50 protein-coding genes, 3 tRNA genes and 1 pseudogene (1 of these 54 running past the window's edge) are annotated in these 57,671 nt (G+C 49.3%); 24 read left to right on the plus strand and 30 right to left on the minus strand.

Annotation, left to right across the window (positions count from 1 at the left end; translation table 11 throughout):
- Positions 1 to 3,364, plus strand: a 3,364-nt coding sequence (locus H6F51_23760) for a PAS domain-containing protein (protein MBD1825490.1), incomplete at its 5' end; no start/stop codon positions are given.
- Between the two features lie 1,232 nt (positions 3,365 to 4,596).
- Here H6F51_23760 and H6F51_23765 read toward each other — a convergent pair.
- Positions 4,597 to 5,598: a GIY-YIG nuclease family protein gene (locus tag H6F51_23765; GenBank protein ID MBD1825491.1), complete on the minus strand. Its 1,002-nt coding sequence runs from the start codon at positions 5,596 to 5,598 to the stop codon at positions 4,597 to 4,599.
- 112 nt (positions 5,599 to 5,710) lie between these two features.
- Positions 5,711 to 6,475, minus strand: a complete 765-nt coding sequence (locus H6F51_23770) for a hypothetical protein (GenBank protein ID MBD1825492.1) — start codon at positions 6,473 to 6,475, stop codon at positions 5,711 to 5,713.
- Positions 6,476 to 6,725: 250 nt separating this feature from the next.
- Here H6F51_23770 and H6F51_23775 point away from each other — a divergent pair, with 250 nt between their 5' ends.
- Complete coding sequence (locus H6F51_23775) at positions 6,726 to 6,974, plus strand: hypothetical protein (protein ID MBD1825493.1); 249 nt, start codon at positions 6,726 to 6,728, stop codon at positions 6,972 to 6,974.
- 432 nt (positions 6,975 to 7,406) lie between these two features.
- Here H6F51_23775 and H6F51_23780 read toward each other — a convergent pair whose 3' ends face one another.
- Complete coding sequence (locus tag H6F51_23780; GenBank protein MBD1825494.1) at positions 7,407 to 7,706, minus strand: hypothetical protein; 300 nt, start codon at positions 7,704 to 7,706, stop codon at positions 7,407 to 7,409.
- A 212-nt stretch (positions 7,707 to 7,918) separates the two neighbouring features.
- Between H6F51_23780 and H6F51_23785 the strand changes: the two genes are divergently transcribed.
- On the plus strand, positions 7,919 to 8,317 hold the full coding sequence (locus H6F51_23785; GenBank protein ID MBD1825495.1) for a hypothetical protein: 399 nt from the start codon (positions 7,919 to 7,921) through the stop codon (positions 8,315 to 8,317).
- Positions 8,318 to 8,605: 288 nt separating this feature from the next.
- On the opposite strand, the gene H6F51_23790 is transcribed toward H6F51_23785, so the two are convergent.
- Together H6F51_23790 and H6F51_23795 are read right to left on the minus strand one after the other, a co-directional pair.
- Positions 8,606 to 11,410 (minus strand): hypothetical protein, encoded by a 2,805-nt coding sequence (locus H6F51_23790; GenBank protein MBD1825496.1) that lies wholly within the window; start codon positions 11,408 to 11,410, stop codon positions 8,606 to 8,608.
- A gap of 154 nt (positions 11,411 to 11,564) precedes the next feature.
- Positions 11,565 to 11,786, minus strand: coding sequence for a hypothetical protein (locus H6F51_23795; GenBank protein ID MBD1825497.1), 222 nt, complete (start codon positions 11,784 to 11,786; stop codon positions 11,565 to 11,567).
- 184 nt (positions 11,787 to 11,970) lie between these two features.
- Between H6F51_23795 and H6F51_23800 the strand changes: the two genes are divergently transcribed.
- Positions 11,971 to 12,333, plus strand: a complete 363-nt coding sequence (locus tag H6F51_23800) for a hypothetical protein (protein ID MBD1825498.1) — start codon at positions 11,971 to 11,973, stop codon at positions 12,331 to 12,333.
- On the opposite strand, the gene H6F51_23805 is transcribed toward H6F51_23800, so the two are convergent.
- From H6F51_23805 to cobU, 5 genes are all read right to left on the minus strand, one after another.
- Positions 12,330 to 13,469 (minus strand): tyrosine-type recombinase/integrase, encoded by a 1,140-nt coding sequence (locus H6F51_23805; GenBank protein MBD1825499.1) that lies wholly within the window; start codon positions 13,467 to 13,469, stop codon positions 12,330 to 12,332. The two genes, H6F51_23800 and H6F51_23805, sit on opposite strands and share 4 nt — an antisense overlap.
- Positions 13,470 to 13,658: 189 nt before the next feature.
- Positions 13,659 to 13,732: transfer RNA gene (locus H6F51_23810), tRNA-Pro, on the minus strand.
- 108 nt (positions 13,733 to 13,840) lie between these two features.
- Positions 13,841 to 17,026 (minus strand): efflux RND transporter permease subunit, encoded by a 3,186-nt coding sequence (locus H6F51_23815; protein ID MBD1825500.1) that lies wholly within the window; start codon positions 17,024 to 17,026, stop codon positions 13,841 to 13,843.
- Complete coding sequence (locus tag H6F51_23820) at positions 17,023 to 18,366, minus strand: efflux RND transporter periplasmic adaptor subunit (GenBank protein ID MBD1825501.1); 1,344 nt, start codon at positions 18,364 to 18,366, stop codon at positions 17,023 to 17,025. The genes H6F51_23815 and H6F51_23820 overlap by 4 nt, the downstream gene beginning before the upstream one ends.
- 198 nt (positions 18,367 to 18,564) lie before the next feature.
- Positions 18,565 to 19,116 (minus strand): bifunctional adenosylcobinamide kinase/adenosylcobinamide-phosphate guanylyltransferase, encoded by a 552-nt coding sequence (gene cobU / locus H6F51_23825; GenBank protein ID MBD1825502.1) that lies wholly within the window; start codon positions 19,114 to 19,116, stop codon positions 18,565 to 18,567.
- An 81-nt stretch (positions 19,117 to 19,197) separates the two neighbouring features.
- On the opposite strand from cobU, the gene H6F51_23830 reads away from it, so the two are divergent.
- From H6F51_23830 to H6F51_23850, 5 genes are all read left to right on the plus strand, one after another.
- Positions 19,198 to 19,932: a hypothetical protein gene (locus H6F51_23830; GenBank protein MBD1825503.1), complete on the plus strand. Its 735-nt coding sequence runs from the start codon at positions 19,198 to 19,200 to the stop codon at positions 19,930 to 19,932.
- A 30-nt stretch (positions 19,933 to 19,962) separates the two neighbouring features.
- Positions 19,963 to 20,898: a glycosyltransferase family 2 protein gene (locus H6F51_23835; GenBank protein ID MBD1825504.1), complete on the plus strand. Its 936-nt coding sequence runs from the start codon at positions 19,963 to 19,965 to the stop codon at positions 20,896 to 20,898.
- Between the two features lie 540 nt (positions 20,899 to 21,438).
- Positions 21,439 to 23,031, plus strand: a complete 1,593-nt coding sequence (locus H6F51_23840; GenBank protein MBD1825505.1) for an NAD(P)H-quinone oxidoreductase subunit 4 — start codon at positions 21,439 to 21,441, stop codon at positions 23,029 to 23,031.
- A gap of 112 nt (positions 23,032 to 23,143) precedes the next feature.
- Entirely contained in the window at positions 23,144 to 23,761 is a 618-nt protein-coding gene (locus tag H6F51_23845) for a VWA domain-containing protein (GenBank protein ID MBD1825506.1), read from the plus strand.
- A 10-nt stretch (positions 23,762 to 23,771) separates the two neighbouring features.
- Positions 23,772 to 24,209 carry a hypothetical protein gene (locus H6F51_23850; protein MBD1825507.1) on the plus strand — a complete coding sequence of 146 codons (438 nt, stop codon included), beginning with the start codon at positions 23,772 to 23,774 and terminating at the stop codon, positions 24,207 to 24,209.
- 12 nt (positions 24,210 to 24,221) lie between these two features.
- Here H6F51_23850 and H6F51_23855 read toward each other — a convergent pair.
- Positions 24,222 to 24,469 (minus strand): annotated as a pseudogene (locus H6F51_23855) (UPF0175 family protein).
- Between the two features lie 95 nt (positions 24,470 to 24,564).
- On the opposite strand from H6F51_23855, the gene H6F51_23860 reads away from it, so the two are divergent.
- On the plus strand, positions 24,565 to 24,879 hold the full coding sequence (locus tag H6F51_23860; protein ID MBD1825508.1) for a hypothetical protein: 315 nt from the start codon (positions 24,565 to 24,567) through the stop codon (positions 24,877 to 24,879).
- 307 nt (positions 24,880 to 25,186) lie between these two features.
- Here the strand turns inward: H6F51_23860 and H6F51_23865 are convergent, their stop codons facing one another.
- Entirely contained in the window at positions 25,187 to 26,176 is a 990-nt protein-coding gene (locus H6F51_23865) for a PatU (protein ID MBD1825509.1), read from the minus strand.
- 12 nt (positions 26,177 to 26,188) lie between these two features.
- A complete protein-coding gene (hetZ, locus tag H6F51_23870; GenBank protein ID MBD1825510.1) occupies positions 26,189 to 27,352 on the minus strand; it encodes a heterocyst differentiation protein HetZ in 1,164 nt (387 codons plus the stop codon).
- A gap of 115 nt (positions 27,353 to 27,467) precedes the next feature.
- Here hetZ and H6F51_23875 point away from each other — a divergent pair, with 115 nt between their 5' ends.
- Together H6F51_23875 and H6F51_23880 are read left to right on the plus strand one after the other, a co-directional pair.
- The gene (locus tag H6F51_23875; GenBank protein MBD1825511.1) at positions 27,468 to 27,944 is read left to right on the plus strand and encodes a hypothetical protein; all 477 of its coding nucleotides are present in this window, start codon (positions 27,468 to 27,470) and stop codon (positions 27,942 to 27,944) included.
- 404 nt (positions 27,945 to 28,348) lie between these two features.
- On the plus strand, positions 28,349 to 28,615 hold the full coding sequence (locus H6F51_23880; protein MBD1825512.1) for a DUF1830 domain-containing protein: 267 nt from the start codon (positions 28,349 to 28,351) through the stop codon (positions 28,613 to 28,615).
- A 62-nt stretch (positions 28,616 to 28,677) separates the two neighbouring features.
- Here H6F51_23880 and H6F51_23885 read toward each other — a convergent pair whose 3' ends face one another.
- Positions 28,678 to 29,163 carry a hypothetical protein gene (locus tag H6F51_23885; protein ID MBD1825513.1) on the minus strand — a complete coding sequence of 162 codons (486 nt, stop codon included), beginning with the start codon at positions 29,161 to 29,163 and terminating at the stop codon, positions 28,678 to 28,680.
- Between the two features lie 179 nt (positions 29,164 to 29,342).
- Between H6F51_23885 and H6F51_23890 the strand changes: the two genes are divergently transcribed.
- Together H6F51_23890 and H6F51_23895 are read left to right on the plus strand one after the other, a co-directional pair.
- Entirely contained in the window at positions 29,343 to 29,498 is a 156-nt protein-coding gene (locus tag H6F51_23890; GenBank protein MBD1825514.1) for a hypothetical protein, read from the plus strand.
- A 140-nt stretch (positions 29,499 to 29,638) separates the two neighbouring features.
- Positions 29,639 to 33,211: a response regulator gene (locus tag H6F51_23895; protein MBD1825515.1), complete on the plus strand. Its 3,573-nt coding sequence runs from the start codon at positions 29,639 to 29,641 to the stop codon at positions 33,209 to 33,211.
- Positions 33,212 to 33,399: 188 nt separating this feature from the next.
- Here the strand turns inward: H6F51_23895 and H6F51_23900 are convergent, their stop codons facing one another.
- From H6F51_23900 to H6F51_23910, 3 genes are all read right to left on the minus strand, one after another.
- Entirely contained in the window at positions 33,400 to 34,101 is a 702-nt protein-coding gene (locus tag H6F51_23900; GenBank protein ID MBD1825516.1) for a hypothetical protein, read from the minus strand.
- 245 nt (positions 34,102 to 34,346) lie between these two features.
- Complete coding sequence (locus H6F51_23905) at positions 34,347 to 34,979, minus strand: hypothetical protein (GenBank protein MBD1825517.1); 633 nt, start codon at positions 34,977 to 34,979, stop codon at positions 34,347 to 34,349.
- Between the two features lie 362 nt (positions 34,980 to 35,341).
- Positions 35,342 to 35,563: a hypothetical protein gene (locus tag H6F51_23910; protein MBD1825518.1), complete on the minus strand. Its 222-nt coding sequence runs from the start codon at positions 35,561 to 35,563 to the stop codon at positions 35,342 to 35,344.
- A 104-nt stretch (positions 35,564 to 35,667) separates the two neighbouring features.
- Between H6F51_23910 and H6F51_23915 the strand changes: the two genes are divergently transcribed.
- From H6F51_23915 to plsY, 3 genes are read left to right on the plus strand one after another with little or no spacing between them, the layout of a single operon-like run.
- Positions 35,668 to 36,054, plus strand: a complete 387-nt coding sequence (locus H6F51_23915) for a DUF3119 family protein (GenBank protein MBD1825519.1) — start codon at positions 35,668 to 35,670, stop codon at positions 36,052 to 36,054.
- Positions 36,055 to 36,084: 30 nt separating this feature from the next.
- On the plus strand, positions 36,085 to 37,164 hold the full coding sequence (locus H6F51_23920) for a DUF3086 domain-containing protein (GenBank protein MBD1825520.1): 1,080 nt from the start codon (positions 36,085 to 36,087) through the stop codon (positions 37,162 to 37,164).
- 1 nt (position 37,165) lies between these two features.
- Positions 37,166 to 37,852 (plus strand): glycerol-3-phosphate 1-O-acyltransferase PlsY, encoded by a 687-nt coding sequence (gene plsY / locus H6F51_23925; GenBank protein ID MBD1825521.1) that lies wholly within the window; start codon positions 37,166 to 37,168, stop codon positions 37,850 to 37,852.
- On the opposite strand, the gene pgsA is transcribed toward plsY, so the two are convergent.
- From pgsA to H6F51_23940, 3 genes are all read right to left on the minus strand, one after another.
- Positions 37,849 to 38,367, minus strand: coding sequence for a CDP-diacylglycerol--glycerol-3-phosphate 3-phosphatidyltransferase (gene pgsA, locus H6F51_23930; GenBank protein ID MBD1825522.1), 519 nt, complete (start codon positions 38,365 to 38,367; stop codon positions 37,849 to 37,851). The genes plsY and pgsA overlap by 4 nt on opposite strands.
- 102 nt (positions 38,368 to 38,469) lie before the next feature.
- Positions 38,470 to 39,144, minus strand: a complete 675-nt coding sequence (locus H6F51_23935; protein ID MBD1825523.1) for a sugar transferase — start codon at positions 39,142 to 39,144, stop codon at positions 38,470 to 38,472.
- Positions 39,145 to 39,379: 235 nt separating this feature from the next.
- Positions 39,380 to 40,408 carry a hypothetical protein gene (locus H6F51_23940; GenBank protein MBD1825524.1) on the minus strand — a complete coding sequence of 343 codons (1,029 nt, stop codon included), beginning with the start codon at positions 40,406 to 40,408 and terminating at the stop codon, positions 39,380 to 39,382.
- 353 nt (positions 40,409 to 40,761) lie between these two features.
- Here H6F51_23940 and H6F51_23945 point away from each other — a divergent pair, with 353 nt between their 5' ends.
- Entirely contained in the window at positions 40,762 to 41,472 is a 711-nt protein-coding gene (locus H6F51_23945) for a Crp/Fnr family transcriptional regulator (protein ID MBD1825525.1), read from the plus strand.
- On the opposite strand, the gene H6F51_23950 is transcribed toward H6F51_23945, so the two are convergent.
- From H6F51_23950 to H6F51_23965, 4 genes are all read right to left on the minus strand, one after another.
- Complete coding sequence (locus H6F51_23950; protein ID MBD1825526.1) at positions 41,469 to 41,702, minus strand: hypothetical protein; 234 nt, start codon at positions 41,700 to 41,702, stop codon at positions 41,469 to 41,471. The genes H6F51_23945 and H6F51_23950 overlap by 4 nt on opposite strands.
- Positions 41,703 to 41,815: 113 nt before the next feature.
- Positions 41,816 to 43,540, minus strand: coding sequence for an ABC transporter ATP-binding protein (locus H6F51_23955; protein ID MBD1825527.1), 1,725 nt, complete (start codon positions 43,538 to 43,540; stop codon positions 41,816 to 41,818).
- 228 nt (positions 43,541 to 43,768) lie between these two features.
- Entirely contained in the window at positions 43,769 to 44,371 is a 603-nt protein-coding gene (locus H6F51_23960) for a DedA family protein (protein MBD1825528.1), read from the minus strand.
- A gap of 190 nt (positions 44,372 to 44,561) precedes the next feature.
- Positions 44,562 to 44,634 (minus strand) — tRNA-Arg (locus H6F51_23965).
- A 247-nt stretch (positions 44,635 to 44,881) separates the two neighbouring features.
- Between H6F51_23965 and H6F51_23970 the strand changes: the two genes are divergently transcribed.
- From H6F51_23970 to H6F51_23980, 3 genes are all read left to right on the plus strand, one after another.
- Positions 44,882 to 45,553, plus strand: a complete 672-nt coding sequence (locus tag H6F51_23970; protein MBD1825529.1) for a hypothetical protein — start codon at positions 44,882 to 44,884, stop codon at positions 45,551 to 45,553.
- 26 nt (positions 45,554 to 45,579) lie between these two features.
- The gene (locus H6F51_23975) at positions 45,580 to 46,629 is read left to right on the plus strand and encodes a hypothetical protein (GenBank protein ID MBD1825530.1); all 1,050 of its coding nucleotides are present in this window, start codon (positions 45,580 to 45,582) and stop codon (positions 46,627 to 46,629) included.
- Positions 46,630 to 46,707: 78 nt separating this feature from the next.
- Positions 46,708 to 47,643 carry a transposase gene (locus tag H6F51_23980; protein MBD1825531.1) on the plus strand — a complete coding sequence of 312 codons (936 nt, stop codon included), beginning with the start codon at positions 46,708 to 46,710 and terminating at the stop codon, positions 47,641 to 47,643.
- Here H6F51_23980 and H6F51_23985 read toward each other — a convergent pair.
- Both H6F51_23985 and H6F51_23990 read right to left on the minus strand, forming a co-directional pair.
- Positions 47,640 to 47,870, minus strand: a complete 231-nt coding sequence (locus H6F51_23985; protein MBD1825532.1) for a DUF1049 domain-containing protein — start codon at positions 47,868 to 47,870, stop codon at positions 47,640 to 47,642. The genes H6F51_23980 and H6F51_23985 overlap by 4 nt on opposite strands.
- A 176-nt stretch (positions 47,871 to 48,046) precedes the next feature.
- The gene (locus H6F51_23990) at positions 48,047 to 49,039 is read right to left on the minus strand and encodes a ribose-phosphate pyrophosphokinase (GenBank protein ID MBD1825533.1); all 993 of its coding nucleotides are present in this window, start codon (positions 49,037 to 49,039) and stop codon (positions 48,047 to 48,049) included.
- Between the two features lie 401 nt (positions 49,040 to 49,440).
- On the opposite strand from H6F51_23990, the gene H6F51_23995 reads away from it, so the two are divergent.
- Positions 49,441 to 49,899, plus strand: coding sequence for a GatB/YqeY domain-containing protein (locus tag H6F51_23995; protein ID MBD1825534.1), 459 nt, complete (start codon positions 49,441 to 49,443; stop codon positions 49,897 to 49,899).
- 104 nt (positions 49,900 to 50,003) lie between these two features.
- Here the strand turns inward: H6F51_23995 and H6F51_24000 are convergent, their stop codons facing one another.
- On the minus strand, positions 50,004 to 50,771 hold the full coding sequence (locus H6F51_24000; protein ID MBD1825535.1) for a transcriptional regulator: 768 nt from the start codon (positions 50,769 to 50,771) through the stop codon (positions 50,004 to 50,006).
- 107 nt (positions 50,772 to 50,878) lie between these two features.
- Between H6F51_24000 and H6F51_24005 the strand changes: the two genes are divergently transcribed.
- Positions 50,879 to 52,030, plus strand: coding sequence for an acyl-CoA/acyl-ACP dehydrogenase (locus tag H6F51_24005; protein MBD1825536.1), 1,152 nt, complete (start codon positions 50,879 to 50,881; stop codon positions 52,028 to 52,030).
- 185 nt (positions 52,031 to 52,215) lie between these two features.
- Here H6F51_24005 and clpB read toward each other — a convergent pair whose 3' ends face one another.
- A complete protein-coding gene (clpB, locus tag H6F51_24010; GenBank protein MBD1825537.1) occupies positions 52,216 to 54,897 on the minus strand; it encodes an ATP-dependent chaperone ClpB in 2,682 nt (893 codons plus the stop codon).
- A 294-nt stretch (positions 54,898 to 55,191) separates the two neighbouring features.
- Positions 55,192 to 55,264, minus strand: a tRNA-Glu gene (locus tag H6F51_24015).
- Between the two features lie 243 nt (positions 55,265 to 55,507).
- Here H6F51_24015 and H6F51_24020 point away from each other — a divergent pair.
- Positions 55,508 to 56,308: a 1-acyl-sn-glycerol-3-phosphate acyltransferase gene (locus H6F51_24020; protein MBD1825538.1), complete on the plus strand. Its 801-nt coding sequence runs from the start codon at positions 55,508 to 55,510 to the stop codon at positions 56,306 to 56,308.
- Positions 56,309 to 56,362: 54 nt separating this feature from the next.
- On the opposite strand, the gene H6F51_24025 is transcribed toward H6F51_24020, so the two are convergent.
- Positions 56,363 to 57,671: the 3' portion of a UDP-glucose/GDP-mannose dehydrogenase family protein gene (locus tag H6F51_24025; protein ID MBD1825539.1), read on the minus strand. The gene runs 104 nt beyond the window's last position; 1,309 of the gene's 1,413 nt are visible here — the last part of the coding sequence; the start codon falls outside the window, past its right edge; the stop codon is at positions 56,363 to 56,365.

Consider the following 57,671-nt stretch of genomic DNA (forward strand, 5'->3'; position numbering starts at 1 on the left):
GATTGTTGGTGGTTCGCCTGAAGACCGAGAACGCTATCAACGCTACCTGCTGCACGATGCAGAACACACCTATACCCTCCTAGAAGCCGCCTCGGCTCAGCAAGGGCGCGAGCTCTATCAGCAGGCTCAACCAGATGCCGTGTTATTCCACAATCAACCGCAGGATCTGAATGCGCTCGACTTTCTAGCCCAATTACGCTCTGCAGCCTCCCCACCGACCTGTCTACCAATCATTCTGCTGATTAAGCAGGAGAACGCGGCAGTTGCTGTACAGGCGATCAAAGCCGGTGCCCAGGACTACCTGATTAAGGAACACATGACCGCGGAGATGTTGCATCTTGCGATTAACCAGACGATTGAAACGGTTCATCTAAAGACTGAGCTCCATCAACGACGGGAGCGAGAGCGACTAGTCGCTCAGGTGACCCAGCATATCCAACGCTCCCTTGATCTCAACACTATCTTGCAGATTGGTGTCGATGGGGTACGGCAGTTCCTCCGCACGAATCGGGTGCTCATTTTCCGAGTTGAGTCTGATGGCAGTGGCACCGTCGTCAGCGAATCCGTGGGAGCGCCCTGGCAGTCCATTCTTGCGTCCAATCTGTTTGATCCCTGCTTCGTAGAAAGCTATATCGAACCCTTTGCTCAGGGACTGGTTACCAGCAAAACCGATATTCACGACGGCAGCATTGATCCCTGTCATGTCAACTTACTCGTCCAGTTTCAGGTCAGAGCCAATCTAGTCGTGCCCATTCTACAGGACGACCGCCTCTGGGGGCTGATTATCGCCCATCATTGTTCCGCTCCTCGGCAGTGGCAACCGCTCGAAGTGGATCTCCTGAAAGAGTTGGCAAACCAATTAGGCATTGCCCTGCAACAAGCAGAACTGTACCAGCAATCCCAACAGGAACTGACCGAGCGCAAGCGAGCCGTGGCCGCGTTGCAAGAAAGTGAAGACCGGTTTCGGCAGTTAGCTGAAAATATCAATACCGTATTCTGGATCAAAGAGGCGCATGCAGACTGTTGCAGCTACGTCAGTCCTGCCTACGAGCAATTGTGGGGGCTGAATTCGCAGGAATTGTACCACTCCCACCAAGCCTGGACTGATTATATTCATCCCGAAGATCGCGAAGTCACAGCCAAAGCCTTTAAGGAAAAAGCGGCGACTGGGCAATTCGATCAGGAATATCGGATTGTTCTCCCCGATGGCAGCGTTCGCTGGGTGCGAGACCGTTGCTTTCCACTGCAGGATGAGACAGGAGTGCTGTATCGCTTTGTGGGCATTGCCGAGGATATTACCGAGCGCAAGCAAACGGAAGCCGCCCTGCGAAAAAATGAACAGCTGCTGCGGCTCGCACTGACCGGGGCAAGGCAAGGGATTTGGGACTGGAACTTAAAATCAGGGGTGCTCACCTGGGATCGGCAGTGTAAGGAAATGTTCGGCGTGACGCCAGACTTTCCCGTCACGTTTGAATGGCACATCGATGCGTTACATCCCGATGATCGCCAGCGCGTCCAGGATGCAGCTGCTATGGCTCTGCGGGAACGCACCGAGTTTCACGAAGAGTACCGCACCCTCCATCCGGATGGCACAATGCGGTGGATTCTAGCTCGGGGCTGCGGGTTCTACGATGACGCTGGAGAACCCTATCGCATGTCGGGCACGGTGTTGGATATTACAGAACGCAAACACACCGAAGCCGAATTGCAGGAGCGCAATGCCCAGCTTCAACTGCTGTATGAAACGACTCGTGATTTACTGTCTTCGACCCAACCGCTGGCTTTGGTGGAGACAGTCTTTCACAGACTTAAAAGCCTAATTGGGGTGGATGTTTACCTCAACTACATCCTCGATGAACCGCAGCAGCAGTTACAGCTGACCTTCTATAGTGGCATCCCAGAGGACCTTGCTCGGCAGATCGAATGGCTGGACCTGGGGCAAGCGATTTGTGGTACGGTCGCACAACAGTGTCGTCAGATCGTACAGACGGATGTGCAGCACTGTCATGATCCTCGATGCCAACTGGTACAATCGCTGGGATTGACCGCCTATGCCTGTCAGCCCCTGATTGCTCAAGGCAAACTGTTTGGCACATTAAGCTTTGGCAGCCGCAGTCGTACCGAGTTTACCGCCGCTGAGCAATCCCTCTGCCAAGCTATTTGTGATCAGATTGCCATTGCCCTGGAGCGGTCTGAACTCTTAACTTCACTTCAACAGCAGACCGAGGAACTGGTGCGCGTTAATCGCATCAAGGATGAGTTTTTGGCCGTGCTGTCCCACGAATTGCGCTCGCCCCTCAACCCCATTCTTGGTTGGACTAAACTGCTGCAAACCCGGAACTTTAACCCGGCTCAAACAGCTCAAGCCCTAGCAGCAATTGAACGCAACGCCAAACTGCAGACGCAACTGATCGATGACCTGCTCGATATCGCCAAGATTCTCCGCGGCAAGCTGAGCTTGACGGTCGCACCAGTCGATCTCGTGTTTGTGATTGAGTCAGCGATCGAAACCGTCAGCACTGCAGCCCAAGCGAAATCGATTCAACTGCAGACTGTGGTACCCCAGATCGGACCTATCTCGGGAGATGCTGTTCGGCTGCAGCAAATCGTCTGGAACCTGCTGTCAAATGCGGTCAAATTCACGCCGAGCCAGGGACGGGTAGAGATTCGATTGGAGCAAGTGGGCGATCTGGCGCAGATTACGGTCAGCGATACCGGCAAGGGCATCAACCCTGACTTCCTTCCCCATATCTTCGAGTCGTTCCGACAGGAAGATTTGTCGACCACTCGGACGTTTGGGGGATTGGGATTGGGTTTGGCAATCGTTCGCAACCTCGTTGAGGCGCACGGGGGAACGATCTGGGCAGAAAGCCCCGGCGAAGGGCAGGGCGCCATCTTTACCGTCCGATTGCCCTTACTGCAGGCAGTCTCTGCATCAAATTCGCCCGAGCCGGTTCCAGAGCTAGAACCGGATTTAGCGGGGATTCGGATTCTGGTTGTGGATGATGAACGCGATACTCGGGATTTGATCAACGTGGTGCTGACCCAAACCGGGGCTGAGGTCTTAGCGGTTACGACCGCTCAAGAAGCGTTAGCAGCTTTGAGTCCGTTCCAACCCCACGTATTAGTGAGCGATATTGGCATGCCCGAGATGAATGGCTATGCCCTGCTGCAACAGGTACGCGCGCTCCCGGCTCATCAAGGAGGACAAACGCCTGCGATCGCTCTGACGGCTTATGCTCGAAAAGAAGATGCAGAGCACGCCCTCCGCTGTGGCTTTCAAGGTCATCTCGCGAAGCCGATTGAACCGATTCAGTTAACTAGGACTGTGTGCTCATTCACACCTCGTGACAATCGAGGGTAGGGTTAGCCGACGCAGGGAGGCTACTCTCTGCGTCGGCTTGAAACCCGAACGTGATTCGTTAGATCATCCGGCTTCTCCGCTGATTTGGTGTCAGAAATACCAGTCTTCAGAGTATGGCTAGCCATACTCTGATTCAAACGCATAAATGTTCACCAAAGTCACTGCTAGAAGTTCGACCACGCCCCGCAATGCGAAGCCGTGCTGGCTCGGTTGCTCGGCTGTCGCTCTATCATTTAGGTCGTAATCTAAAGCCTTTCAGAACGATTGAGGCTGCGCTCCGACAAGCACGACGATGGCAGTAATGAGGGCATCCGGCAAGTCCAACTTAGATAAAAAGCAATCAAACCCTGCTGCAAGCACTTGATGAGCACAGAACTCTCGATTGTAGGAGGTAAGCCCAATCGGCCGAAAGCTATATATGCCACGGAATCTGAGTTATCGACATTTAGGAGTCTCATTTGTCGATCGTACGTTTAGAACAGGATTTCTGGCTGTCGTTCCGCCGATCATGGCTGTCATTTAACAGCCCTTCGCCTCTGCGTTGAACCCCTATCAAGCTATTAGTTCAGTTCGTCACTCTATACCAAAAGGGCTTAGCTCGGGTCAATTACTACTGCTGTTGACCTTAACAGACTCGTTGCAAAAATCTGACCCAAGCCTTATAAGCTTTAGCTAGATAATAAAAAGACAAAATCCTTATCTAGCAAGGCTTTCGGAGTCAACCCCAGTAAATAGAAAGCTCCAAAGTCAGCTGCGTATGTCGAAGTGGAGCGAAAAAACGGCACATTGCTATTCATTTTTTAATCTCTTTTATGCCGTGTCAACTACAAATCGGGTTCGCGAAAATTATACTGAGATGAGATCGCTGTGCATTTGCAAGGGTTTGAGCATTTGTTCTAATTGACGCGAAGCCCAAAAGTAATTGACGCGGCACAAGGCTGTACCCGCCGACGTTAACATTCGATTTCTAGCCCAGGCAATATGCTCACTCTCTTCTTTTCTTAGAGCTCGGCTAACAGCCATAAACAGTCCAATCTAGCATATTTGTACCAAAACTCTTCCGGTAAGAATTGTTGTACTTACATTGCGGCAGAAGAAATCGTGTCCTTCACTTTCAGTCCTTGACTGATGTCAGAAGTTTTTCAAATCAAAGGGTAGGGGAGGGGTTCACTGAATTGAATAATTCCCTCCAAAGTTGCGTCAAATTTTGCTCCAGCTCCGCGTTCTGAACCTTACAGGTCATCGTCGTCTTCGCTCCTGACTAAGTTGCCTAAGTTAATCGGCAAGCTTATGAGTGGCACGACATCAGACCCTAACTTCAATTGCTGCGCGAGTGATTGCAAGGCTAACTGAAGGGTTAACGTTCCGCGCCCGGTCGCGATCGGTAGATGCGACCAAATCTCTTGCAAACTCTCCCAAACAGCGTCATCAACAGGAACGGACAGATGTTCGGGACGCGCTGTTTTCTCCTCTGATTTATCCCCATCTTGTTTGGGTCTGTCCCATAGTGGCGCGAGCCAATCAATCATCTTCACCTCCATTGCAAGAACAGTTTCCTTGGGAGAACCCTTCGTGTACAGGACACCAAACCGCGCGTCGGGTATCTGTTTCAATTCCGGCTTGAGATTATGCCGAGTCAACCTTTGTTTCACATTCAACGACATCCCGATATACAGCGGTTCAGTTTGGGTTGCAAAGAAGTAGACACCAGGCAAGCTTTTAGCGGTTGCGAACTCGTCGATCGGCTGTAAGCGATCATAGTCGTCAAGTAGGCTTTCCTTAATCCGATCGGGGTTTTTAACATCAGGGCAGGCGGTACGAATCAGTTCGTTATATTCAGAAGCCAGCTCGCGGAAAAGCTCGCTTAGCTCAGATTTGAGCGTTTCGACTAAAACAGGAATTGATTCTTTGGAGAGCGCAAACAAGAGGGAATTCTGGTTTAACCGGACACAGAACTGCTGATCCACCGGGTCACGCCCAACGCGAGTGAAGACAGAAGTAGTGAGCTTGTTTGTATAGCCAAACTTGTCTACAGCGGTTATTTCCAAACCAACCCGGAGGCTATTGAGACTAAACGTACTCAACCAATCCAATTGGCGAAGACAGTAATAGAAAGCTGTGCGATAGAGCGGATCAGGTTTTTTCAGATGTTCCTTCAGATGGGCTTTGTACCAAGCAGCCTTCCAACCAAACAGGGAACTCTTAGAAACATTACATTCAATCAGTTCAAGCATTTGAATCTCCAATAGAAAAGCCCCGCTGGGCTGCGGGGCGATGGACCTTACAGAAAAAAGCAGCAAGCATATAGCAATTGTTTCAGCAGTCGCTTTAGGAACGAAGCGACTGTTATTTGCCCTTTTTTAGCTGACTTTTTACTTGTTGTCGGTACTGTTCTGCGAGTAGATGCTTTGCCATTTCTTCCTCCATGATGCGAGCCTTTTCTTCCTCGGTTAACTCAAGGATCGGCGCATCGTCGTCATCACCTTCATTCAAGGTCTCGATTGCTTCTTGGAGAATTTCAAGCCGTGATTTGGCATCTTGTTTCACGAGCGCTGAAGTTTGCTTCGCTTGTGCGTTTTCATCTCGCTTGTTTTTTGCCATCTCTAACAGAGTCGCCGCGACAGCCAGCTTGTCTTTAACAGCCTTCGCACCGTACCGATCAACCAATTCCTCACGTAGCGTTTCGACGGCAATTTTGTCACCGTTTTCACCCTGAATACATCGAGCGATCACTTCACCAATCGCGTCGAATCCGAACTCGGTAATCTGACCTTTCTTATCCTGAATCTCGGGACAATTAACATATTCATAGGCAGGCTTGATGAACTTCTGCATCCAAGATCCCTTCAACGTACTGGGGTTGCATACCAGCCCGTTTTGCTTGTAACCGTCCACAGCATCCTTGAAACTGAGTGGAAAACTCAGCCCGGTTTTGTCCAGTTTTACAGCCGGTTTTGCATCGGTTTTTCCCGGTTCGATTCCAGTTCCGTCTGGATTCACTTCGGTTCCGTCGAGTGTCGTGTAGGTTTCCATCAGTTGTCTCCGGGTTTCCTCTAGTTTTAATCGGTCAAACTCAGGCATATCGGGCGATACAGTCGTTTTGCAGGTCACGAGTAGCACTCCTAGTTTTCAAAGATTTCAATCCTAATCAAGTCTCGAGGGAAACCGATTTGAGTCTGGCCTGAACCGGACTGGAACCAGTTCTAAACCGGTTTAGAACTGGTTCTAAAACCGAGTGTCCGGTTTTGCGCCGGTTTTCACTTACTATAACATATCGTACATACGATAGTGTCATTATTGGATACTATAATGAAAAGCGTATTCAAAATTAGTCATTTAGGTTTCAATAGGAAGACACAGTATGACAGTTGCAAGTGTGGGAAGACCAAAGAAACTAGCGAAGCGTCGCAACTATAAAATCAGCTTCGATGTGCTGGCGAAGTTGCAGGCGATCGCACAGTTAGAAGATAGGAGTGATACGGCACAGCTAGAGCGCTTTATTCGGGAAGGCGCGGAACGTTGGGAGTTGGAAAATCCTGGCAAGGCATCGGCTTATCGAGATAGGACTCTCAAGATACAAACAGAATTGGAGAACTCTCACGACGAATAGAAAAAGCCGCCCCTGACTCAGTTGTCAAAGGGCGGCTTTTCTTTAAGTAATTTAGATCATCGATTGATGATCGAGAGTCAACGTTAGGGCGCGGAGAACCTCGACGCCTTCGTCGACTTCAGCGTTGTGGATGATCGTGAGAAAGCCCTTCAGCTTCGGAGTATCGAAGGCGGGCCAGTCTGATCGTTTGAAGCAGCCAGTGTCGAGACCTTGCTCGAAGTTAAGGGCTTCTGAGGCGAGCCAGCCGCTCAGGAGTCGAATGCAGAGCAGTCTGTCAGAAAGAGCGAGACGAACGAAGTCTGCTCCGTATAGCTCAAGTAGACTCTGCAAGCGTGTGGGCGGTAGGGCGCTTCGGACGTCGCGTCGGAAACGTCTTAATAGATCCTGAGCAGTCGCGTGGAACTTTGATGTAGAGGCTGACATAAGAGACTCCTAGAAAAAGCATTTACTTGTGAGAACGCTTGTGGTCAATGCGACGTAGACTGAGACCGCGCCGAGCGATGCACCGGCAACCAGATTGACCAGTTGGATCAATGTGGGTCGAACTGCCTTAGCGAGACGGTAGTTGGATTCAGCCGCCGCTAGGTCTGAGTGCAGTTCGTGAATCCGGGCTCTGAGAATCTCAGAGTGTTTATCTGGTGTGATGCCGCTGAGAAGTTGATGCAATTCAGATTCGACTTTGGAAGTTTGCTGAGCGTTATGTTGAGCAATGCGAGCGAGGATGTCATTCATGATTCAAGTCCGTTAAAATGAACTGAAGAATGATTTACCTCGTTAAAGAAGCCCGCGTCCTGAACGTTTTTGCAGTTCTGACAGGACGCGGGCTTTTAGTATCTAAGCCGCTGGTGATCTGGGATTAGCTCTCAGCTTAGTGGGTAATTGGTACTCGCGGATTCATCGTCTGATACGAGACGCGATACGGCGCAATCCAGGACGATCTGGAAATGTATCAGCACTACAAATCGGTTTGGTTTAGCTCTTTGAAGGCGGAACCGAGACGCTACCGGGTGCCCCTGAGCCGTTCAATCGAGCAGTATTTGGCGCGAAGTGGCGGCGACGAGAATTATCACTACATGCGAAGTTCCGAACGTACGCATTATTGCCGCGCAGAGCTAGCGATCGCAAATGGAACGCCGCCAAGCAAGCGACCACAAGGCTACGCCGAAAACCTCTTGACCGGCGAAGTCAGACCCATCTGGAACATAAATCAGGTTCGGCGGCAGAAGATTTCAGGCGGCGATCATTACAAAATGCCGGCTTTTGTGGCAGGGAAGATCCCTGAGCTTCACGGCTGGAGATATCTGAGACATAACCCCTTTCAGAATGAGCCGCAGCAGACTTGATTCGGAACGGCTGTACGTTTCATCGCGCTGATTGAGGTCTAATTACCTCGTTCAGCGCGTTTTCTGTCATAGCGGGCGCGGGGTTTGTTAGCAGATGATCGAGCGCGGGTCTTCGTGAACAAGTCGCGGGGTTTGGGGCGGCATGGGGGCGTGAAAAACACTACCCCCCATAGGATCAAAACCTCGAAAACGCCTACCCAGTAAGAATTGATATACCCCACCGGTTCCCCTAAATCAGCCAAAAACAGGGAACCGGTGGGGTATCGAATTAGCGCCGAAAATCCTCTTTTATCTGGAGAGTTCGTCTGCGTTCATCGCTCTAACGACTGCGGAAATTCCGTATTTACGAGCGCGCTCGAAGAACTCGACTGGTTTACCATGATTCTCCGCTTTGCGACTGTTGCGACGCTCGTAGTCCTTGATTTTTAGAATCGGAATGTGCGTGTTGTTAAAACGTGCCGTCCGAGTCTCGATAATTTCATCTCCGGGATGTTGGTCTACGATGTGCGTGTAGCCGTTAGTCGATTTCTGTGCGATTGTCCAGGCTGTGAGCGAGAGGAAATACTGCTCGTTGTATTCCATCTCCTCTGGAAAATCGTCCGTACCATCTAGGATGTTTGTCAAGAGCTTGAACGTCGGGTGTGATTTCAGCTCCGCGTTCGGGCCCTTCTGCGTGCTGAAGTCCTTGTTCCCGCGACTTTTGAAAACATCTCCGTAATTGATGGTTCTAAAGGCATAGTCGCCCTTTTTGAAGTACGCCATTGCGGTAGAAGTGTTTTGAACTTTGTGCTCGATGTCGAATGGGAAACTCAATCCGTAACGCTCCCAGAATTTGTCGATGTGGTCTTTGGCGGTTGCGTTTAGAAACTTACCGAGTTCCTCCTTTTCGTAATCATCGATTTCTTTAGCGTCCTGTAAGGTGCTGTATCTCTCTTTGACCTCGGCTATCCACTGCTCCCAAGTCGTGCCGTCTGGTAGGCCTGCTAGGGGTGCTACCGTCCGGGTGTAGTTCCTATTGTCCTTCCAGTTGGAAATGTCTGCGAAGGTGTTAAAACCTGGTTGTTTCGCGTTCGGTTTTAGATAAGCAACCGACAGTGGAGAATAGCCGCCGCCGTCTGTGATGGATTGGACTGTGTGAAGTGATTTGTTCATCATCCAGGCTCCTAACCGTGCGCGGGCTGTGATGTTGTTCGCGAGGATTGTGTTCCCAACCTCGAAGTATGGAGATGCGATCACGCCGTAGGTCGTGTTGATGAATAGCTTCAGTGTTTCTTGGTATGCCATTTCACCGTTATCTTTTGCTCGTCTGCGCTCGGTTACAAGAAGACCTGTGAAGTCTTCCATCGATAATCCGACCCATTTCCGCGTGCGGTCGTCCTTGTTATTGCCGTGTCTGTTATCAATAACGGTACGTTCACCCTCGTCTTGTAGGGCGTGATCGACCCATTCATCCAACGTGTCGATTTGATCAGACTTCGCATAAAACGCGCCCGCTTGAACCTCTAGATCGAGCCAGGATTTCTTCTCTCTGTCTGCCGATACCCGGTTGATTGCGTTCAGAATGTCTGACGTGATGATGCCGTTTTCGATCTGTGTTTGGCAGAGTAGAAAATCACCGGGGATATGTGAGACCTCGGTTCGCTGCTCTACTCCGTCACCCCTTTCGTAGTCTTCGTCCTTCAAGCTTCTAATCTTCTGTGCCGATACATCCTTTGAGAAGATTAAATCTTGTCTGAATGGTAATTTGCCTGAGACGACGATGTGCCAAAGGTTAGGGACGAGTTCACTTTCATATCGGGTGAGAAACTCTCTGACTGTCATTGGCTTCTCTTCGTCGTACTGCGAGATCACGGTTGGTAATCCGATCGGGTATGTAAACGATCTGAGTGCCTCTCCATAGCAGCTATTCATATCGATATCGAGTGCGACTCCAGTAACTCTGTACTTCGTGGAGAGTTCGTTATTACAACGTCCGCCCTGGACTAATGCCAAGAAAACGCTGGAGTCTGATTGCTTAGCGAAGTATTGGACTCCGGCTTGACCGAGTGCCGTGTGAAGGAAGGATTTGGAGTTGATAATCGCTTTGAGATCATTTTGAAGTTCTTTGCGCTCTAGATCCGCGCTCGTTTTGATTTCACGTCGCAGTTTGTTTAAGTTCTCTCGGGTCTTCCGGTAGTTTTTTGCCCCGCTATTCAGAATACCTAGCTTTTTGAGGGCGAAGTCGAATGCTTGCTTATTCGAGGCTTGGTTGCGGATATGGGTGTATAGAACCTCGGATGTGAGGGTTCCTACGGTCTGCGCGATGGTATCTTCTGTAAACCAATCCTCTTCGGGGATTCCGAGTGTCTCCTGTACCTTGCGTACCAGTTTGACGTACTCTTCAAAGATGCTGACGAGCGCGGTTGTATCTCCCATTGCGTAGCGTAGGAATGTTTCTGGATGCTTGACCAGCGCTTCGTCCATGCGACATTTGTAATCGTCTAGTTCGTGCTTGTCTGCCATTTCGACCCCTACTGCGGCTGTTAGTTGTGCGAGTCCTTTCGCTGCCCAGCCTGCTAGGTCGTGAATGGAGATTTGATTACCTTCTCCGATCGTTAGCGGGCCTTTGCGGTTCTTGATTCCGCGCATCTTCACGAGTTGCTTGTTGGTGTAATAATACTCCGCTTGTTTCTTGCCAAAAGCGTATCTCAAGTCGCGAGCTGAGAAGAACATCAAAAGGCGGATTCGGCAATTCTGTAGGTTCAGTCGAATCAATAGGTCTTCCAGCGTTCCGTCGTCTAGGTTGCTCCACGGAATCAGCTCGATTCCCAGTGCGAAAGCGTACTGCTCTAAATAAGTGAAATACTCTTCTTGGACGTAAACGAATTGTCTGCCGCTTTCATGGTGGTAATACTGCACGGTTAGAGCTTCTGAGATGTCGACTTGACAGCCGGCTTTCTTCAGAGATACCGTGAGTTTAGAGTGCCATTCTGCGTCTAACGCGATTGTGTGGGCTGTGTTTGTGTCCTGATCTTCCTCTGTCTGCGCGCTTGTTGAAGCTAGGCAATCGCTTACTGTAGAAGGAAAATCGAGAATTTGATCGAGAGTGTCCATGTGCTATAATTGCCTTAGATTTGCTTAGTTTTTTGTCGTCAATTCCGTGTTGGTCTAAAGTCGGATGGAGTTGAGTGTCAATGGAACTTAATCGAGAATCAAAGCCCTGTGAGTTTGCACCTCGCGGGGTTTTTTACATTTCAGAGTCCGAAGTCTATCTTTCCGTATCTTGAATGCTCGCAAGTGCGCTTTCGAGTCCTGGCGCATCGAGCGCGCGGCTCAATCTTTCAAGCAGTTCAGTTCGGGTAATACCAAGCTGATCCGCCTTCTTGCCCAGTAGGTCGAAGCAGGTCTGTGTGAGTGGAAAACTCCGCCTTATCTTCACTTCGCCCCAGGTGGTTAAGGGAGTGCCTTTCGTGCCTCTCGGTCTTGCCATTGCTTCCTTTAGATCAACTATACTATGATTAATAGTATATCACAGCTAAACTACTGTCAACATTAGATTTCAAGTCCGCACACAATCCAACCCTGCACAAACAAAAGCCGCTCACCCATCAACCGGGAGCGGCTTTTTAATGATCGAATTTGTCCCGCTGAAATTCTGAGGAGGAGATTTAACGATGGAGTATCAAGCCGAAGCGATTGAGATTCTGCAACAAGCGATTACCATTCTTGAGCGGACTGAATCGCTGCTGAATCGGATTGAATCTGAGTATTTGCAATCAGCAAATCAGGAATGGATTAATAAACACGCCGCCGCGCGTATCGTAAATAAACACTGGCAAACCTTGTGGCAATGGACAAAAGACGATAGCCGAGGTTTGATCGAGGGAATCCATTGGCAGAATGATGGACGGGAAATCGTTCACCACGCAGAACTTCTCAAGGATTGGTATCGTAATCGTCATGACCCGAACACGCACTTGTTAGTGGTTGAACAATTCCAAAAAGCGCGCCAGCCTAAACGCAAACGTGCTTCCTAACTCTCTAAGATATCGGGCATCTGAATCTCACTCACATTATTCAAGTAACTCTCCTTCAGCGTACGCGGGTCGTGACGGGTAATGAGCGAGACCTGCTCAATTGTCATTTTGTGATCGTAAACCGCCGTATTCACGAAGCTTTTTCTTAATGTGTATGGGCGACGATAATCAATCTCCAACTTCTCTAAGATTACTTTCCAGGCTCGCCGGTAGAACGTTTTTGCGTTGATGTTGGAGCCTCGCCGACTGGGGAACACCAAATCTTCTGGAGCAGCATCCATCGGTCTTCTTCTCCATAACAATTCGCTCAGTCGCGGCGGTAAGGGAAAACTTCCGGCATGATTTGTTTTGGTCGCCTTCCGCACGTTACGCACCGTGATACTTTCGCCAATCCAAACTGTTGTCAGGTCATCGTTAAAATGTTTCCACTGCAAAGCGATGACCTCTCCGGTTCGCGCGCCGACCGACAAAAAGAATTCTACAAAATCAGCATAATAGCTGTATTCAGAATCGACCCTGAATCCCTGAATGATTCGCTTGAGTTCTTGCGCTGTAAACGGTTTCTCTCCCTGCGTCGGTGCGACCTTAATCCCCGTGTGTACATCTCTCCACGGATTTTCGGCATCAATGATCTTCTTTTCCGACCCCCATGACCACAGCGATTTCATCATGCCAATCCGTTCGCGTAACGTGGACTGAGCCAACGATTCAGCTAAGAAATCCCGAAACCGCGCCGCGGTTAATTCATCGACTGAATTGACCGACTTGCTCTTAAAGAACTCTGCCACTTGATTCCCCAGCGCGCGGTATTTAATCAGCGTGTCCTCAAAAACATTCTGCACATCCCGCTTATGCGAGACCCATTTCTCAAATAACTCAACTACCGTGATCGCGCTCAGTCGCGCTGTTCCAGTGTATTTTTTCAACGTCGGATCAAATTGCCGCGAATGTAAATCCGCCTCAATCGCCGTGGCTTTGGCTTTCGCTAATTTAAGATTCGTATCGGTTTCGGGAAGTCCTAATGCTAAATAATATCGCTGCCCGTGTCCGCCTAATGTTCGAGTCCATGTCCAAATTAACTTTAGCCGCCCTTTGACGACATGAACCTGTACCGTTCCCGCTGAACTTTTCGGCATCCTCAGTCTCCAGATTGTGATCCAATTTTTGAGGGGCTTTAATTGCGATCGCGATCACAATCGTGCAGCATCAAACGCCTAAGATCAAGGAAAATCGTACAAGATCTCACAGCGGCTCACTGCTGCAACACGACAGGATCACAAAAGATAAAAGGGCTGAAAGCCTTAGCCTTCAACCCTTTTATTTAATCGGAGCGGCGGGATTTGAACCCACGACCCCTACTACCCCAAAGTAGTGCGCTACCAAGCTGCGCTACGCCCCGATGTGTTTTCCGCCGATTTGAGCGGCATTGCCAATAGTAGCACATCTGCAGTCAGATTTAAACGACAAATTTTAGAACCATAAAAGCCCTATTTCTCCCCAAAACTTTTTAATGCTCCGTTGCGCCGATTTTCTTGATGCTTGCAATTTCACTGGCTGGAATCGGAGTCGATCGCTTCCCGGAAAAGTCGCGCAACAATCCCATCAACGCTGGAACGACCGTTGGAGTTAACACCGTTGAGAATGTTAATCCTCCAGTTAAAACAATTCCTAAGCCTTGATAAAGCTCCGAACCTTGACCGGGTAACACTGCAAGCGGCAGCATTCCCAAAACGCTCGTTCCCGCCGACATGAAAATGGCTCTCAGTCGATCCTTGGTCGCACTTAACAGCGAGGAATCGTAATCTTCTCCTTCTTGCTGAAGCTGCAATGCACGATCGACCAGCAAAATCGCGTTATTCACCACAATTCCAGTTAGAATCACGAATCCCAAAGCGGTGATCATATCTAATGGAACTGACATTCCAGGAATTTGATTGACGAGAACCAAACTCAACAGAGCACCACTCATGCCCATCGGAACTGTTGCCATGATCACGACAGGATAGAGAAACGATCGATACAACGCAACCAGTAATAGATAAGTAATCACGACGGCAAACGCGAATGCGGCTGTTAATTGGGACACTGTTGTTGCCAGTTGGTCAGCCGTTCCCGCTAATGCTAAGCGGTAGCCTGCGGGTAGATTTGCCTGTGCTGGAGCGAGAATCTCGCGCTTGACTTGAGTGACGATCGCGCTCAAAGGAGCCGTGTCTGCCAAAGAAGCCGTTAACGTCACCGATCGCTCTAAATCGGTGTGATTAATCACGTCGGCTCCAGTCGCTTCTCTAACGTCAGCCACATCTCCAAGCTGAATGCGTTTACCCCTTGCAAATAGGGGCAATTGCCGCAACTGCTCTGGGGTTTGAACGAAGATATTTTGCAGTTCTACCGAGACATCGAGTTCTTCTTTACCATCGATGAACTTAGAAGCCAGCCTGCCACCGAGCGCCGTTTCCACCATCGAACCAATCTCGGATTCCGAGAGTCCAACTTCTGCCAGCCGTTCTCGATTAGGAATCACTTGCAATTCGCCTGCACCAACAACAAAGTTCGATCGCACATTGCGAATTCCATTGATAGCGCGTAGCTTGCCTGAGATCTCGCGATCGATTTGTCCGATCTGGTTCAAATCGGTGCCCACGATATCGACTTCAAATTCTTTGCCCGGATCGCGGAAAATCGAGGGACGGATCGGAACCATGAATCGATAGCCCGCGAAATTGTTACTCGCTGCCCGGAAGCGATTCACCATTTCTGCCAGCCCGCGCGTTGTGGCAAACTCAGGTTTTAGAATTGCTGAGATCGCTCTCAATGCGCCTGGGCGATCGATAAACATGACGCGATCAACTTCGGGCTGAGCGCGGACAAATTCTCGCACAGGTTTAGACTGCTCGATCGCCTCTGCAATACTTGTTCCCGCTAGCGGCTCAACGCGCCACTGAATCTGGTTGCGATTGCCTTCTGGGAGATAATCGGCAGGGGGCAACAAAAAGAAACTCGCAAACAATAGAGAAACTGGAATTGCTAAAACAAGCAATCGCCGCTTCATGTGGTGACGACCGATCGACCAGCGAACAGTTCTGGCTAGGAAATGCTCAAACTTTCCTTGGATCTGTCGAAAGGCGGCAGATGTTTTGGCAACTGAGCGCTCAAACCAGTTGCCCCCCCGATATTCGCCGCCTTCAAACATCTGCATTGCCTCTGATTCTTTTAGAAACAATCCAGATAGCATTGGAACAAGCGTGATCGCAGCAAACAAAGAGAAGATGGCGGAGCAAGACATGGTAATCGCCATATCCGCATAAAGCTGTCCTGCTTCACCCGTTACCATTAACAGCGGAATAAACACAACGACGTTGGTTAGCGTCGAGCCAAGCATCGCGCCCCAAACCTCTTGGGTTGCTGTGATTGCGGCTCGAAATGCACTTTCTCCACGCTGCATATGCGTAAAGATGTTTTCAATCACGACGATCGAGTTATCCACGACCATGCCAACGGAAAATGCAATTCCAGCCAGACTAATAATATTCAGCGATCGACCCAACCAAGACATCACGATGAAAATCATCACGGAGGCAATCGGAATCGTAATTGCGATCACAGCAACGGTTCGCATTGAACCGAGAAATAATACTAATACGATCGTCGCAAGTACCGCTCCAGCGATCAGATTTTCTTGCACAAAGTTAACTGCTTGACTAACGTATTCGTTCTCGTCGTAGTTATAAACAAAGCGAATGCCTTCTTTTTGCTGATCAAACTGGACTTGGAGTTCGGCAATCGCCTGTCTGACTCCTTGGGAGATTTCAGGAACGTTTGCCCCGACCTGCCGAATAATGCCAACTGCGACCGCAGGTTTATCGTTAAATAACAGCGCACTATCGCGAATCTTGCGCCCCATTTCTACCTTGGCGACATCGCGAATGTAGACCGTTCCTCCAGCATCCCGCCGCAGCACAAAGCCCGCAATCTGTTCAATATCTTGCGATCGGCTCAGAGTTCTCACCCGATATTCTCGCCGCCCTAACTCTAAGGGGCCGCCCCGAATATCGCGGTTATTTTCCCGCAGCACTCGCACAACATCGCCGATCGTCAAATTTCGATCAGCTAGAGCTTTCGGATCAACTCGAACCTCAACTTCTCGCTGCCGCCCGCCGGAAACGATGAACTGTCCGACTCCTTGAACCCGCCGCAATCTCGGTAAAACAATCTCTTCTGCTAAATCGCGGTAGCGATCGGGATCCGGTTCAAATCCGGGCTGGGTATCAAACGGAATCCACATCATCGGAGAGCTATTGCCCCCGACTAACTCCACGTTGGATTCGAGCGCTTCCGGTGGCAGACTGGCAACCTGCTGCAACCGATTCAGCACATCGACCAGTCGATTCTCGACGCTCGTACCTTCTTCAAAAGTGAGCGTGATCGAACTGCGCCCTGGACGGGATGTACTGCTGATTTCTTTTACGCCCAGCACTTCTTCCATCTGCTCTTCGATCGGGCGCGTGATCAAATCTTCAACTTCCGCAGGTGCAGCTCCCGGATATCCAGTATTGATTGTAATTTCTGGACGATCGCCACCGGGCTGTAACTCTAGCGGCAATCGAAAGAGCGAAAACACACCAAAGATTGCTAGCAGACAGAACAGCACAAACGTTCCATGTCGCCAGCGAACCGCCGTTTCAATCAACTTCACGATGCGCCTCCCACAATTTTCACGGGGGCATCCTCATTCAAGCCATCGCCGCCTCGAATCACAATTTCTTGTCCCGATCGCAGCTCCGGACTAAAAATCGCGACCTGTTCACCCATATCAGTTACCAGTTCAACCGGAATCGGTTTGGCTTTGTTGTCAGTGATCGTAAACACAACCCATTGATTGCGTCGCCGCGTGAGCGCATCGCGTGATACGACAAAGCTGTCTTGCGTGGTAGGCAGCGTCAATGCACCTGCGATCGCCATTCCCGGCAATAATCCCTTGGGCGGATTGGAGATTTGGACTCGAACGCGCTGTCTTCTAGAAGTCGCATCAGCGGAAGGAACCACGGCAGTAATTGCGGTTTGCTGTTTCCACTGGGGTAAAGCACGGGTGGTGAGCGCGATCGGCATTCCCGGTGTCACTTTTCCGCCCAACTCTTCCGGCAACTCCAGGAAAACGTCGATTTTCCCCCCTGAAACCAGCGTCACAATCTGCCCGGAACCCTGGACTAAATCTCCACGGCTGACATGGCGCGTCTGCACTACCCCAGATGCGGTGGCGACAATTTGAGTCCGTCTTTGTGCCAGTTGTGCCTGATTTACCGTTGCTTGAGCTGCTGCGACTGTTGCCTGTTGCGCCTCAATTTCTTCACGAATTGGACCTGCTTTCGCTTCCGCTAAACTCGCTTGTGCTGCAAGTCTTTGTCCCGTTGCCTGATCGACTTGCGATCGCGCTTCGACTAACAATCGCTGCGAAATGGCTCCTTCTCTGACCAATGCCAAAGTCCGCTTGAGGTTGTCTTGTGCTTCTCGTTCTCTTGCTTTTGCTGAATTGACTGCCGCTTGACGTTGAGCAATCACCTCCGATCTCGTTCCTGCCCGCAATCGCGCTAAATTGCTGCGTTCTTGTGCCAATTTTGCTTGAGCTTGAGCGATGCCTAACTGCTGGTCTGAATCATCCAGAATTGCGACCTCCATGCCCGCCGTAACCTGATCACCGGGCTGCACAAAAATCTCCTTTACAATTCCACCCGTCTGAGCACGAATAGTCGATTGGTTAGAGGCTTCGACCTGCCCTAAAAGCTGCACCGTTCGAGTTGGCGCTCCAGTGCCAAGACGAGTGGTTTCAACGGCTCTTGGGGGTTGTCCTTGAGATTGTGCAACAGCAGGTTTTTCTCCTTCCGGATTTAGAATGCGCCAGAAGCCAAACCCACCCGCGGTTAAAAGACCCGTGCAAAATAAGCTAATCCAAAGCTTGCGATTCTTTGGTGAGGGTTGGGGATCAGGCGTTTCAGCAGAATCGATCGCAGGCTGATTCTGAGGGTCGAAAGATTCCATAGGTTTCAGTGGTGCAGGAGCAAAAGCCAAAAATCGCGCAGGAGAATGACGCTTGTTTAAGTAAGGATTGAAGTTGTTGAAGTATTAATAATTTGATTGAGATTCTACCCGATCCATCTAAGCGTTTGTATAAGAAGTTTGGAGCGGTTGCTGGGACACAATGTGATTGAGATTCATGCTCAAACGCCGCAAAACTATCTATTTTTGGGGATAACTTTTCAACGGTGTTCCAAGCTGGCTCAGGTTCAAAACGTGACCGCCAGCCACGAGATAAACGGTATCCGCGATCGCGCCCAGTTCCCGCACCAGATTTCCCAAGCGATCCCGAAATAATCGCCCGATTGGATAGGCTGGAACGACTCCCCATCCTGTTTCTTCTGCAACAAAAATAATCAGGCTTTCAGTGCGATCGAAGCTCTGAAAAAGAGTGTCTAGGGTTTCTTGCCATTCGGCTTCGGTTTGATCTAGCACGTTTGCCAGCCACGTTCCAAGCGAATCAATGAGCAGGCAATCTGAAGCCGAAGAGTCAACGATCGCTGAACTTAATTTCACGGGAATCGATCGCGTTTGCCAAATTTCAGGACGGCGCGATCGATGTTTTTCGATCCGGGCTTGCCATTCTAAATCCTCTAGATTCTCTTGAGCGGTTGCAATATAAATGACAGGCTTTCCTGAATCGGCTGCAAGTTGTTCTGCCCATTCGCTTTTGCCTGAGCGAGCCGCTCCGGTCACTAAAATCAGTTTCGCCATAAAAAAACTTTAGAATCTACTCTGAAAGCGAATTCGCCGCTACAATAACCTTTACCTTGAATCAAGAAAACTTCGGCAGCGATGAAGAAAGATCTGCGACGGATTGAAGAAACCCTGCTTCAACTGAATAAAAAAGTTCCCACTTTATCTACTGCTCTGTATCCAGAACCCGCAGCACAGGTGCGATCGGTTTCGTTTTCGCTACATACTAAGCCTCCCAAAGCGATCGAGCCAGAAATTTCCGCTCCACCGATCGTCGAACCCCTGATCGAACCGAAACCACTTAACCTCCCAAGGCTCAAAGCTCCAAACTTTACCACTCATCGCAATAGTGCCAATCCTTCGCTTGCCTCCAGCTTACTGGTTGATATGCAGACGATCGTCGATCGCTGGCACATCGAGTTAAACCAAACCCTGCGTCAGATTCAAGACCTCTATCTAGAAGGGCCGATCGTCGATGGCTGGCTCGAATCTCACTCCGGACAGCCGTTAGGAGATCTTTCAACTCTGCGCCATGCCGAAGTCGATCGTCTCATGTCTTATATCGAAGAGATTTGCGCCGCACCGATTCCCGGCACAAAAGATGCCCCAAAAGCAGGATATCGCCTCTGCGGAATCAACACCGACGGACAGCGCTGGTCATATCCCTGCCCAGCAGAGCAAATTCCCAGCTTAAGCTTAGCGATCGCTCGCTATCACAAACTCCGGCAACTGCTCGATCGCAAACAGCACCTCGAACAGCGCCTTAGTGGACTTGCAGAATCGTTAGTTGCTCTACATGGCAAGATGAAAGATGAGACGATGCGGGTACTCTGAGCTTGTTTTGATTCAAGCCCTGTTATGAAAGTGCCGCAACCGCTCGTCTCCGCCATTATTTGCACTCACAACCGCGATCGCTATTTAGGTCTCGCAATCGATAGCCTTCTGGCTCAAGACTTCACCGCCTTTGAAATTATTGTTGTCGATAATGCCTCAAGCGATCGTACTCGTGAAGTCGTTGAAGCACGACTCGCTGATCCAAGACTCCGCTACATTTACGAGCCAGAAATTGGTTTATCAGTCGCTCGAAACACCGGTGCAAACAGTGCGAAGAGCGAAATTTTGACCTATTTGGATGACGATGCGATCGCCTCTCTGCACTGGCTCAGAACAATTTACGCTGCCTATCAGGAAAATCCGAGACTCGCGATCGCAGGCGGCAAGGTTACTCTGATTTGGACAGACGGGATCACGTCCCCAAAATGGCTGTCTGACGGACTCGCTGGCAATTTAGGTGCATACGATTTGGGCGATGCGATCGTTCAAATCGACCGTCCCGGACTCACTCCACGCGGCTTAAACTACTCGATTCGTAAGTCGTTCCTCGATCAGATCGGCGGATTCGACCCCAACCTAGGGCGCGTTGGTAAAAATCTTCTCTCTAATGAAGAACTTCACATGACCCATCTAGCGCTGCAAACCGGATGGGAAGTCGCCTATCTCCCTGCTGCCTGCGTCGCCCATCATGTCGCTCCAGAACGGGTAAGAAGAAGGTGGTTTCTTGATCGCGGTTGGTGGCAGGGCATTAGTGAATGTTACCGGGAGCAGATCGCAGGGGAAGCTGGGGTCGGACAGTTTCGGCGCGGCGGAGAACGATTAGTTCGCGGGCTTTATAAATCGCTCAAGTTTGCCACTGATCCAGCTCAACGCTTTGAAAATCTAGTCTACAGCTACGGTCAAATCGGTTATCTAAGGAAAGCCTTTGAGGGTTTTGTGTCTGGGAAAGCGATGAAGCGATCGTAAACCCACAGATTTCCCTATCAAAAGTGCTCAAACGCTCACCTATCAATCGTTAGAGGCAAATATTAAATTTTTGTCACAATTGATCCAGCCTTACTATAATGTTAACCATTGTAAAGTTCTGATGATTGCGGACACTTCAATCCGTACTTGCGCTGATTCATAGAGAAGATTCGCAGTGTCATCACCAAAAACTTCTGTGGATAAAGGAATTCTATGTCCTACCCTCTGATAGTCCAATCCAAAATCCTCCACATTCTGTTGGTTAAGTTCATTTTGCTTAACAAACTGGAGTAAGATTAGTGCAGTAGGTACAAATCCTCATTGGGTTTTCCTCCACGCAAAACACTTGATCCGCCAAGTATCTTGTGGGAATTGTGACCGCCGCCTCGCTCTAGAGACATTACCCGCCGCCACGACTCCCGCCGCCCAAAGTTCGATCGCTATCTTCCTTCTTTATTGTCTGATTGGGCTTCTTAGCGGATTGAGTCACTGGTGCTTTACACCGACCCCCTGCTCTCTACACACCTGGTCACTGATGTCATGGTTACTTCTTTCCCTTGGTTAACCACTCTAATTGTCCTTCCCCTCGCAGCCTCGCTTCTGATTCCACTCATCCCCGACAAACAGGGTAAAACAGTTCGTTGGTATGGATTAGGAGTCGGTTTAGCGGATCTCGTTCTCTCAATTTATGCGTTCTGGAAACACTACGACTTCCAAAACCCCGACTTCCAACTGACTGAAAGCTACTCCTGGATTCCTCAACTTGGAATTAACTGGTCACTAGCAGTTGATGGAATTTCAATGCCGTTGGTTGTTCTCGCCGCCTTGGTAACCACACTATCCATGCTGGCAGGCTGGAAAGTCACGAACAAGCCTCGCCTGTTCTACTTCTTACTATTAGTCATGTACAGCGCTCAGATTGGTGTGTTCTGTGCCCAAGACATGATTCAGTTTTTCCTATTGTGGGAAGTTGAACTGGTTCCGGTGTACATTCTCATTGCCATTTGGGGCGGACCGAAACGCCTTTACGCTGCCACCAAATTTATTCTCTACACTGCACTTGCCTCTATTTTTATTCTGGTGTCGGCGTTGGCGATGGCGTTCTACGGTGACTACTTCACCTTCAATATGCAGGAGTTAGGACTAAAAGACTACTCCCTGACCTTTGAATTACTCACTTATGCAGGGTTCTTGATCGCTTTCGGAGTCAAGCTTCCCATCTTCCCGCTGCATACCTGGTTGCCGGATGCTCACGGTGAAGCTTCTGCTCCGGTTTCGATGATTCTGGCTGGTGTCCTGCTGAAAATGGGTGGCTATGCGTTGATTCGCATGAACATGGAAATGCTGCCTCATGCTCATGTTTACTTCGCTCCGGTTCTTGCAATTCTTGGAATTGTTAACATCATCTACGGTGCATTAGCTTCCTTTGCTCAGCGCAACCTCAAGCGTCGGATGGCTTACTCTTCGATCTCGCACATGGGGTTTGTGCTGCTGGGTATCGCATCCTTTACCGAGTTAGGAATGAGTGGTGCGGTGTTACAAATGGTGTCTCACGGTTTGATCGCAGCAGCGCTTTTCTTCTTGGCAGGTGTGACCTACGATCGCACTCACACCCTGAATATGGACGACATGGGCGGCTTAGCGAAGAAAATGCCTTCGACCTTTGCTCTGTTCACAATTTGCTCGATGGCATCGCTGGCACTCCCTGGCATGAGCGGATTTGTGGGTGAGTTGGCAATCTTCCTTGGCTTCACCACAAGCGACGCTTACACCTCGACTTTCAAAATCGTCATCGTCTTGCTCTCTGCGGTCGGTTTAATTGTGACTCCGATCTACTTGCTCTCGATGCTGCGTGAAATGTTCTACGGCAAAGAAGGCAAAGCGGTTGAAAAAGAAGTTTTCTTAGATGCGAATCCTAGAGAACTGTTCATTACAGCTTCCCTGGTGCTACCGATCGTCGCGATCGGTCTCTATCCGAAGCTAATCACTCAAACCTACGATGTCAAAACCGTTCAAGTCGCACAGAATGCTCGAAATGCAGTTCCAGTCATAGCACAGCAAATTGCAATGCCTGGTTTAGCAGCTCCTCAAATCTCGGCTTCTCAGCCTGAACTGTTGGGATTGATTAAGTAAGTTTCAGCTTAAAAAGCATTAGAGCCTGGAAGGAAACTTCCAGGCTCTTTTAGTTGAAGTCGGGTCATGAAAATTTGGGAAACCTAAGAGCGAAGTCCATCGGAGAAAGCTTATGTCAGGTTTTGATTCCCTTAAGAATCGAGATTACACCTTAATCCTCGACAAAAGTGGAAGTATGTCTGCAACTGACCAAAGCGGGGGTCGAAGCCGTTGGGAAGCGGTTCAAGAATCAACGCTTGCCCTTGCTCGTAAGTGTGAACAGTTTGATCCCGATGGCATCACTGTTTATCTCTTCTCCAGTCGCTTCAAACGCTATGACGATGTGACTTCGAGCAAAGTCGAGCAGATTTTCATGGAAAACGAGCCGATCGGTTCAACAAATTTGGCATTAGTATTATGGGATGCCGCTCAAAATTATTTTCATCGCAAAGCAACAGGAAAGACCAAGGCAGGCGAAACGATTCTAGTTGTGACAGATGGCGCGCCCGACGATCGCCGTGCCGTAATTGAGGCAATTATTCGTTCAACAGAGCAGATGGAGCGTGATGAAGAACTCGCCATCACCTTTTTACAGATTGGAAGCGATTCAGGCGCAAAGCAGTTTCTCACAGCGCTTGATGATCAAATCAAAGACGTGGGTGCTAAATTTGACATCTGCGACACGATTACAATGGACGATATGGCAGATCTGAGCCTTGCTGAAGTTCTGATTAACGCGATCACGGATTGATGGCACGATTATGAACTCGATCGATAAATTGCTCAAAAGTTTAAACAACGAACCCTCTGAACCTCACCCTGCTTCAGAGACTAAACCTGCTCGATTGTCGATCGACGGTCTGCTTAAACAAATCGATGCCCAACCGCAAGCGCCTCAGCCTCTAACTGCTTCAAATCCAGACTTTTTGTTTGACCAATTGAAGCAAGAGCACCAGGAAACACTTAGGCAAGAAGCGCTGCGATTACAACAGCAAGCCCAACAGAAACAAGAACGTCTCGAACAACTGAAGCAACAGCGTCGTCAAGCTCTAGCAGTTCGGGCTGAGGAGTGGTTAAAGAATCTCGACTCGAATTCAAGTGAAGGGCAATGGTTTGAAGAATTTGCTTGTCATTATGAGAGTCGAATGGTGGCAGCGATCGACTATCTTGAGGCTTTACAGGAAGTCGATCGAGATTAAGCACATTAAACATCACAATCTACCAATCTCTTCTTGTAGAGTCTGAATGTTCTGTTCAAAATTCTCTACACCGTAATGCACTGGAATCTGACGACTGGCAAGCAGGTGTTGAAACGCAATGCAGCGCATACCAGCAAATCGATTGGCTTGAGCAAGGTAAGCTTCTCTCGCTGAAGCAGCATCACAGCGATTTCCTGACCCATTTCAGCCTCAGTCATGCGAATTGCAGTTAAAATTTCGTCAGGAAAAACAGCGCTCATTGCTAAACTCCTCGCTGCTCTTGCTATTTCACTGAGTGAGGCTCAAAAGGCCCCAAGTTGAAGAATCTGCGCTCCCAAGCACGCTGCGTGAGATTGTGCACAACCTCAATGCTTTACCACGAGATAACTGGCTCATGATACCGTGTGACACTACTCGTATCAGTCTAGATTTAGTCTGCCGCCAAGTTGTATTAGATGATTACCTTGATGAAGAAATTGATGCTTACTGCACCCATGAGCAGGTGCGTGAGTTTTTTTATAAAGATCAGATTGAGGATATCTGCGACAATCTTGCGGCGCAGCGTCCTAAGTATTCGGATGCTGAGCTTGAATCTGCTATTAACTACTATTGGCAATATGATGCCTTTATCGATTTCACATCAGCAGCAGATAGTAATGATGTGAAATGATTCACTTTTGATTCATAACGATTGTGATTTTGAACCCATTGCATAAGTGCGCTAACTTCGCTTCACGTTATGTTCGCTTCAACATTCTCGCTTTTACCCTTGAGTCTACAAGCTTTCCTAATTATGAAAGACGACTATGATTTTTCCCAGTCTGTGAAGAATCCGTACATCAAGAAACCAAAGAAGTCCGCTGCGATTCAGCTTGGATTCAAGATTCTCCAATTTCTGGGATTGGGAAAATACAGGTAGTCAAAAAATAAAGGGTGAAAGCATTTCGCCTCCACCCTTCAATCTCAGCCTCAAATTACTATTTCTGAATGCCGATCGCAAACGTGAGTGAATCTTGCTCACCCAAGCGAACTTCTAGCGGGTAGACCTGATCAACACCAAACTCTCGAATCTCCAGACTCAGCTGACCTGCATCGTTGCGATCGCTCGTGGATCGAGAGCCTTCGCCCTGAAACAGCAAACTGCCACCGCAAGGAAGCACTGCTTCGATCTGGAGTTGTTCTACCGCATATCGAATCTTGAGCGTAAACGCTCCCAGTTCGGTGAGCCATTCGCGCTCTAGCTGCGGTTGCTGCTCGGATACCGTCAGCGTCAGCGTGCTGAGAATTTCCCGTGCAGCAAGTAGCGACAGCGCCATTTGCTGCGTCTCGATCGCGCTGTCATACGCCTCCGGCAACGCTTCGCCCAGTTCGGTTGCGAGGTCTTGCAACTTGGCGACCTTAGACCGAGTCGGTGAGACCATGACGTAACCTGCAACATTATTTAGCAGTTGAGCCTGACCTGGAAACAGCGTATCCACTGCTCGAACCAGTTTTGCGCCTTCTCGCAGCGACGAAAACAATACCGACTGACACTTTGCCAGAAGCTCGGTCATCACGGCTTCAGGCATGGGAATCGGTAAATTAATGTGACGAATTTGATGTAACCAAACAGATGCAGTGGCTAAAGCAGGTTGCGCTTCGTAACTCGCTGGCTCAGTGTCATAATCGACTTCCTCTTTCTCCCAAGGAAAAAGAGGCGGATTTTTCTGAGCCTCAAGCAGAAGGCGACGTTTTAGCAGTGCATGAAAACGATCTTGCACAGCAGGTATCTCTCCCGGTTGGTGTAATAAGTCCTCGTGTGAGGAGCGCTGTGGGGAGGAACTAGCCCCACAACTTAAATCACGGTCTGAATCACGGTCTAACGATCGCCCTAACACATCCGGCTGGAGATCGCAACGATCAACCAGACCGAACTTGTGTAACAGTTTAAGAAGAACTTGCGTTCGTGTCGCTAAATCGTGATCCATTGTGATAACACCCTATTCATCAGCCGATGAGGTTGCTCCGGAATCTTGGTCATTACGAATTTCCCAAGCTTGCTCAAGCAGTTTAAACCATTGTTTCTGAACCTGATTCACTGTGCAACCGAGGCGCTGAGCGATCGTCGCTTCCGGTAGCTTTTGCTGCTTCAGTTCCAACAGTTTAACTTGAGAAGCCGTAGCGCGTTGGTGCAACGTCTGCCACTGACGATTCGAGAGTCCGAGATTGCGCTCTAAGTCTGCCTCTAACCACTGATGCACAAGCTCCCAGTGATGTGAGAACGAGAATCGAATCAGATGGTATTTGAAGCGTTGCTGTAAGTAATCCCGCTGACGAGGCGTTAAGCCCAGAATCGTTTCAATTTCATTGGCGGGTAGATCTTGCAGCCGCAGCGTGAAGTAGTCAATACAGTCGGTTTGTTTGCGTTCTTCGAGATAGGCGACGAGTTCTTTAATCACAGATTGGCGGAGCGTATCTTCTGCTAGTTCTGGTTCCTGGGCGACCATTTGTTCGCGCACCTGCTGAATCGATGCCAAACTCCACGGGTTTTCCGATTCCGACATCGAACCTTCTGCTGCTTGTTCGAGATCGACCAGCGTTTCAGCAGGTTGCTGCTGTGAGAAGGTCTGCGCTCTTAGAATAATGAGCTGCTGATTGCGATGTCCAGGTAGCGGGATGCGTCGTTTCCCGTAGCGCTCGGTAAATGCCATGTACTCCGAAAGTTCGAGCGGCGATCGCGGTGTGTACGTCGCGCCTAACTGAGACTCACGGCGAAACGCATTCAGCGCTTCCATGTAAAAGCCTTGCAGAAAATCCTCGATCAGCACCAGTCGAGCCTGATAGCTCGATTGGGTCTGCGGCGGTGTAATGTATCGATAGATTACAGCGCTCAAATTGCTGTGCAACTCCGCACGAGCGCGACGCGAACCGAGGCGATAATATCCCAGACATTGCTGAAGTCGATGCTTGGCGAGCGCAGTTGCCCAGGTTTGGACTTCTCCCGATGCTTGAATGCGCTTACTTTCGGAACAGATTCGGACAACTTCCTGGGTCAGTCGATCGGCAACTTCCCGGCAGTTTCGCTCAGATGCAGTGGTAGCTTGTTTCAGTTCGCTAAGCAATAGCTGAAAGATCGCATCCACGCTCTGGCAGATTTCCCCCACGGTTTCTAGTGTCGTGCAAATCAATGGCTTACTCTCATTGGTTTGATGGAACTTTTTTGTGATGCCTAGATCACAATGGTGGTAGAAATCCCTGATTATTTGCGGATGGCACGATATGAATCTAGATCAACAGCTTCAGAGGCTGGTTAACGAAGCTCCCCAAGACGGCTCTACTCCTCAGTTAATTGAATCAATCGCGCCCGTTTTGCGCGCGATCGCGCAGCGGTTGCGACATCTCCAATACTACGTGGTGCAGACACTCGATCAAAACTGGGTGATGCTGACCCTCAATCATCGTGCCCAAGATGAACCTGAGAAAAACGTAATTTATGCGTTCCCCAGCCTCAAGGACGTTTCTTCGAGTCCTTATGATTTAACAGATCCAAATTTAATCGCTTTACCTGTTCCGGTGATACATATCCTGTTTCAAATGCTGGCAATGGATAAAGATTACAGCACAATTTTTTTTGAAACCCCTGGAGATGCGACGATTGGAACCGAAGTCCAGCGATCGGAGCTAGAAGCGCTGATTCATGAATATTGGCAAGGACAGGCAGATGCGGTAACTCATATTCCAAGCGATATCGCTTGAGTGCAGAATTTACACTGGGCGGGCTAGAACTGTAAATCTAAATCTTAATCGAAGACTTTAGAGTTGCAGTTCTGACTCTGCTAGAAAATTATTTCCAGAAGTCAACCGTCTGAATACGAATCTTTCTCAACTCTCTCTAGATTGCACTGCTCCAGATACTACGACAAGTTCCAGCTTGAGATTCAAACACAATCCTTAAGCTTACTGCAGTCTATTTCATGAAACCTTTACAACCTTTCTCCGGTTTAAATGCACTTGAGATGAAAAGTAGTCAGAATCTTAAGTATTTCCACGGGGTCGATCACGTCTCTGCCTAATTGGGGAACTGAATCTACTTAAAGTTAGATCTTTTAATTAATCAAACGCTGTTACGATCGCCGGAGTTTAACTCCGATACTAAAAAAATGGCTTTTCCTTCATTTCAGGCAAATCCTACGCTTGACCTTTGCTGCTATGTCAATACAACTCGCCACATTCAAGTTGCTCGGATTGCCGATGTTGAGAACTGGTATTTTGAGCGCGTGGTCTTTCCAGGGGAACGACTCTTATTTGAAGCACCTCACACCGCGCATTTAGAAATTCATTCTGGGGCGACCGTGAGCGCGATTCTGACTGATACGATCGTCTGTGAGTCCCTTAAAGTCCGAACTTCTGCTGCGATCGCATCTTAAGCAGTTTGAGAGCCGATCTGCAAGGCTGCGGCAATCTTCAACTCAGCCAAGTTCAAGAGCCGCTAATTTCCTCGCACGATAAGGCGATAATCCCGATTCGTGCGAGGTGTTACCGTTCCGATCCAAACGCGATAACTTCCAGGCTGCCAGTCACTTTGTTGTAATCGCACATCTCTGCCGGATTCTCCAGCATCCGCACAACGGACTCCACCTGGCCCTGAGATTAACAGCGTTGTGTCTCCTCCACCACTATCGACGCGAATCGTTAGGGAAGAAAAAGGGCGTTCCAAGACCAGCGTGTGATTTGGAGTCGAATCACCAAAGCCGATGCAAGCTTGACCCTGACGATCGCGATTACTCACAACCGCAGGCAGCGAAGTCGTCCCCCCCGTCGATCCCATCATTACGCCAGAAGTCGTTTGGTTATTTAGCGTTAAGGATTTGAAGGTATCGGGTTGCGCGATCGTGCGAGAGGCAAATTGTAGCGACGCGATCGCCATGGAGATACCTATTCCCCACATTGCTATTTTTTGTGTGTATCGAACCATTTTCAGACTCCTTACGGTATTAAGTTTTTACTATTGCAAAATTTATCTTTCACCAACTTAAATTTTCATTGTAGGATGAAAGGCGTTTTAAGGTGGCACTACTGTTTACACTTTATTTCTGAACCTTTGAAGCTGCTGATAATTTATTCACATCGATTAATTTAGTAGGAATTGCTGCCATGTTAATCGGAATCTTGACTGTGCTACTATTTCTTGGATTACTGGCTGTACGGCTTGTTCTACTTCCCTCAGAAGTATTGACGTATCTTCAGGTTCCCCAATGGGCATTTTGGCTGCTATTTTTAGGAGTCGTGGCTTGGCTATTGCGGGACTGAAGGACACTGTTTTCACTGCTCCGGATACAGCAGCGGACGGTTCATTCAATACGGAAGATCGATACACTGAAGCAGATCCAACCTATAATTCAGCCCTGCATACATTAAAAGGAATGCCTTGTTATTCCTAATAAAGACCTATGATGGCATCACCGGAACAAGAAGCGGCAAGGTTAACCGCACTGTATGGGTATGACATTCTTGACACGCTCCCTGAAGCGGCATTCGATCGCTTAGCTGAGTTAGCGGCTTATCTCTGCCGCACTCCGATCGCGCTGCTTAGTTTTATGGATGCCGATCGACAGGTCTTTAAAGCAAAAATTGGAGTTGGCGTTGCTGAAATTCCACGCCAACAGTCCCCGTGTTCCTACACGCTGGAGCAATCAGACGTTCTAGTTCTGGTAGATGCGCCGGAACTAGAACGTCCGATTCTTCATCCTGCTGGCGCGGAAATATCTCCAATTCGGTTCTATGCCGGAGTTCCATTGATTACTCTAGACGGTCAGGCAATCGGAACGCTGTGCGTGATGGATTATGCTCCACAACGCCTAGATCCCTCTCAGAGCGCTGCGCTGCGATCGCTCTCACAGCAAGCAATCGCTCTATTAGAACAGCGTCGTCAAATTCGGCTGCTAGAGCTGTCTGCCGCTCAAACTCGCAAAACTGAAATGCAGCTACAGCTTCAGCACGCTGTTACGCGAGTCTTAGCCGAATCTGCCACCCTCAACAATGCCACTCCCCACCTTCTACAAACGATTTGTGAACATATTGGCTGGGATTTTGGCGAATTGTGGATTGCCGATCAAGCAACCAATGGGATTCGTTGTACCGCGCATTGGAGCCGATTAGGAAGACAGTCCAGTGAGTTTGCAAACGCCTCAAAATCGTGGGTATTTGCACCCGGATATGGGTTGCCGGGGCGAGTTTGGAGCGGCGGTAAACCCCTGTGGATGAGCGATGTCGTGCAGGATAGATTATTTTTGCGATCGCACTTAGCGGTAAAAGCCGGACTTCATGCAGCCATCGGCTGTCCAATTCTCAGTCGCGATGGCACGATCGGCGTGATTGTCCTGTTTAGTCAGCAGGTGCAACCTCCCGATGAAGAAATCATGACAACGATGATGGTGGCGATCGCGTCGCAAGTCGGACAATTTATCGAGCGAAAACAAGCCGAAGAAGAATCCAATCGACAAAGCGCCCGATCGCAGCTCCTCGCAGCCATTACTCTGCGAATTCGTCGATCGCTGCAACTCAATGAGATTCTTGAAACTACCGTTGCGGAAGTGCGGCAGTTTTTGCAAGCCGATCGCGTGATTATTTACCGCTTTGATCCACAATGGAATGGGGTCGTTGAAGTGGAGTCGGTAAAAGACGGCTGGGTATCAGCCTTGGGCGAACATATTGAAGATACTTGCTTCAAAGAAGGCACATGGCGATACTATCAGCAGGGAGCCACCACAATGATCGACGACATTGATATCGCGTCGTTGACTCCCTGCCACAAGCGATTATTGCGACGGTTTGAAGTCAAAGCCAATTTAGTCGTGCCGATTCTGCAGCATCGAGACGAGGAAGCAGAGCCGATTCTCTGGGGGCTGCTGATCGCGCATCAGTGTGATCAGCCACGCCCCTGGCAAGCGTTTGAAGTGGAATTTCTCACTCAGCTGGCGGATCAAGTGGCGATCGCGCTCATGCAGGCTCGTTTGCTCGACCAAGAGCGCCAACAGCGATCGACCTTATCAGAACAGAACCTAGCCCTAGAGCAAGCACGAGCGGAAGCGGAACGCGCTTCGCAGATGAAGAGTACCTTTCTCGCCACGATGAGTCACGAAATTCGCACCCCAATGAATGCGGTGCTGGGTATGACCGGATTGCTGCTCGATACCGAACTCAACGCGACTCAACGCGATTTTGTCGAAACGATTCGCACAAGTGGCGACAACCTACTGACGTTAATTAATCAAATTCTTGACTTTTCCAAGCTCGAAGCGCGGGAAATGGAGCTAGAAACGCTCGATTTTAATCTCGCAGCTTGTGTCGAAGAAGTGGCTGATTTGTTTGCTCCCGCCGCATTTGCAGAAGGGCTGGAAATTGGCACAATCATTTCTCACGAGATTCCGATCGGACTACGAGGCGATGTCGGTCGATTGCGGCAAATTCTGACGAATTTAGTGGGAAATGCGATTAAATTCACGCAGCAAGGCGAAGTCGTGATCAAAGCAGCGTTGGAGTCGCAAACCGAGACGACTGCGACGATCGCGTTTTCCGTCACTGATACCGGGATCGGCATTCCCGAATTGGCTCAGAAACGTCTGTTTCAGCCGTTTGCTCAAGTCGATGCGTCTATGACGCGGCGCTGTGGGGGCACCGGATTAGGCTTAGCGATCTCGCGTCAGCTTGTGGAACTGATGGGCGGAACGATCGGCGTTGAAAGCAAGTCAAAGGTCGGATCAAGATTTTGGTTCACACTCACCTTTAAGAAGCAAACGGAGCAACCCGCCGCACAAGCGACCCCCATTCCTACTCCGGATCTCACCCAGTTGAAGTTGCTCGTGGTAGACGATAACGAAACCAATCGCACAATCGTGCGCTATCAACTCTCAGCTTGGGAAATTGAAGTCGATGAAGCGGAAAATGCCTCGATCGCGCTGCAAAAAATGCGGACTCGCGCTCGATCAAGTGCGCCCTACGATTTGGCGATTCTCGATATGCAAATGCCCGACATCGATGGTGAGACGCTGGGGTTACTGATTAAATCCGATCGCACTTTAGCTTGCACGAAGCTAATCATGATGACCTCAGTGCATCGCTGGGGAGGCGCAAAAGACATGGCAGAGCTTGGATTTTCTGCGTACTTGATCAAGCCCGTCAAACAGGCTCGACTGCTCGATTGCATCATCAATATGATGTCTCCAGCTCAGCTTGTGAAGCCAGCAACACTGCCTCCGCCTCGCACTCTGCCGACCCTGACGAACTCCAGGCTTAAAATTCTGCTGGTTGAAGATAACATCGTGAATCAGAAAGTCACTCTGAATCAACTGAAGCACTTAGGCTATACAGCAGATGTTGCCGCTAACGGTAAAGAAGCGATCGAAATGCTGAGCCAAATTCCATACAACTTAGTGTTTATGGACTGTCAGATGCCTATTTTAGATGGCTACGAGGCAACGCGAGTGATCCGAAAGCAACAGGTAGAGCACCAAAGTATCATCATTGCCCTCACCGCAAATGCTATGTTAGAGGATCGAGAGCGCTGCTTAGCCGCAGGTATGGATGATTATCTCAGTAAACCCATCTCAAAGGAAATGCTCAGTGAGAAACTGACTTATTGGGGTGAGCTATTAGAACAGCAAACGGTAGAACAACCCATGAATTTAGCGATCGACTGGGATCATCTCCATCAAGTCGCAGACGGCAGTAAAGAGTTTGAGCGCGAATTACTCCAAATCTTTTGGAATGACTCTCAGCAGCACTTAAGTTCTGCTAGCACTGCGCTAGAAACTCAAGATGCAGCATTAATCTCCCGATTGGCTCATCAGCTCAAAGGCTCTAGTGCAAATGTTGGGCTTTATGAGATGCAGGCAATCACCTCAGCCCTAGAACAACAGGCATCAAGCAACGACCTCACCCAGGCACCAACGCTCCTATCCCAGATCGCCGAAATACTGGAGGCACTACGACAATTCCTACACTCTCAAAGCGCTTCGGGTTGATTGCGTTATACAATCAACCCGAAGCGCTCTAATACACAGGCGATCGTACTCTGACGAATCTTCTGCTTTGCTACTCGATGCTTGATATGGTGAAATGTTATTCACCTGAGCAGGCGGTTTTGCAAAAAGCGGAGCTTTATCAAGGTCGAATCACCTCCGACAGCTAATCGCCCCGCCTCTCACTCCTACTACCGACGGAAAATCCGAGGTACAGCCTGTCCCGGACGAGTAGATCGCACCTGGACACCTCCGACCAGTCGCTCACCCGTTCCACCATCTCTAGGCGACAAGAACGGCTTCAAGTTGATATTCCCGTTCGTTGCAGCGGTCGATCGACGAATTCCAATAATCTGACCAAGCTGATTGAGAATATTAGAGCGACCCCCTCCATACGTGAGAACACCCTGAGTTTGCTGACCACTATCTGCAACCGAGAGGTTTTGGAACACGCGATCGCGCGTTGTTACCGCATCTTGTCCGGGTGGAACCGTCAATACAATCCGGCAAGACGGAACGCGATCAGTCGTAACGCAAATCGTGTTGTAGCCGTTCTCAAATCCGGTCTTCATCTCCACCAAGCCATCCGGTCGATACGACTCTAAACGGCGCGCGATTTCATTACAGCGACGATCGGAACTCCAGCCCCCGCCCAATGTACTCGGAACTGCCCAAGCATATGCTCGGCTCGGTTGACTCTCCGGAAAATACATCACTGTGTTTTGTCCGTTGTTCACTTGGCAGGCAAACCGAGTGCCCGCCGCGGTTGGGGATGGAATCGTTGTCCCACCCGGTTGAGAGGTTGATCCACCGCGATCGGGCACCGTATCAATTACCACATCTCCCTGGGGTGGGGTAGTCTGTGCCACCACCGCACTACCCGCTACCATCATTGCCCCTAGCGACAATAACGTTCCTCGAACGACTAAATTCCGAATTTCTGCCAAGTCAACTCGCGACATGGTAATCAACCTCGATCATATGTATATAGTATTGCAAAAGCTACATCGAACCCTTTTGGGCGGCGTTCTCTTGTAGTGACTTAAATTTTTTGCTGAAGTTCCCAAACTCTATTCAACAAGACAGCCTGAAACACGATCGTGTTTCAGGCTGTTCTAGAAAGACTATTGTAAGGAAACTATTGGGTTAGCTGAAATCTTCCAGCCATTCGCTGAAAGTCCCATCGGACGGCATCGCCTGGATAATCATACAATGCTCTCAAAACGAAAATTGTACGCCCATCGCGGCTTGGAACAATAATGCTATCTCCACAAGTATTGGTTGTACACCAAGAGTAGGAAACGGCAGGTTTGCCCGCAAAATTGTAACTTCGATAATCGCTTTGTTGCTGGTCAAAAAACGATAGTGTTTTATTTTGTTCTGCCCATTGACGTGCAGAAAGACGCTGCGGATTGTCAAATCTTGAAATCGTAATTTTATCTCCCGGAGAAGATTGAGATTGCACATTACTATCAACCGGCGCAGGTTGATCGCTACCAACGGCTTGAGTGTTTAATGAAGGATCTCTAAGGACGATCGTTCCTCTCCCTTCCTGAGTCTTGTCTACAACGTATGGATCTGTAAAGTTAAACCGAAATCCCAGTTGGCTTTGGTATGTTTTTGAAGCACCCCTAGAGGATTGTCCAGCAGCAGACGACTGTTCTTTCTGCGCGGGTGCCGTCGGCGCGGCATGGACAGTACCTGCGATCGTAAGACTTAGCATTCCTGAGTATAAATACACTTGAAGCGAGAGTAATTTCGAGACTTTCATACAAGAACTCCGACTATCTTTGAATGAAAACGTTTATTAGAGAGAGTAAAAAAACTGGCAGCAAATCTGTGCTGAAACTACAGATTACGCGCCCCCTATAGATCAATTCTACATGAAAGGTTTAACCTGTTCCTGAATTCTTCTCTGTCATTTTGTAGACTTTGTTTCCTCCTTTTTTGGTATTTAATGAAACCTTGAAAAACTGTCTAAAAGCCTTAATGGTTTTAATGAGTTATCGTTAGCAAGCTCAATTGTTTTTCAATCGTTGTCACTTATCTCATGAACGGTTAAAACAAAGGAGCAGATCAAAACAGAACTGCTCCTTTACTCTTGAATTACAGCGTTGAACCGGACGATGAAACTCAGTCAATCGAGATAGATTTCGGTGCGTTACCGTTACCGTTATGCGGATTTGTGGTCTGGCTTGCGGCATAGACCGTAGTTCCTGTTTGCTGAGTCAGCCAAGTTCTCACGGGTTCTTCATTTAGGCTCAGGCGCAATAGTCCAGAAAATAACCCCCCCAAAAAGGCAGCGGGCTGCTGAGTCAGTTCTTGCACAAGTGGTGAAAGTTCAGTCAAAAACATACAAATACCCTTTGAATTGAGATATAGAGCGATCGTAGCGCGACCGTCTGAAGAATCGCAGCGATCTAAAATAAGAACTGTCCCTAACGTACGAGGAATTCGCTATGACTGATGCCAACTTGATTGGATCTGACCAAACCGTTGAACTCGCTCCGAGCTATGCAATTCCGATCGTTCTGATTGCGGCGGCGATTCCACTCCTGTGGGTGCAAGCCTGGGTTGCAGGCACGATCGCGCTATTTGGGGCATTCCTGCTGATTCAGAGCGTGACTTTGCGGCTACGCTTCACACCGACTGACTTAGACATTTACCGGGGTGAAACCCTTATTCGGCAATTCCCCTATCGCGACTGGCAGAACTGGGAAATCTTTTGGTCGCCTGTGCCCATTCTCTTCTACTTTAGAGAGGTGAAAAGTATTCACTTTCTCCCGATCATCTTTGATCCTAAAATGTTACGAATGTGCCTTGAGCAGCGTTTCCCCAAGGTCTAGTGCTGCGGCGTAATGATTTGAGTGTTGCGTATGAATTCTGATGAGTTGCCCATTTCCGATGAAGCTGCACCGAATGAAACAGGTGCAGTGTTACCAGAGTTAAAGTTGCCAAATCCACAGCAGCCTACTGAACAGCAGCCGTCTGAACAGCGGCTTGCTGATCTCACTCAGCAAGAACAAGCCCTCCAGCAAGAAATTGAGGGTTTGGTTGCAACCCGCGATGATTTGCAAGCGCAAGTGTCGGAGATGCAAAATGCGTTAGGGCGAGTCGTTCAGCAGAACTTGTCGGAATTAGAGCAGCGCAGACAAACGCTGCAACTGTCGATCGAGCAGCTAGAACGTCGGCAAGAACGCATCCGCAATGAGATGAAATCCAGCTTTGCAGGCGCGTCTCAAGAGATTGCGATTCGCGTTCAAAGCTTCAAAGATTACCTTGTTGGCAGTCTTCAAGATCTCGCGATCGCCGCAGAACAATTAGAATTACCTACATTTCAAGCCGAAATGCCGCCTGTTGCCACCCCAGAACCAGCGAAACTCCAAGCAACTCCAAGCCCCAATTTTGGGGAGTCGGCGTTTGAAGAAGAAGCCCAGAAAATTCGCAGCATTCTCGATCAGTTCCGCAATCAGCCCGATTACTACGGCCCAGTTTGGAAGCTGCGCCGCACCTTTGAGCCAGTCCACGCAGAGCGCGTTTCTAATTGGTTTTTCAAACAAGGCGGACGTGGTGCAGTGCGGACAATGGGGTCACGCCTGCAAAATATTCTGATTGCCTCAGCAGCGACTTCGATTCTGTACAATCTTTATCGCGATCGTCTAAGAGTGCTGATTCTGGCAAATTCGCCGGAGCGCTTAGGAGAATGGCGGCGAGGATTGCAGGACTGTTTGGGTGTGACACGCAGTGACTTTGGCAGCGATCGTGGAATTGCATTATTTGAAGCTCCAGAGCAGTTAGCGCTGAGAGCAGAGCGATGCGACAAAGATGGATTACTGCCGCTGATTGTGGTAGATGAAAGCGAAGAAAGTATCAACCTTGCTTTGCTTCAATTTCCTCTGCTGCTTGCGTTTGCGCCCAGTCCCCAACAAATGATTCAGCAACAATCGTATTACTAATATGGTGCCTTGGTTTATCAATAACGCACTGCTTCTAGTCGTTGCTTACCTGCTCGGTTCAATCCCCACCGGATATTTGGCAGGTCGGTTGCTCAAGGGCATCGATATTCGAGAAGTCGGCTCAGGCTCGACGGGAGCAACGAATGTTTTACGCACGATCGGCAAAATTCCCGCGCTCGTCGTTCTCCTGATTGATATCGGTAAGGGTGCACTGGCGATCGCGGTGGTGAATTACGCCTTTGTGCATCTTCCTGGGTGGCTGTATTTCTCGAAAGTTGTGGGACTAGATTTCAGCTTTTGGCAGCCTGCGATGGTGACGCTGGCAGGACTGGCAGCACTGCTTGGACACAGTAAATCGATTTGGCTCGGATTCACAGGTGGAAAATCAGTCGCCACCAGTTTAGGAATCCTGCTGGCGATGAATTGGATGGTAGGAGTGGCAACGTTGGGTGTATTTGCACTGAGTTTGGCAATGACGCGAATTGTTTCGATTAGCTCGATCTCCGGCGCGGCTTCGGTCATTGCTTTTATGCTGCTATTTGCTCAACCGTTGCCGTATGTGCTGTTCGCGATCGCGGGCGGAGCTTATGTCATTTGGCGGCACCGATCGAATATTCAACGATTAATCGCAGGCACAGAGCCAAAATTAGGACAAAAGATCGAGGAATCGGAAGGAACTCTTAGCTAGACGGTTTTCTGAGGAAATAAATAAATCAGACCTGAGATCCAGGTTAAGGCAACTGAAATCCAAAACAAACTGAGAATTGCAGGCTGCCAGGATTGAGAGAATGGTGCGATTAGGAGTGCGATCGCTGCAATTTGGCTCACGGTCTTAAGCTTGCCCCAGAAATTCGCGCCCTGTACTGATTTTTGTAAATTCGGGTCAACGCGCCAGCCTGCGATCGTCAATTCCCGCGCCAAAATCATAAATACCCCCCACGCTGGAATTTGCTGTAGTTCCACAAGCGAAATCAATGGCGCTAAAACCAGTAATTTATCGACCAGCGGATCAAGAAATTTGCCGAGATCTGTAATCTGGTTGAGCTTTCGCGCCAAATAGCCATCCAACCAATCTGTGCCGGCGGCAACGAGAAAAACACCAACCATAATCCAGCGTGTCTCAGCCGTGGGGAACTGCAAGCCATAAAGCAAAATCGGCACTCCAAGCAGCCGAGAAACGGTAATCCAGGTCGGTAAATTCATCAAGTCGCACCAATTAGAACTATCTCCAGCATAGAAAAATTGGGACAATCCTAAAAGGACTCTCCCCATGATCAATCAAGAAGATATCGACTTGTACAGCTTTCAGCAAGCCCCATGTTTATTCAGCACGACGGCGATCGTTCTCACAATCAGCTTCAGGTCATACATCACCGACCATTTCCGCTGATACTCCAAATCCATCGCCACAACGTCTTCAAAATCTTTGATCTCCGATCGACCATTGACCTGCCATTCTCCGGTAATTCCCGGCTTTACGGCTAGGCGCTTCCAATGGTGTAATTCATAGCGTTTGACTTCATCCAACGTGGGTGGACGAGTTCCAACTAAACTCATTTCGCCGCGCAACACATTCCAAAACTGCGGCAACTCATCTAAGCTGGTGCGACGGAGGAATCGACCGACCCGCGTTACTCTTGGATCGTCTTTGCTCTTGAAAATATTGCCCATCGCTTCGTTTTGAACCAGATGCTGCAAGCGATCGGCGTTAGTCACCATTGAGCGAAACTTCCAGATGCGAAACGGGCGACCTCCGATTCCGCAGCGAATCTGGCTGTAAAAGATCCGACCAGGATTATCAATTTGGATGGAGATCGCGATCGGGAGCAAAACAAAGCCCGTAATCAGTAATCCCACTAAAGCACCTAGGATATCGATCGTGCGCTTGATCCTACTGTTTGTAGAGACATGAGGAAAGTAAGCTTCTGCGATTGAAGGTGTGGGATCTTGAGCATGGCGACAAGTAGCGGAGCGAATCAGAGAATTAGTATACGTAATCACAGGAGTAGCCAATCTGAGTAATCGGTGTACCCACGCTTCAATGAAACGATGTCCAAAGGGTTAAATTATTTCACGGACGTGGGCATGGCTAGTGTGCACAGGGAAACAGGTGCTCCTTTCAAGATTTTAGCGATATTTGCTCAACCTTTGAACGCCCTGCAATTCTGTGAAGTTTTGATAGAGAATTCTAGCTTTGATCCGGATTGCGCCCGGCTTATTGATGACTGGCATCGTCATCGAATAGATTTTCCACACCATCAAGTGAAAAAATCACAGGCTCTTCCGATGAAGCCGGCATCGTCCGCAGTCGATCGAACGCCGTTTCACGATCTAGATTGCGATAGCCATTTGGCTCTATCGCCGGTTCGACCTGGGGTGCATCCCCCTCAAACAACGATTTCAACTCAGTTAGGGCTTCCTGACCGCTCTTAAATCCACTTCGAGGGGGTAGGACTTGAACTGTAACAGGACGCTCACTGATTTGATCAATGAGTTCTGTCAGAAGCGCGATCGAATCGATGCTGCACGACTCAGTAGCCAATTCGCGCCGTACTCTCACAGGTAGATCGGGCGGTAATTCGCTGCCAGCATAGGGCATTGAGAGCCTGATTTGATTCTGCTCAGGTGAACTTTGCACCAGCGCAGTTTGTCCTATCTGAGTAGTCAATCGATCGACGATCCCTGAGAACATCACATCGCTTTCCTGTCCCAAGCGATGTAGCTTATCGAGTCCCTGAGCTAGAGAACTGTGATACGCCTGAATGTCTTTTTGTAGCGATTCAAACACGACGTGCAGCGAAGCATCTAGCGTACTCAACATCTGATCAGAAACCGCTTGAAGTTTCCCCGCAGGTAAGTTTTCAGTCACTTGGGATGCGGCGAGACTTGACTGTAAGAATTCTTGATGCGCCTCAAGCTGGCGAATTTCGCGCAATAGGGTATTACGTTGCTGCATTAATCCAGACACTTCAGCATGAAGTGGATGCAGGAGCGTCGATCGCAGCGCATTCATCTCCTCGATCACCGTTTGCACCGCAGCTTGAGCTTGGTTTTCGGCTTGATCCGGCGTGTGTTGACTCAGTTGAAACAGAGCGTCTTGTAAATAGGCACGAACTTGCTCTAGCACTTGGCGCTGACGAGCAACTTGTGCCGCTATTCCCCAAGGTAAACGGGAATTTGCCTGAGCGAGAACCTCTTGAACCTGGGCAAGAAGGCGCTGAATCTGATCTGGGTTAGCAGTCACAACAAAAATCCTTGACTAAAATTCGGCACTACGGAACGTGGCGGGTTGATCGTAATGGCTGAGATTAGAATGCCCGAACCGAGTCATCTTTTGCCAGTGTCACAGGGAATTCTGCGATCGATCTACTTCACGAAACAAAGCTTCATGCAGTCATCAGGATCATTTCACAGGCTGAGTTGCCATTTTTTCGCGGACGGAAATCTGCGCCAAAGCTAGTAAAGCATCTAAAATGTTCGCAGTCTATCTGGACAAAGCTGTGCAGTTTCTAAGGCGGGTGGGCATTCTAAGCTCATCTCTCGATTCAAGGAATCAGTCTGCGCTCGTTTTCATGCCCCACTGTGGTTAGACTCTCCATGGAAGACCGTTACACTCTCCGCGACACTTCGATCAATACGATTAACGCATCGATTCGCCTCGCGCCATTCTTTCAAGGATTGCCAGATAGCGCGATCGAGAAAGCGATTTCTCATGTCGCGCTGCGAAATCATCCCGCTAACCAAGTCATTTTGCTAGAGAATGACTGGGGAAGTTCGGTCTACTTCATTCTGAGCGGCTGGGTGAAGATTCGCACTTACAACCTCGATGGCAAAGAGGTGACGCTGAATATTTTGGGCAAGGGCGAGTTGTTTGGGGAGATGGCTCCGCTCGATGAGGTGCCGCGATCGACAGATGTGATTACGTTAGCTCCGACCGTCATCGGGAATATGCCGGCTCAAGATTTCGTGCAGTTGCTCAATTCTGAGCCAGAGGCGGGCATTCGATTAGCTCAGTTGATGGCGCGACGATTGCGGCAGGTGAATCGCCGATTAAGATTGCGTGAATCAGACAGTATGTCGCGAGTGGCGGATATTCTGCTGTTTTTGGCAGATGGACAAGGGAAGCGAGGACAGAACGGCACAGAAATTCCGAATTTGCCGCATCGGGAGTTAAGCAGTTTGAGCGGATTGGCGCGGGAAACGGTAACGCGAGTGTTGAGCAAGCTAGAGAAGAAGGGCTTGATTGTGCGAGATCGCGATATTTTGTGTATTCCTGATGCTCATGCCCTCGAACGCTTAATGATTTAGGGTTGCCAGCCCGGATTAGTAAATAATGGATTGCGAATTTGATCGGGTCGATTCGAGGAGGCGGAGGAGGCGATCGCTGTTTGCTGTGCGGATTGGGCGGGGAAACTGGTGAGCGCGATCGCAAAAGTCAGAACCGCGATAAACAGAAACTTTGCAGTTTTTGCTGAGAACGCAGTTTTGGAAAGTTGATGAAGTAATTGCGGTTGGAGCTTCTGCACAGCGCTTGTCATAAAGTTTGACACCCCATTCTATTGATCAATTCAGAAATCGAAGCAGGCGAATTTTTCACCCGTAATCTGGAATCAACAAAATTGGATGACTTCCCGAAATAGAGCTAGTGGAGCTAACTAAATTGCTGGGCGTAAAATCGCGCATAGCGTCCGCCTTCTGCAATCAGTTCTTTGTGCGTTCCAGCTTCCACCACACGCCCTTTTTCCATTACGAGAATACGATCAACCCGTCGAACCGTTGCCAATCGGTGAGCAATAATAAACACCGTCCGACCCTGCATAATTCGCTCCAGCGCTTCTTGCACCAAAGCTTCTGATTCTGAATCGAGTGCAGAAGTCGCTTCATCCAGGATCAAAATTCTCGGATTGAGCAGAACAGCCCGTGCGATCGCTAACCTTTGCCGCTGTCCGCCGGATAAATTAACTCCACGTTCACCCACCCAAGTCTGGTAGCCGTCGGGAAATTGACTGATAAATTGATCCGCGTTGGCAATCTTCGCTGCCGCTTTCACGGCTTCAAGATCGAAATCGAGTTGTCCAAAAGCGATGTTTTGCGCGATCGTGCCTGTAAACAAGATCGTTTCCTGAGGCACAATTCCGATCTGATGGCGCAGGCTCTTGAGCGACACATCACGGATATTTGTGCCATCAATCCAAATATCACCCTGTTGCGGATCGTAAAAGCGGGGAATCAAATTCACCAGAGTTGTTTTTCCCGCACCAGACGCGCCCACTAATGCAACCATCTCTCCAGGGAGAACACGCAGATTTAAATCTTGCAATACCGGTCGATCGGGTCGATAAGCAAAGCTAACGTTTTGAAATTCAATTCTGCCTGTGACGGGGGATAGCTCTTGAGTATCGGCACGTTCCGCGATCGACGGTCGAATATGCAGCAGTTCAAACACGCGATCGACCGAAGCTTCGGCTTGCTTGAATTCGTTGTAGTTCAGCGTCACCGTTGCGATCGGCTCAAACAACATCGCAACTGCAACAACAAAGGCGACAAACTCACTTCCAGTCAGATTGCCCTGCGAAATCTGCCAGCTTCCCACCAGCAAGAGCGCCAAAATCCCCAACGCATCTAAAAATCCCTGTACCGGATACTGAATGGCTCTCAGCCTTTCTGTTGCGTATCTCGCTTGACGATTGCGTTCAGAGGCACGGCGAAACTGCTCGATCGCATAATCTTCTGCTGCAAATGCTCTCACCAACCGCACTCCGCTGAGCATCTCGATCAGCAGTGCCGACAAATCCGAAATCCGGCTTTGACTCCGATAGGACAGCTTTCGCATCTTCTCGCCAAACCAAGCTGTGAGCGAAGCCAGCAGCGGAGCAACAACTAACGTCGCAAAGGTCAGTTGCCAATTGAAATACAGCATTGTGCCCAGCGTCACCACCAGCTTCAAGGCATTCGGCACGAACTGACTAAACAGCTTTTGAATCACTTCGCCGACGCGATCGACATCCTCAGTCAGGCGGTACGAGAGATCCCCAGTCTGCACCGATTCAAAATACGCCAGACTTAACCGTTGCAAATGAGCAAACGTGCGATTTCTCAATTCCATCGCGATCGACAGTGCCGCTTTGGCAATCAGCGTTTCCTGTCCGTATTGCGCTAATTTCTGTCCGCCCCAAATCAAAATCACGTATCCGGCTGTCTCTGCGATCGCAGTCAGTCGCCCCTCACTGACAAACCGAGACATCTTTTCAGACATAAATGCCAAAACGGGCCAAGTCACCGCAAACACGACCGAGCAAATCAAGGCATAAACGATCGTGCGCCATTGAGGGCGAATGTAAGCTAAAAGCTGCCAGTAGTTAGAACGCTGTTTCAAGGTTGATTGGATTTATGTTTCTGATAGATGTCAACAACAGAAGGCGAAAACGAAACCAAAATAATCGATTTGTGGAACAGCCAGAAGTCTTCTTCCTGGAAGAGTTTTCGCCCCAATCTGTTCCCCGTCCAATAGCTCACCCTATCATCCAACACGCCAGAAACAAAGCAGCCCATCGTCAAAATGGGCAAATTCAAAACAGGAGCCGAAGCAAGAAAGCCAGCGGTATTAAATCGAGCGCTTACGTCGCTGCATCAGCCAGACGATGAATGCGACAACCAAAATTCCTAGAATAATCTTAGAAACAGGGGCAAGATATTCGTCTACCAGTTCATAATTCGCTCCCAGCGCGTACCCCGCATAAGTCAGAGCAAACGTCCAAATTGTGGTGCCGATCGTCGAGTACACCAAAAAAGGCATCAATCGCATTCCGCTCAACCCCGCAGGCAGCGAAATCAGCGTCCGAATTCCTGGAACCAGTCGCCCGATTAAGACGGCTTTCGTTCCATGTCGATAAAACCAGCGGTTGACCTTATCAATATCGTTACCAGTCACCCCGATCCACTTACCGTAGTGATCGGCAAGCTCACTCACTCGCTTCTCACCCACCCAAAGCCCAGCATAATACCAGAGCAGCGTTCCTAAAATCGTTCCCACCACACCTGCCAGCACCGCATACTGAAAGTTCATTTTGCCCTGCGACACGGTAAACCCAGCCAGCGGCATGATTAACTCCGAGGGAATCGGCGGAAACAGATTTTCCATAAACATCAGAAACCCAATTCCCAAATAGCCGAGGGAATTCATCGTGCTGGTAATCCATTCAACCAGTGCTGCACTCATGCGTGACTTCCTTGTGTGGGTGAACTGAAGCGCGATCGCCCTCAATTCTGCGATCGCTGAGATTTATCTTATGAACTTATATGAAACTTTGACGCATCAGTCCACCCAATCCGCAAAATTCCCATTGCAACTTTACGGAAGTCGAAGTTGCACCTTCTATTAGCGATGAAGTAGGAAGCGGATCCTATTGGACTCGAACCAATGACCGACCGCTTAGAAGGCGGTTGCTCTATCCACTGAGCTAAGGATCCAAAACAGTCATTTACTAATATAGCGGCGCGCGGCAAATCTAGAGTAACCGAAATTTAACTGCTTTTGCGATTTAGGCTTGGTACTTTTTTGATTTTTATCAAGCATGTGTAAAGTACAGCATCAAATTGGGGAATTCAAAAGAATAGATGACCCGAAATGGAGAATCCCTGTGACGTTGAATTTCAACACCACAGGCATCATAGCGAACATCGCTACGCCCCCTACCCTCTAGCCCTGAGCCGCTTTATGTTCATTCTGAAACGGCAGGATGTTGAGATCAGCAGCATTCAGCACCCTAAACGCGATCAAAAAGTGCCAATCCTGTCCTATCAAGGACAAAGCTTTCGACTGATTCAAGTCTTTGGCTCTGGGCAAGAAGAAGAAGCGCGATCGTTTTGGCGCGATCTGACCGACAATCAGGGCAAAGCCTGTGTCCTGCTGGAAGAACCAGAGCGATGCAGCGTATGGGGGAAGGTGCGGCTAGATCAGCTCAGCCAGGATGCAGCAGTCCCAGACGGTGGAGGAACCGTTACCGCAGTATTTACGCAAGCTTGTTTATTGATGCTGCAAGCGATGTACATCGACGTTGAGGATTTGATGGGTACAAAGCAAGCCGCTTCCTTTGAGCGGGATTTAATCAGCATCTTTCAGCAATGGCGATTTCCTCAGACGGATTCACCTGCCGCTGTGAAGCAACTTCTTACAATTAATCCCCTCAACAGTTTGCAGACTCCAGCTTGGCAAGAAAATCTTTTAAACGTTTTGCTACAAGAACTCTATCGTCTTGGCAAAGCGTATTTTGGCAAGTCCGCGTTCGCCGATCGCGTTTTGGATGCGCTGCAAGATTTGCCGCAAGGCGAACGCACCCGTTTCCTCGAATGGCTCAACCATTCCCCGACCGGAAAACTCTGGTCTTAACTTTTGTCCCTTGTTGAAGATGACCTATGAGCAGCTCAGCTAGTAAATCTCAGTCGAAGTCGATTTCTGTCCAAGCGATCGTGTTTGCAGAAATTCTATTGGCAGTGTTCGCGTTATTGTTTTTCTTATTGTTTAGCGTTCCTGATCCTGGACAAGCCCGCCCGGACTGGTATTCTTACGGAGCTTCAGCGTTTGAAGTTGTGGCGTATTTTAGTGCGGCGTTGCTGTGTTTTAGAAACTGGAGCAGTCCACAAATTGTCAGTGGGCGGCGGGTTTGGTTGAGCATTGGGCTAGGAATGCTCTGTTATGGCATTGGTACAATCTTGTTTACCTTCTGGGAAACGTACATGGGGCGCGAAGCCGATGTGTCACCCGGAGATTTCTTTTATATTCCCACCTATCTATTTTTAGGGTGGGGCATGATCATGGCGTTCTCCGATCGTCGCCTGAACCTCGATCTCTGGCAGTGGTTTACCGTGGGGGGCATTGCAGCCGTCAGCATTGCGTTTGCCACTTGGCTGACCTTAACTCCTAGCCCCAAGACTTCAATGCTGTTGTTCTTTGATGAACCCGCCATTGCTCAAACGGCACCTGCTAAGCCGACCCCAAGAGCAACTGCCTCACCGACGATTAAACCCTCGGCTGTTGCTAAGCCCTCACCGCTCCTGGCTCCGAAACCTGCTGCGATCGAGCAGAAGCCGCCCGTCGAGGAGAAACAGCAAGATGTTCCAGAATGGGTGATGACGATCGAAAGTACCCTCGCGCCGCTCAAGCCATTTTTGGACTATTTCTACGTGCTGGCGGACGTATTTATTTTGATTATTGCGACGACGCTGCTGCTAGCATTCTGGGGCGGTCGATTCTCGCAGTCCTGGCGTATGATTGCAGCAGCAGCCTTTTCGCTCTATATTGCGGATATGTGGTTTAAATATGCTACCAGCCGTCTTGAGAACTACCAAAGTGGCGGGATCATTGAAATCTTTTGGGTCTTTAGTGGTGTTCTGTTTGGCATCGGAGCTGCACTGGAATATGATTTGAGCCGATCGCGGCGCGGGAGTTCACGCAGACGAGCATGAAGATTTATCCTGCCCCCCGCATTCGATCACGCTCAGCATAGAATAGATGAGTAATTGCCGCCCCGCGCTGAGTTTCTCATGAGCAGACTGTCTGATTCTGATAAAAGCCAAATTATTGAACTGTATCGCCAATCGGGAGAAACAACTTTAACTCTCGCAGAGCGATACGGTGTCAGTAATACGACAATTAGCCGCATTTTGAAAAGCAGTTTGTCAGCAGAAGAGTATGACAGTCTGATTCAGCAAAAGCGCAGTGCTTCAAGGGGCGGAGCGCGATCGACAACAGTAGCCGCTCTTACGCCTTGCCAAGCGCCTGAGAATGTCCAAGATTCAAGGGGCGGAGCGCGATCGACAACGGTAGCCGAGGCGCCTCCAGTTCAAGGTAGCTTACTCGAACCAGAAGCACCAATTCCGCTAGAGCCAGAAGCGGTCGAACCTAGAGAAGCAGCCTCAAAGCCCGCACCGCCGCGCCGAGTACGACGAGCTAATACTAATGAAGCCTCGACTTCTACGCCCGCTGAGGAAGCGCCTGAGCTCGCTCAGATCGAAGCGATCGATCTCAGCCCAACCGTAGATAGTATGGCGGACGACGAGGACGATGATGAAGACCTCGACGATCTCGATAATCTAGATGAAGACCTCGAAGACGAAGATGATGACGAGCCTGCGATCCTGCCGTCGATTCAACTGAGTGCAGCAGAATTCATTCGGGTACTCCCAATTGCAGAAGCCGCAATTCCTCGGACTTGTTATCTCGTGGTCGATCGAGCTGCGGAGTTAGTGGCGCGTCCGCTCAGTGAGTTCGCGGAACTAGGTCAAATTCCGTCGGGAGAAGTCGAAGCAAGAACCTTACCTGTATTCGATAATCATCGAGTTGCGAAACGATTCTCTAACATTCGTACCCAGCGAGTGATTAAAATTCCAGATAGCCGGGTTTTACAGAAAGCTGCACCCTACCTACAAGCCAAGGGAATTACGCGATTGTTGATTGATGGGCAGGTTTACGCACTCTAGATATCATTGTTGCTCTGAGGAGATCCGAGTAGGGGCTGCAAGATTGCGGCTCCCAAGATACCTAAGATTACACTAAAGGCGATCACGAGACCAAAGGGTAATTCGATCGTTTGAAACGCGAGAAACTTGAGGGCGATCGGAGCAGCATTTTGAATCGCGACGAGGGCGATCGCGCCGATCCAGAGTGCGATAATGCAGGCAGTGATTAGAGTGGCAAAACTTTTCATGGGACTTCAGGAATTGAGAACTGAGACCGTGTAGAGAAACTCATCAGCCGCGAACTGATAATTTTCATCCTTGTGAGACATTTCCTTTGTGGGCAGATCGATCGGTCTGTCCCTTTTTAGTTTAAAGAACAAACCCGCCGATCGTGCTTGAGCGGCGGGTGCAATAAGTTCAAAACTTAGCGGAATAGGCTACTGACTGAATTATCCTCATGGATTCGCCAAATCGTTTCACCGATCACACTGGCGACGGAGAGGATTTTTAGTTGTGGGAAGCGATGTTCTTCTGCAACCGGAATGGTATTTGTTACGATCACTTCTTCCAGCAGACCGCTCGATAGCCGTTCGATCGCGGGAGGTGAAAAGACCGCATGAGTCGCACAAGCATAGACTTGACGTGCTCCCTCTTGTCGAAGAATCTTCGCGCCTTCAAGAATCGTCCCTGCCGTATCGATCATGTCATCGACGAGAACCGCCGTTTTGCCTTTGACATCTCCAATCACATTCATTACTTCCGCAATGTTGTGAGCTTGTCGCCGTTTATCGATGATAGCAAGGGGCGCATCGTCTAGGCGTTTTGCCAAGGCTCTCGCTCTAGCGACTCCCCCGACATCTGGAGAAACAACGACTAAATCCTCTAGCTGTTTGCTAGCGATGTAATCAACCAGCGTCGGAGAGCCGTAAACGTGATCCATCGGAATGTCAAAGTAGCCTTGGATCTGAGCCGCGTGTAAGTCCATTGCTAGAATGCGATTCGCTCCCGCCTGCGTAATCAGGTTAGCGGCAAGCTTAGCAGTGATGGATTCTCGTCCAGCCGTTTTACGATCGGCTCTTGCATACCCGTAATAGGGGAGAACAGCAGTGACTTGCCGCGCTGATGCTCGCCGACAAGCATCAATCATGATCAACAATTCCATCAAATTGTCGTTCACGGGGCGACAGGTCGGCTGAATCAAATAAACATCGCAGCCACGAATCGACTCTTGGATTTGGACATATAGCTCGCCATCGGCAAAGTGCTTTTGCACCATCGGACTCAAATCCATGCCCAAGTACCGTGCGATCTCTTTGGAAAGGGGTACGTTTGCCGTACCGGACAAGAGGCGCAGACGGTTATTGTCAGGAATTGAGGGCAGAGCAGACGGAGGAGATAATGTTGCAGAACGGATCACGTCAAGTCCTCGAACGCATTCAACGCAATATTAACACTGGGACTTTCCTTCATTGTCCCTGGTTTCGCGGATCTAAAGTATTCGTAAATGGCAAATAGGCCTGCGAAATATTTGTTAAGACTGAACCACAAGCAGCACACAGACGAGCGATCAGTACGATCGCTATCTGGACAGGTGAGATGAGGAGCACAGATGACTTCCAAGCAGAGTTCAGTCGAACGGTATTTAATGCAACCTATTTTGCCAAATTTATTCGCGCTTCGCAATCCATTTCCTAATGTTATCGATCGTTGACCTTCTGTACAATTTTGTTACCTCCGTTACAAAAAACTGATTTGAACGGAATGGTTTGCATGAGGCTAAGCTATGCTGGGAAATTCCATGATGCGAGGAACGATGCTATGAGCCTAAAAGACCGCATTACCGAGGAGATCAAAGCCGCGATGAAGTCTCAGGATAAAGTGCGGTTAGAGACGCTGCGGAGCATCAAAAAGGTGCTGCTAGAAAAAGAAGTGAGTGTGCGTCCATCTGGGCAGAATCAGCTAACCGAAGCGCAAGAGATTGAAGCCTTGTCTCAGGTTGCCAAGCAGCGCAGAGATTCGATCGAGCAGTACACCAACGCCAAACGTCAGGATTTAGCTGATAAGGAAGCGGCAGAGTTGGCAATTATCGAGACGTTTCTTCCGGCTCAGATGTCTGATGAAGAAGTTGAAAGTGCGATCGCTCAAATCATCGCTCAAGTCGGAGCGGCTTCAGCGAAAGATATGGGTAAAGTGATGGGTGTCGCAATGCAGCAATTGAAAGGCAAGGCGGACGGGAAGAAGGTGCAAGCGATCGTCAAGGCGAAGTTGGGCGGGTAGAGCAAGGGTTCAGGAATGAATGGGGATAGCGATCGCCGCTGTGCAAGAAAAGCTTTTTGAGTAGAAGCTAGCGGCTGCATTCAGCAGCTACAAGTAACATTGAGCTAACCACCAGACACTTTGTTATATTCTGCTGCGACGTGCTTGTGAGCCTGCATTAGATGGGCGGCGGAGGTATCAATTCCCATACCATACCGCCATTCGCCATTGAGATATAGCCAGGTTGGTACCTGACGCACGAGATTGCGATCGCCTTCAAAGCAAACTGCACCTTGCTGGAGTGCGAGGTTCAAATTGGTGTATCCCATCCAGACGTGAGTGAACACACTAAGATCAGCGGAGATTAAAACGTTCACCTCAAAGCCTGGATTTTTTTGACACACATCGACCTCTTGATTCTCGATGACCATCCACCAACTGCGCTGAGTTTTGCGCCCTCTGGTTAGCCCTTGAAAATCAAACTGAAGTACTGTTTTTTGTGGCGGCACAGTCTCAAGATTGACTCGCCGTCTCATGCCCCACATCAATAAGGCATCGTCCAAGTCTTCTGACGCAATTTGTTCGCTTCCCCATTGTTGTGCCCAAACTCCCATTGCTTCAATTAGAGGACGCAGGGCTTCCCCGGCAGGCGTGAGAAGATACTCATGCCCCTGCCCTGTTTCCTTTTCATGGCTAATGACCACACCTAATTTCTCAAGTTCTTTGAGGCGTTGAGCGAGGAGGGCGCGGGACATGAGCGGCACTCCTCGACTGATGTCATTGAAGTGGCGATTGCCATACAGCATTTCTCGCAGCACTAAGGGGTTCCAGCGATCGCCAATTACTTCGGCAGCTTTCGCTACCGGGCAGAACTGCCCATATCCCTTTCTCATAGCCCATTTAAGGAGAGTACAAATCAGGTTCAGATATTGAACTTGTATCACCTTCTTTAGCAAATCAGAATAAGGGCATCACAAGATTTATTAAAGGAGATTGTTCAATGCTAGAACAACAAACTGCACCCACTATCCAATCAGAAAAGATGGATTGGCTTTCTCTGGCGGAATCTTTGGGAAGTCAATTTGCTGCAAGAGAAATTGAAGCTGATGAGAGCGATTTGTTTGTCGCGGATAACCTTGCTAGGTTGAAAGCGTCTGGATTGGCGACAGCGGGTGTGCCGATCGAATTAGGGGGCGGTGGAGTCAGCTATGCTGATCTTTGCGCTGTGCTGCGGATTTTAGGACGTTATTCTAGTTCAACGGCGCTCGCGTTTTCGATGCACACGCATCAGGTCATGGTACCGACTTGGCGCTGGCACAATCAGAATGCTCCAGTGGATGGATTACTTAGACGAGTGGCAACGGAGCAACTGATTATGCTTAGCAGTGGTGGATCAGATTGGTTGCAGAGTGGTGGGGCAGCGATTAAAGTCGAGGGTGGATTTTTGATCACAGCTCGCAAAGTCTTTGCGAGTGGTGCGCCTGTTGCTGATTTATTGATGACAAGCGCTGTTTATGACGATCTGGAAAAAGGAGCCACGGTATTACATTTTGCAGTTCCTATGACTGCTCAGGGTGTGGAGATTGAATCTACTTGGCAAGCGCTGGGGATGCGGGGAACGGGTTCTCATGATGTTGTGTTGTCGAATGTTTTTGTACCAGATGCGGCAATTGCTTTACGACGAGAACAAGGAAAGTGGCATTTTATCTTTCACTTGATCTCGATGGTGGCAATTCCGATCGTTTATTCTGTTTACGTTGGGGTTGCAGAAGCGGCGCGCGATCGCGCAGTTCAACTAGCAATGAAGCGGCGCACTGATGAGCATCTTTGCTGCATGGTCGGAGGGATGGACAACGAACTGATGGTTGCGAAGTTAGCGCTTCAGCACATGATTTCTACTGCCGTTGTGAGTCAGCCTGGTTTTGAAACTACGAATCAAATTATGACAGGGCGAACATTGGTTGCTAGAGCAGTACTTAACGTTGCTGATTTAGCAATGGAAGTTGCGGGGGGCTGTGCGTTTTATCGCAAACTCGGTCTGGAAAAATTGTTTCGTGATGTGCAGGGCGCGCGCTATCATCCTCTGCGGGAAGATGCTCAGCGTAAGCTATCGGGGCAACTCGCGCTTAAGTGGGATATGTCTTCTTTGTAGGGTGATGTCTTGTATCTAGTAGCGATCGCTAAGTCTTGATAGAAAACGACGACTATTCTTCAGCCGCTGACTTTCCAGATTTAATAGAAGGTTCAGATTAGAAATTATTTAGACTGAATCTTTCAGTCTAATTACCCAAATTGGGACGATAGACCGAAAGCGGTCGGCATAATATTCCTCTCACCCTAATTTTCTGCCACTGCTACGGGAGTCGCCACTACAGGCTGAGGATTGGCAACCAGTTCCTTTTTGCTGAATTTGAGTTTGCCATCGACTAAATCGATCGAGATCGTATCGCCTTCCCCAAAGGCATTTTCGAGCAGTTTGGTGGCGATCGGGTTTTGTAGTTCTCGCTGAATCGCCCGCTTCAACGGACGCGCGCCATACGTTGGGTCATAGCCCACATCTGCCACATATTTCTGTGCAGCAGGCGAGAGTTCCAGCATGATCTTCTGATCGCTCAGCAACGCCTGAATTCGCTGGATCTGGAGTCCAACGATCTCGCCAAGTTCCGCACGGTTCAACGCATGGAACAAAATCGTATCGTCAATCCGATTCAGAAATTCAGGACGGAAATGCTTGCGGAGTGCGGTCGTCACTCGTTTCTGCATTTCCTCATAACGGGCATCATCGCCTGCAACATCGAGAATATGTTCGCTACCAATATTGCTCGTCATCACAATGACCGTGTTACGGAAATCAACCGTTCGACCTTGAGAATCGGTAATCCGCCCGTCATCGAGCACTTGTAGCAGAATGTTAAACACATCCGGATGCGCTTTCTCCACTTCATCGAGCAGCACCACAGAATAAGGTTTACGGCGAATCGACTCAGAGAGCTGTCCGCCTTCGTCATACCCCACATATCCAGGAGGTGCGCCGACTAAACGGGAAACCGAGTGCTTCTCCATGTATTCCGACATATCAAGACGCACGATCGCATCATCAGAATCAAACAAAAATTGCGCCAGCGCTCGTGCGAGTTCCGTTTTACCGACTCCGGTTGGCCCCATGAAGAGAAACGATCCGATCGGACGGTTCGGGTCTTTCATGCCCGATCGTGCCCGACGAATTGCCGCCGCCACTGCTTCGACTGCGTCGTGCTGTCCGATCACCCGTTCGTGCAGATGTTTCTCCAGATTTAAGAGTTTCTGACGTTCGGATTCGAGCAAGCGCGTCACTGGAATTCCTGTCCAACGCGCCACGATTTCAGCAATATCCGCTTCGGTGACTTGTTCACGCAGGAGAGCCGTTCCGCCTGCTTGCAGTTCCATCAGTTGCGCTTCCTGTTTCTCGCGATCGTGCTGCAAGGCTTCAAGGCGTCCGTATTTCAACTGCGCGGCTGTATTGAGATCATAGGCACGTTCAGCTTGCTCGATTTGGACTCGAAGCTGGTCTTCTTCCATCTTGAGCGATTTGATCGTTTCGAGAATTTGCTTTTCGTTTTGCCACTGGGAATCGAGGGCATCTTTTTTCGGCTGAAGCTCTGCGATTTCTTGTTCAAGCCGTTCGAGTCGATCTTTGGAATTGCGGCTGAGTCCGGTTAATCCCGTGAGTTTATCTTCGCTCTTGATCGAAAGCTTTTCCATTTCAAGCTGCCGCAAGCGGCGCTCAATCTGTTCTAGCTCCGTCGGTTTGGAGGTAATCTCCATCCTGAGCTTGGCAGCGGCTTCGTCCACAAGGTCGATCGCTTTATCGGGCAAGAAGCGATCGCTGATATAGCGACTTGATAACGTGGCAGCAGCGACCAAAGCGGAATCGGTAATATTGACCCCGTGGTGAACCTCGTAGCGCTCTTTTAGCCCACGCAGAATCGAGATCGTGTCTTCAACCGAGGGCTGATCGATTACGACCTGCTGAAATCGGCGTTCGAGTGCTGCATCTTTCTCGATGTACTTACGGTACTCGTCGAGCGTCGTTGCCCCAATACACCGTAGCTCTCCCCGCGCCAGCATCGGTTTCAGCAGGTTTCCAGCATCCATGTTGCCTTGACCCGCTGCACCTGCCCCTACAACGGTATGCAGTTCGTCAATGAATAAAACGATTTGTCCATCGGATTCGATCACTTCTTTCAGAACTGCTCTCAGTCGATCCTCGAATTCCCCGCGATATTTTGCCCCTGCAATTAGCGATCCCATATCGAGGGAGATGAGCTTGCGGTTCTTCAAGGATTCGGGAACATCACCGTTGACGATCCGCTGAGCGAGTCCTTCGGCGATCGCAGTTTTTCCAACCCCAGGTTCTCCGATTAAGACCGGATTGTTTTTAGTGCGACGTGAAAGCACTTGAACCACCCGACGAATTTCGCCATCTCGCCCGATCACCGGATCGATCTTGCCTGCTTTGGCACGTTCTGTTAAATCTAAACCGAATTTTTCGAGAGCTGAGTAACGCGATTCTGGTGCTTGATCCATGACTTTTTGACTACCGCGAATGTCTCGAATTGCAGTATCAAGCCGAGCCGTATCGACATTAAAGCTGCGAAATAACTTCACTCCAAGGCGCGGGTCGATGGCAAAGGCTTGGATCAAGTGCTCGATCGAAATAAAGTCATCCTGCATCGAGGTGCGATTTGCTTCAGCACGATCGAGCATCGTATCGAGATATCGTCCTAAATAAAGTTGTTCTGCGCTGCCAACTTTCGGCTGACGGCGGGTAAATTCGTCCACCTGCTGCCAGAACCGATTCGCTTCGATGCCCGCTTTGCTTAAAATTTTTGCTGCTAAGCCATTCTCTTGCTCTAGCAGGCTAATAATTAAATGTTCAACTTCTAAGTTCTGGTGTCGATAGCGCCGCACGACATCTTGTGCCTGTACGATCGCTTCCCAGGCTTTATCTGTAAATTTGCTGGGGTCTGTGGGTTGCATTCCGGTAGTGTTTTGTCATCGCTCTTCTTGAAACTTCAATGTAGCAGTTCAGGCGAGTTCTTTCACAAACGTCTCATACAATCAGGCAGAAATCTTCTATTTGGTGTAAGGGTGTACCAGTTTGGTTTTCGTTTGTGAAAGTGTCATCAGACGATGAGGCCGCAGGTCATGGCTGAGGTAGCCGCTCACGCGCTCAATGTTCAGGTGGTACTCTTATTTTCTCTCAATTTAAAGAAATTCTGCATAAGAAATGGGAAAGGACGATTTATCCTTTCCCATTTCTTGCTTTTACAATACCCCCAAGGGAATTCGAATCCCTGTCGCCTCCGTGAAAGGGAGGTGTCCTAGGCCTCTAGACGATGGGGGCAGGCACTGGTGTCAGATTTGTGTTTGCAATCGACATTCACTAATGTAACGGACAGAACCAGGAATGTCAACCTCTAAATTCAAATTAAATTTTAGAGCTGTCCCCAAGGAATCGTGTTGAGCTAAAAGGCATAAGGATTAGCCACCCCTAGAACTGTCCCTTGAGGGAGACGTGCGATCGCAAAACCCACTACCGTAAATGACATACCATCTACCCACGCTAAAGGCTCGCGTCTTTAACTCCATGCTTCTGATCGACTTCATGCTATCGCCAAAAACTCGAAAAAACGATGGCGCTACTCCCCCCTGTGCCCCGACTCCTTCGTCTGAGTTTTCCGAGTCGCTAAAAGAAAAACCTTCCTCTGCCCATTCCCTTGTGGAGAACTCTAATCTTCTTTCGCAATCTGTACGATCGCGTTGTTTACCTTGGCTCGCTTCAATTGTTTATCCACTAGGGCGTTATCTGGTTCTGCCCGTCTATTTTCAACAGATCGAAGTCACGGGTCGAGAGCATTTCCCTACTAGGGGTCCGGTCATTATTGCTGCAACCCATCGATCGCGGTGGGATGCGTTGCTCGTACCCTGTGCAGTGGGTCAAGATATCACGGGTCGAGTGCTGCGATTTATGGTGACGGCAGACGAGATTAAAGGAATTCAAGGTTGGTTTATTCGACGGTTGGGTGGATTTCCAATCAATACACAGCATCCGACGATCGCGGCGCTGCGTCACAGCATCGAACTGCTACAGCAGCGTGAAGCATTAGTAATTTTCCCTGAAGGAAATATCTATCGTCAAGCGGCAGCTCTGAAGCCTGGACTGGCACGATTAGCGCTGCAAGCAGAAGCAAGTCAACCTGGATTAAACGTTCAGATTGTGCCGATTTCGATTCAATACAGCAAGCCTCTCGTTCCTTGGCGCACTGCTGTCAAAATTCACGTTTGTAATCCGATTCCTGTAGCTGAATATGTGTCGGAGCATCCGAAGCAGGGAGCAAAACGATTAACCGCAGATTTAGAGCGGATTCTGCGATCGCTTTCCATTTAGGGTCAAAAAAAGAGACGCTGTGAATTGCGTCTCTTTTCAAATTCTTTTGTGAGATTAACGACCGATGCCGATATAGCGGAAGCCTGCTTCTTCTAACACAGGTTGGTTGAGGAAGTTCCGGCCATCAATCAAGATAGGAGCGTTCATCAACTTCGCCATCTTGATGTAGTCGAGGGTGAGGAACTGCGACCATTCCGTTACCAATACCAGCGCATCGCAGCCATCTGCTAAGCGTTCTGCATCAGTTTCAACAATCACATCTGAAATACCATCGCGCATTCCACTTTGGGAAATGATGGGATCGTAAGCTTTTACTTTCGCGCCTAGACGAGTCAAGTTCTCGATTACATTCAGCGCTGGCGCATCCCGTAAATCATCGGTATCCGGTTTGAACGTCAAGCCTAAAAGCCCGATCGTTTTTCCTTTGAGAATCTTGAGCGCTTGCTGAAGTTTTTCAACCACAATCAGGCGCTGACGCTCATTGACGCTGACGGCTGCTTTAAGCAATTGCGTTTCGTAGCCGTAATCGTCCGCCGTGTGGATCAAAGCCGAGACATCTTTCGGGAAGCAGGAACCACCCCAGCCAAGACCCGCTTGCAGAAACTTGCCGCCAATCCGGGAATCAAGACCGATCCCTTTTGCCACTTGCATTACATCAGCACCCACGCGATCGCAGATGTTTGCGACTTCGTTGACAAAGCTGATCTTCGTTGCCAAAAATGCGTTCGCGGCATATTTGATCATCTCTGCCGAACTGAGGTCAGTGACCAATACTGGAACTGGAGGTGCAGACTTATCTTCGGCAAACTGACGCTCAACGATCGGGGTATAGAGTTCCTGCATCAGTTTGATCGGGCGATCGCTATTGTTGCTGCCAACGACGATGCGATCAGGGTTGAACGTATCGAACACAGCAGAGCCTTCGCGCAGAAACTCGGGATTGCTGACGACATCAAAGTCGTAATCGATCGTCAAAGCCTTTGTCGGAATTTCTTCACTGCCACCGACTCCAGCGAGAACAGGCTGTGCTTCAGCGCGTTGACGCTCTGCAATTCCATCGAGAACGAGCATTCTCACCCAGTCGCCAGATCCAATAGGAACAGTTGATTTATTCACAATCACTTTGTATCCGCCTTTCAGATTGGCACCGATGCCCCGCGCCACGGCTTCGACATAGCGTGTATCACTTTCCCCAGTCGGCAGCGCAGGCGTTCCAACCGCGATAAACAGAATTTGACCGTGCTCGACCCCAGCAGCGAGGTCGGTGGTGAACTCCAGTCGTCCCGCTTGAATCGAAGACTGCATAATTTCAGACAAACCCGGCTCAAAAATCGGCGATTGTCCAGCCTGCATCAACTTCACC

This window comes from Cyanobacteria bacterium FACHB-DQ100 (assembly GCA_014695195.1).
Classification (GTDB): Bacteria; Cyanobacteriota; Cyanobacteriia; order Leptolyngbyales; family Leptolyngbyaceae; genus Leptolyngbya.

What these genes read in the sequence shown, in the direction of transcription:
- H6F51_23920 (MBD1825520.1), top strand. Translation starts at nt 36,085, where the DNA reads ATGAATTCTGATGAGTTGCCCATTTCCGATGAAGCTGCACCGAATGAA.
- H6F51_23795 (MBD1825497.1), bottom strand. Translation starts at nt 11,786, where the DNA reads ATGGCAAGACCGAGAGGCACGAAAGGCACTCCCTTAACCACCTGGGGC.
- H6F51_23885 (MBD1825513.1), bottom strand. Translation starts at nt 29,163, where the DNA reads ATGGTTCGATACACACAAAAAATAGCAATGTGGGGAATAGGTATCTCC.
- H6F51_23980 (MBD1825531.1), top strand. Translation starts at nt 46,708, where the DNA reads ATGAGCAGACTGTCTGATTCTGATAAAAGCCAAATTATTGAACTGTAT.
- H6F51_23845 (MBD1825506.1), top strand. Translation starts at nt 23,144, where the DNA reads ATGTCAGGTTTTGATTCCCTTAAGAATCGAGATTACACCTTAATCCTC.
- H6F51_23775 (MBD1825493.1), top strand. Translation starts at nt 6,726, where the DNA reads ATGACAGTTGCAAGTGTGGGAAGACCAAAGAAACTAGCGAAGCGTCGC.
- H6F51_23850 (MBD1825507.1), top strand. Translation starts at nt 23,772, where the DNA reads ATGAACTCGATCGATAAATTGCTCAAAAGTTTAAACAACGAACCCTCT.
- H6F51_23820 (MBD1825501.1), bottom strand. Translation starts at nt 18,366, where the DNA reads ATGGAATCTTTCGACCCTCAGAATCAGCCTGCGATCGATTCTGCTGAA.
- plsY (MBD1825521.1), top strand. Translation starts at nt 37,166, where the DNA reads ATGGTGCCTTGGTTTATCAATAACGCACTGCTTCTAGTCGTTGCTTAC.
- H6F51_23910 (MBD1825518.1), bottom strand. Translation starts at nt 35,563, where the DNA reads ATGTTTTTGACTGAACTTTCACCACTTGTGCAAGAACTGACTCAGCAG.
- H6F51_23895 (MBD1825515.1), top strand. Translation starts at nt 29,639, where the DNA reads ATGATGGCATCACCGGAACAAGAAGCGGCAAGGTTAACCGCACTGTAT.
- H6F51_23945 (MBD1825525.1), top strand. Translation starts at nt 40,762, where the DNA reads ATGGAAGACCGTTACACTCTCCGCGACACTTCGATCAATACGATTAAC.
- H6F51_23995 (MBD1825534.1), top strand. Translation starts at nt 49,441, where the DNA reads ATGAGCCTAAAAGACCGCATTACCGAGGAGATCAAAGCCGCGATGAAG.
- H6F51_23975 (MBD1825530.1), top strand. Translation starts at nt 45,580, where the DNA reads ATGAGCAGCTCAGCTAGTAAATCTCAGTCGAAGTCGATTTCTGTCCAA.
- H6F51_23875 (MBD1825511.1), top strand. Translation starts at nt 27,468, where the DNA reads ATGAATCTAGATCAACAGCTTCAGAGGCTGGTTAACGAAGCTCCCCAA.
- H6F51_23805 (MBD1825499.1), bottom strand. Translation starts at nt 13,469, where the DNA reads ATGCCGAAAAGTTCAGCGGGAACGGTACAGGTTCATGTCGTCAAAGGG.
- H6F51_23890 (MBD1825514.1), top strand. Translation starts at nt 29,343, where the DNA reads ATGTTAATCGGAATCTTGACTGTGCTACTATTTCTTGGATTACTGGCT.
- H6F51_23880 (MBD1825512.1), top strand. Translation starts at nt 28,349, where the DNA reads ATGGCTTTTCCTTCATTTCAGGCAAATCCTACGCTTGACCTTTGCTGC.
- H6F51_23790 (MBD1825496.1), bottom strand. Translation starts at nt 11,410, where the DNA reads ATGGACACTCTCGATCAAATTCTCGATTTTCCTTCTACAGTAAGCGAT.
- H6F51_23830 (MBD1825503.1), top strand. Translation starts at nt 19,198, where the DNA reads ATGAAGAAAGATCTGCGACGGATTGAAGAAACCCTGCTTCAACTGAAT.
- H6F51_23785 (MBD1825495.1), top strand. Translation starts at nt 7,919, where the DNA reads ATGTATCAGCACTACAAATCGGTTTGGTTTAGCTCTTTGAAGGCGGAA.
- clpB (MBD1825537.1), bottom strand. Translation starts at nt 54,897, where the DNA reads ATGCAACCCACAGACCCCAGCAAATTTACAGATAAAGCCTGGGAAGCG.
- H6F51_23905 (MBD1825517.1), bottom strand. Translation starts at nt 34,979, where the DNA reads ATGAAAGTCTCGAAATTACTCTCGCTTCAAGTGTATTTATACTCAGGA.
- cobU (MBD1825502.1), bottom strand. Translation starts at nt 19,116, where the DNA reads ATGGCGAAACTGATTTTAGTGACCGGAGCGGCTCGCTCAGGCAAAAGC.
- H6F51_23780 (MBD1825494.1), bottom strand. Translation starts at nt 7,706, where the DNA reads ATGAATGACATCCTCGCTCGCATTGCTCAACATAACGCTCAGCAAACT.
- H6F51_23985 (MBD1825532.1), bottom strand. Translation starts at nt 47,870, where the DNA reads ATGAAAAGTTTTGCCACTCTAATCACTGCCTGCATTATCGCACTCTGG.
- H6F51_24000 (MBD1825535.1), bottom strand. Translation starts at nt 50,771, where the DNA reads ATGAGAAAGGGATATGGGCAGTTCTGCCCGGTAGCGAAAGCTGCCGAA.
- H6F51_24020 (MBD1825538.1), top strand. Translation starts at nt 55,508, where the DNA reads ATGCTTCTGATCGACTTCATGCTATCGCCAAAAACTCGAAAAAACGAT.
- H6F51_23840 (MBD1825505.1), top strand. Translation starts at nt 21,439, where the DNA reads ATGGTTACTTCTTTCCCTTGGTTAACCACTCTAATTGTCCTTCCCCTC.
- H6F51_23915 (MBD1825519.1), top strand. Translation starts at nt 35,668, where the DNA reads ATGACTGATGCCAACTTGATTGGATCTGACCAAACCGTTGAACTCGCT.
- H6F51_24005 (MBD1825536.1), top strand. Translation starts at nt 50,879, where the DNA reads ATGCTAGAACAACAAACTGCACCCACTATCCAATCAGAAAAGATGGAT.
- pgsA (MBD1825522.1), bottom strand. Translation starts at nt 38,367, where the DNA reads ATGAATTTACCGACCTGGATTACCGTTTCTCGGCTGCTTGGAGTGCCG.
- H6F51_23950 (MBD1825526.1), bottom strand. Translation starts at nt 41,702, where the DNA reads ATGACAAGCGCTGTGCAGAAGCTCCAACCGCAATTACTTCATCAACTT.
- H6F51_23900 (MBD1825516.1), bottom strand. Translation starts at nt 34,101, where the DNA reads ATGATGGTAGCGGGTAGTGCGGTGGTGGCACAGACTACCCCACCCCAG.
- H6F51_23970 (MBD1825529.1), top strand. Translation starts at nt 44,882, where the DNA reads ATGTTCATTCTGAAACGGCAGGATGTTGAGATCAGCAGCATTCAGCAC.
- H6F51_23800 (MBD1825498.1), top strand. Translation starts at nt 11,971, where the DNA reads ATGGAGTATCAAGCCGAAGCGATTGAGATTCTGCAACAAGCGATTACC.
- H6F51_23765 (MBD1825491.1), bottom strand. Translation starts at nt 5,598, where the DNA reads ATGCTTGAACTGATTGAATGTAATGTTTCTAAGAGTTCCCTGTTTGGT.
- H6F51_23865 (MBD1825509.1), bottom strand. Translation starts at nt 26,176, where the DNA reads ATGGATCACGATTTAGCGACACGAACGCAAGTTCTTCTTAAACTGTTA.